Source organism: Chromobacterium sp. Beijing (genome assembly GCF_021496765.1).
GTDB lineage: Bacteria > Pseudomonadota > Gammaproteobacteria > Burkholderiales > Chromobacteriaceae > Chromobacterium.
In genome coordinates this window covers 225,792-281,642 of the sequence record NZ_CP053750.1, presented here as the reverse complement: position 1 = coordinate 281,642, position 55,851 = coordinate 225,792, and the positions used below count along the sequence as shown (strand labels likewise).

The following is a 55,851-nucleotide window of genomic DNA, read 5'->3' as shown; positions in this document are numbered from 1 at the left end:
CCGCAGGTGTTGACCACCACCAGGTCGGCGCCGGCGTAACTGCCGGAAATATCGTAGCCTTCGGCGCGAAGGCGGGTCAGGATCTGCTCGGAGTCGCTGGAGGCTTTGGGACAGCCCAGCGACACGAAGCCGATGCTTGGAATCTTGTCTGCCATGATGATGGCCTTGCTGAAGAAAAACGCGAGAGTATACAACGATTTGACAGGCGATGCGCAGCGTTCGGAGGGGTTTGCGCCGCGGGCTCGCCGATTCGTTTTCACCCCGCCGGCGCAGGGCCGGATGCGGACGCCGCCGAGCGACGCTCTCCTTTCAGACCTCACTTGATAGTAAAATCCGACGCCTCCATATAGGCCTGAGAGCCGGTTCAAAGTCTCGCGAGCTGGGGCGAGACAAGGCGACAACGGCTGTAAAGCGGAATGTGGCAGTGATGCATGAGCATTTCGAAGCCGGTTTCAACGCCCTGGTCTAAAATCCCGCCGCCGCGCCGCAGACTTTGAACAGCTTCTGAGCCGTCAACCCCTCACACGATACCGATATGAAAACTCTCGTTTCACGCATGGAGTCCCTGATTTTCGCCAGCCGCTGGCTGCAGGCTCCGCTCTATCTTGGCCTCATCGTCGCCCAGGGGGTGTACGTCTATAAGTTTCTGCTCGAACTGATCCACTTGGTCGCCGACGCCTCCAGCATGACGGAAACCCAGATCATGCTGATCGTGCTGGGCCTGATCGACGTGGTGATGATCGCCAATCTGCTGATCATGGTGGTGGTGGGCGGCTACGAAACCTTCGTCTCCAAGATCGACAGTCTGAACAGCCACGAGGACCGGCCGGAATGGCTGTCCCATGTCAACGCCGGCGTGCTGAAGACCAAGCTGTCGCTGGCGCTGATCAGCATCTCCTCCATCCATCTGCTGAAAACCTTCATCAGCGCGTCCAATCTGGGCAGCCCCGGCAATCCGCTCACCGAGCAGGGCGTGATGTGGCAGGTGGTGATCCATTGCACCTTCCTGCTGTCCGCGCTGGTGATGGCCTGGACCGACAAGCTGATGCAAAGCAAGCACTGAGCGCAGGCGCCCGCAGAGGCCTTGGCTAAGGCATGCGCTCGGCGCAATAGAAAGCGCCGGGCACCGGACACCCCGCCTCCTCCCGCAACATCATGTCCCGGCGCTCCCGCAACGCCAACCCGCACGCCGCCAGCAGCCCCTCCACCCAGTCCGGATCGTGCAGATAGCGCCCGCAGGGCTGCAGCCGGTGACCGCCCGGCAGAGCCCGCGGCGCGCGCTCTATGCTGAACAGCAGCAAGCCGCCCGGTTTGAGCGCGCGCGCCATCCAGTTCAGGGCCGGCTCCAGATCGCCAAAATAGCTGAGGGTGTCCAGGCAGCAGATCAGATCGACCGGCAATGGAGCCGTCGCCAGGAATTCGATGATGTCGCCCTGGGTCAAGACGTCGTACACGCCCTTGTCCGCGGCGCGCGCCAGCATTTCGCCGCTGAGATCCACCCCCTGCAAGCGGCGCGCATACGGCCGCAAGACCCCGCCGGCCAGGCCGGTGCCGCAGCCCAGATCCAGCGCGTCCAGAGCGGCCGGCGGCGGCGCCAATCGTTCCAGACATTGCGCCAGCCACTGCGGCCCCTGGTAATGCAGGTTGGTCAGGGTGGCGTCAAACGCCTCGGCGTTGGCGTCGAAAGTCCGCCGGATGAATTCCGGGCTGCACTGCGGCGGCGGCTCCGCGCCGCCGCAGGCGGCCAACAGATGCAAGGCCACCGGATCGTCCGGCGCTTGCGCCAGCCAGTCATGCAACAAGGCCAGGGCCGCGTCGCGCTGATCCAGCTCGCAATGCGCCTCGATGCGCGCGATCGGCCCATGCGCGGCCGGCTGGGCCACGATGCCCAACGCATTGTGGCGCCGCGCCTCGGCATGGCGCTCCTGTCGCAAACACAGGCCGGCCAGCAGGAAGTGCGCGTCGGCGCAGCCGGCGTCCGCGCTCAGCGCTTGCCGGCACGCCTGTTCCGCAGCGGCGAAATCGCCGTCCTGCTCGCAGGCGGCGGCCAGATTGGTCCAATACATGGGCTGGCCGCCGTCCAGCTCCGCGGCCGCGGCGAAAGCTCGCCGCGCGTCGCCCGAACGGCCCTGGCACGCCTGCGCCATGCCCAGGCTGAAATGCCAGTCCGCATGACCCGCCTCCGCGGCGATCGCCTCGCTCAGCCAGACTTCGGCCTCGGCCGGGCGCTGCGTCTGCAGCAAGAGGAAAGCCAGAAAGGATTTGGCCGCGGCGCACGCGGGCCAATCGCGCAGGCAGGCGCGATAAGCCCGCTCCGCCTCGGCCCAGTCGCCGTCCAGATGGCTGCGCTGCGCCGCGCGCAGGCAGGCGCTCAGCGCTTCGGCGGACATGGCGCGGCGCCTTGCCGGCCTGGCCGGCTAGAGTCGTCAATGGGAAATGGGGAAAATCGAAACACGGCGGACGCCGTGCAAGAGTAGCGGGCGCCGCTAACGGCGCCCGGCATCCAACATGCGGGAATCGGCATGGCAAGCCCTCCGGGGGCAAGCGGCGGATGGAAACGGACAGGCGGCCGTTCCAGCCGGCCGCCTGCGCCTTAGAGTCTGTTTGCGATCTGCTGCGCTGCGCGCGATACGGCGTTGAAAACGCCTTGTCTCGCAGGCTCGCGAGATCGTACATGCTTTAGGACGGGTCCTTGTCGTCCTCGCCCTGCTTGTAAGCCGGGAAGGCGAAACCGCCGAACAGTTGCTTGGTCTGTTCCTGCATCCGGTTCTGCATGTCCAGGAACATGCTGGTGCTCTGTTCCATGTAGTTGGCCATCATGTTCTGCACCGCCGGCCCCTGAAATTTCATGAACTCGCCCCACAGATTGGCGTTCAACATGGTGTTGTCGCCGTAAATCGCGCGGGTTTGTTCCTGCATTTTCTGCTGCAGCTGGGCGAACAGTTGCAGATTGTTCTCCAGGAAGGGCCCCATCATGCCCTGCATGGCCTGGCCGTAGGAGCGGATGAACTGGGTCAGCACCTCGTAGCTGAACATCGGCATGCCGCCGTTCTCCTCCTCCAGGATGATCTGCAACAGCACACTGCGGGTGATGTCCTCTTGGCTCTTGGCGTCGACGACTTGAATATCCACATTATCAAGCACCAATTGCTTCACATCCCCAAGGTGATGTAGGAACTGGTGGCGGTATCGTACAGCCGGCGGTTCGGGTACTTTTTGATGACCCGCTTTTCAACACTCATGTAACGCTCCCGGTTTATTTTGGTACGGTGTGCCGTGTGCCGGCAATTTATCATAAATACAACACGCTAGAGTAAATCTTCAGTCAGTGCTCCCAATTTTGCTGCAATGCATGATACATTTACTCGTCATTGTGCAGTGCAAAATTTTTGATTCAGACTATCTCCTTTTAAGGTCTCACCCCACAGCGGAGGAATACATTATGTCCATCAGCAATGAGCAACTGAACAAGCTGTCCCTGAACGGTCTGGAAACCATTTTCCGCTTTTCGCAAATCACTCTGGATAGCGCTGAGCGCCTGGTCAAGCTGAACCTGGAGATCTCCAAGCAGTCGCTGGAAGAAAACGTCAAAATCGCCAAGCAGCTGAGCGGCGTGACCGACCCGCAAGAAGCGGTTAGCCACCTGAACAAGCTGGCCACCCAGAACATCGACACCGCTCTGGCCAATTCCCGCAATCTGTACGACATCGTTTCCTCCGCTCAAAGCGAACTGACCAAGCTGGCCGAAGAAAACCTGGGCAGCTTCAACAAGTCGCTGATCGGCGCGATCGAATCCGCAGCCAAAAACGCTCCGGCCGGCTCCGACGCCGCGCTGAACGCGGTGAAAAGCTCGGTAGCCGCCGCCGCCGCCGCGGTCAACACCTTCAGCAAAGCCGCCCAGCAAGTGGTGGAGTTCACCGACAGCAGCGTCAAGGCCGCCACCAGCGCCACCGCCGACGCGGTGAAGACCGCCAGCAAGCGCGCGCCCACCGCTTAAGTCCAGTTTCAGGCTAAAGCGCAACCCCGTCCAGCCGACGGGGTTTTTCTTTGCCTTGCGCCTGAGGATGGCATGTGAGCGGCGACAGGTTTACAATCTCCGCCTTAAGCACGTTTCGGGAAACCAATAGGTTCAGCGCATGAAAATCAGCAGCAATTTTGACGCCGGCAGCATCGAGATCGTCTCCGCCGACAACTACGAAGACATCCAACTGCGCATCCGCCGCGACAATGCGGCCGATTTCGCCCAGTGGTTCTACTTCCGCGTGCAAGGCGCCGCTTATCAGCACTGCACCTTCAATTTCCTGAACGCCGGCGAAAGCGCCTATCCGGACGGCTGGGTCGACTACCAGGCGGTAGCCTCCTACGACCGCATCAACTGGTTCCGCGTGCCCACCCACTACGAAAACGGCGTGATGACGATAGATCACGTGCCGCTGTCCGGCAGCATCTACTACGCCTATTTCGAACCCTATTCCTACGACCAGCATCTGAACCTGATCGGTCAGGCGCAGGGCTCCGGCCTGTGCCAGGTCAGCGACCTGGGCTTTACCGTGCAGCAGCGCGACATCAATCTGCTGACCATAGGCCACGAGGTGGAATCGGATCTCAAGATCTGGATCATCGCCCGTCAGCATCCGGGCGAAACCATGGCCGAATGGTTCATCGAAGGCCTGCTCAACCGCCTGCTGGACCCGCAGGACCCCACCAGCCGCGCGCTGCTGGACCGCGCCACTTTCTACGTGGTGCCCAATATGAACCCGGACGGCTCGGTGCTGGGCAATCTGCGCACCAACGCCGCCGGCGCCAACCTGAACCGCGAATGGGCGGCCCCCAGCGCGGAGACCAGCCCGGAAGTGCTGGCGGTGCGCAACAAGATGCAGGAAACCGGCGTGGACCTGTTCCTGGACATCCACGGCGACGAGAACATTCCCTATGTGTTCCTGGCCGGCACCGAAGGCGTGCCGTCGTGGAACGAGCGCCTGGAAACCCTGGCCGATCAGTTCCGCCACCACCTGCTGCTGGCCAGCCCGGACTACCAGACCGAACACGGCTACCCGCGCAACGCCCCGGGCAAGGCCAATATGACCATCGCCACCAACTGGGTGTGCGAACACTTCGGCTGTCTCGCCTTCACGCTGGAGATGCCGTTCAAGGACAACGCTAATCTGCCGGACGACGACTTCGGCTGGAGCGGCCAGCGCAGCCTGCGCCTGGGCGAGGCGGCCTTGTCGCCCATCTATGCGATTGCGCAGAACCTGCGCGCCTGAGAACCAATCAGGCTGAAACCAAAAAAGCCACGGAGAACCGTGGCTTTTTTCATTTCCATTGCCGCTTAAACGTGATCCAGCAATTGCAGCGGATGATCGATGGCGATGTCGGCGCCCCATTCCGCCGGCCGGTCGCTGTCGGCGATGTAACCCCAGTTGGCCAACACCGTCTTCATGCCCACGCTGCGGCCGGCGGCGATGTCGCGCTCGGCGTCGCCCACGTACAGGCAATGCTCGGGCGCGATGCCGATCCGCTCGGCGGCGAAGCGCATCGGCCGCGGATCCGGTTTGGGCACGCCCACGGTGTCGCCGCTGACCGTCACCGCCGGCGCCGCGATGAAAGGCAGCGAAGGCACCAGACGGTCGGTGAAGCGCATCGGCTTATTGGTGATGATGCCCCACAGCAAGCCCTTGTCCATCAAGCCCTGGATCAGGCCGTTGACGCCGTCGAACAGGACGGTCTCGTCGGCGAAGCTGTGCTCGTAGTGATCCAGAAAGCGCAAGCGATATTCCTCGAAACGCGGGTGCTCGCGGTCGATGCCGAAGCCCAGGCTGACCAGCCCGCGCGCGCCGTGGCTGGCGATGGGACGCACCGCCGCGTACGGCTGCGGCGGCAGCCCTCCTCGGCCAGCAAACGGTTGAGCGCGGCGCCCAAATCGCGCGCGGTGTCGGCCAAGGTGCCGTCCAGATCGAATAGAACTGCCTTGATCATGATTCGCTTCAAAGAAGGAGCGCGGCGTCAGGCTGCCGACCACGAGCAGCCCGCCGGCCCGGTTCAACGTATGGTCTTGCCCAGGAACAGCTTGTAGGCCGGGTTCTGGGTTTCCTCGACATAGGGATAGCCCAGATTGTCGAGGAAGCGCTGGAACTCCGCGTCGTCGCTGGCCGGCACCTGTATGCCCACCAGCACGCGGCCGTAATCGGCGCCGTGATTGCGATAATGGAACAGGCTGATGTTCCAGTCCACGCTCATCGCCTCCAGGAAACGCATCAGCGCGCCCGGGCGGTCCGGAAACTCGAAGCGCAGCACTCGCTCGTCCTTGAGCTGCGGCGCGTGACCGCCCACCAGATGACGGATGTGCAGCTTGGCCAATTCGTTGTCGGTCAGATCGATGCTGTCCAGCTCATGCGCGTTCAGGCTGGAGAGTATGTTCTCCAGGTCCTGTTTGCCGCTGATCTGCACGCCGACGAAGACATGGGCGGTGCCGGGATCGGCGAAGCGGTAATTGAACTCGGTGATGTTGCGGCCGCCGATCACGGTACAGAAGCGCTTGAAGCTGCCCGGCTTTTCCGGAATGGTCACCGCGATGACGGCCTCGCGCCGCTCGCCCAGTTCGGAACGCTCGGACACATGACGCAGGCGGTCGAAATTCATATTGGCGCCGCAGGAAATCGCCACCAGGGTCTGGTCCACGCAGCCTTCGCGCTCCACGTAAGCCTTGGCGCCGGCCACCGCCAAGGCGCCCGCCGGCTCCACGATGGAGCGGGTGTCTTCGAAGATGTCCTTGATCGCCGCGCAGATGGCGTCGGTGTCCACCAGGATGATCTCGTCCAGCAGCTCGCGGCAAATGCGGAAAGTCTCCTCCCCACCAGCTTGACCGCCACCCCGTCGGCGAACAGACCCACGTCCTTCAACTCCACGCGCTCGCCCTTGGCGATGGATTGGCGCATGGCGTCGGAATCCACCGGCTGCACGCCTATCACCTTGATCTCCGGCTTCAGCCGCTTGATGAAGCTGGAGATGCCGGCGGCCAGGCCGCCGCCGCCGATGGCGACGAAGACGGCGTTCAAGCCGTCCGGGTGCTGGCGCAGAATCTCCATGCCTATGGTGCCCTGGCCGGCGATCACGTCCGGGTCGTCGAACGGCGGAATATAAGTCATGCCGTTTTGCGCGGCCAATTCAGTTGCGTGGTGGAAGGCTTCGTTGAAGGAATCGCCATGCAGCACCACCTGGCCGCCGTATTGCTTGACCGCGTCTATCTTGATCTGCGGCGTGGTCACCGGCATCACGATGGTGGCCGCGCAGCCCAGCCGGCTGGCGGACAAGGCCACGCCCTGCGCGTGGTTGCCGGCGCTGGCGGTGATCACGCCGCGCGCGCGCTGTTCCGCGCTGAGCTTGGCCATCTTGTTGTAAGCGCCGCGCAGCTTGAAGGAGAACACCGGCTGCAGATCCTCGCGCTTGAGCAGAATCGTGTTGCGATAGCGGCGCGACAGATTGGGCGCCAGCTCCAGCGGCGTTTCGATGGCGACGTCGTAAACCCGCGACGTCAGGATGCGTTCCAGATAGTCTTGCTTCTCTTGCATGGCAAAGCCTTTGTCCCGATCATTATTTTGCTTGAACTGCCAGAGTAGCAGGAACTCCAAGCAGACGGGAAGCCTTGATAATATTGGATTGTTGCATTGCGGTATCGCAACGGCTCCGCCCGCCCCGCCCGCAGAAAATCCCCACTTCGCGGCAACCGGACGGCAATCCGCGTGTATAATCAACGGCTACTATTTGGACCTCAACCCCCAGCGTTGCCCATAGGAACAATGAAAACATTCACCAGCATTCTCACGGCAGCGGCGATCGCGCTGCCGTCCGTCTCTTTCGCCTCCGCCGCCTTTCTGCCGCCCGCGCCCGAAATCGCCGGCAAGGCTTATTACCTGACCGACTTCAACAGCGGGCAAGTGCTGGCCGAGCGCGACCCGGACTCCCGCGTGGAGCCGGCCTCGCTGACCAAGCTGATGACCGCCTACCTCACCTTCAAAGCGCTGAAGGAAAAACGGCTGACTCTGGAACAGACGCTGACGGTGTCGCAAAAAGGCTGGAAAACCGAAGGCTCACGCATGTTCCTGGATCCCAAGGTGCCGGCCAAGGTCGACGACCTGATCAAGGGCATGATCGTGCAATCCGGCAACGACGCCTGCGTGACGCTGGCTGAAGCCATCGCCGGCAGCGAGGAAGTCTTCGCCCAGGTGATGACCCAGCAAGCGCAGAAACTGGGCATGAAGAACACCCAGTTCCGCAACGCCACCGGCCTGCCCAATCCCGAGCACTACACCACCGTGCACGATCTGGGCATCCTGGCCGGCGCGCTGATCCGCGACTTCCCGGAGTTCTACCCGATCTACTCGATCAAGTCCTTCACCTACAACAACATCAAGCAGCCCAACCGCAACCTGCTGCTCTACCGCGACCCCAACGTCGACGGCATGAAGACCGGCTACACCGACAGCGCCGGCTACAATATGATCACCACCAGCCACCGCGACGGCCGTCGCGTGATTTCGGTGGTGGTGGGCACCGCCAGCCCGGAGGCGCGCGCGGTGGAAAGCTCCAAGCTGCTCAACTACGGCTTGCAGTTTTACGATACGCCCAAACTGTATAGCGGCGCCAAGCCGGTGTCCGAGCTGCCCATCTACAAGGGCGCGGCCAAAACCGTGTCCGTCGGCTTCGCCAGCGACGTCTACGCCACCGTGGCCAAGGGCCAGGCCGCCAAGCTCAAGGCCGACCTGACCACCATGCAACCCTTGATCGCCCCGGTCAAAGCCGGCCAAGTAGTGGGCAAGCTGGTGGTGTCGCTGGACGGCAAGCCGCTGTTCGAGCGCCCGGTGGTGGCCTTGAAGGCGGTGGAAGAAGGCGGCTTCTTCAGCCGGCTGTGGGACAGCATCAAGCTGATGCTGGGCTGGAAATAAACGGCGTCCGCCGTTAATCGCTGCGCCGGGCATCGCCCGGACGCCGCGGCTGTATTATGATGTGACGTTTTAGTAATAAAGACGACCGTAAAATGTATTGGCGCGGGCGGCCCGGTTTGCAGTACAACTGGCTGCTGCGCCTTTGCCCGTTTCGGGTTCGGCGTCTTTAGAACCTGTTTACGATCTGCTGCGCGTCGGCGATACCGCGTTGAAAACCGCTTCGAAATGCTCATGTACCGTGTGTACACTCCGCTTTCTCAACTGTTTTCGCCTTGTCTCGCTCTTGCTCGCGCAATCGTAAACACGTTCTTAGCGGATTTGATTGCATATGTCTGAAAAACAGGAACTCATGGAATTCCCCTGTCGCTTCCCCATCAAGGTGATGGGCGAGCGTCACGAGGATTTCGTCCTCACCATCACCGAGGTCGTCCGCGTCAACGCGCCCGACCTGGCCGATCACGACGTGACGCTGCGCGAAAGCGCCAACGGCCGCTTTTACGCGCTGACCGTCACCGTCACCGCCACCTCGCGTCAACAGCTGGACAACATCTATCTGTCGCTGACCGGCCATCCGATGGTGAAAATGGTGCTTTAAGCGCCTGGAGATTGCCGTGTCGCGCATCGTCAAACATCTGGGCCGGGTGGATTACGAACCAACCTGGCGCGCCATGCAGGCGTTCACCGACGCCCGCAACGCCGACACCCCCGATGAACTGTGGGTGGTCGAACATCCGCCCGTCTACACCCAGGGCCTGGCCGGCAAGCCGGAGCACCTGCTGCACGCCACCGCCATTCCGGTGGTGAAAACCGACCGCGGCGGCCAGATCACCTATCACGGGCCGGGCCAGTTGGTGGTTTATTTGCTAGTGGATTTCAAGCGCATGGGCATAGGCGTGCGCGAGCTGGTGCGCCGCATCGAACAGGCGGTGATAGACACGCTGGCGGAGCTGGGCATACACGGCAACGGCGATGTGGACGCGCCCGGCGTTTACGTGGCCGGCGCCAAGATCGCCTCGCTGGGCCTGCGCATCAAGAACCACGCGGTCTACCATGGCCTCAGCTTCAATGTGGACATGGACCTGGCGCCTTTCGATTCCATCAATCCTTGCGGTTACGCCAACCTCAAGGTGACCGACCTGAAACAACTGGGAGTGGAGCTGAGCCTTGCCGCCGCCGCCGATACGCTGCTGCCGCATCTGGAGCGCCTCCTGAACAGCACCAAGGAACTGACATGAAGCCGGAAAACCAGGCTGGGGTCAAACACAAGGGCGCGGCCAAAACCGCCCGCATCCCCATCAAGATCGTCCCGCTGGACGAAAAACTGAAAAAACCGGAATGGATCCGCGCCAAGCTGCCCAACGGCCAGCGCTTCCACGAGATCAAGCAGATTCTGCGCGAACAAAAGCTGCACACGGTGTGCGAGGAAGCCACCTGCCCGAACATCGGCGAATGTTTCAGCAAAGGCACCGCCACCTTCATGATCATGGGCGATATCTGCACCCGCCGCTGCCCGTTCTGCGACGTGGGCCACGGCCGCCCCAATCCGCTGGATCCGGACGAACCGCGCCACCTGGCGGAAAGCGTGGCCGCGATGAAGCTGAAGTACGTGGTGGTGACCTCGGTGGACCGCGACGATCTGCGCGACGGCGGCGCCCAGCACTTCGCCGACTGCATCAACTCGGTGCGTGAAATGTCGCCCAACACCCAGATCGAAACCCTGGTGCCGGACTTCCGCGGCCGCCTGGACGTGGCCGTCGACATCCTGAGCCAGACCCCGCCGGACGTGATGAACCACAATCTGGAAACCGTGCCGCGGCTGTACAAGCAGGCGCGCCCGGGCTCGGATTACGCGCACTCGCTGCAATTGCTGAAGGACTACAAGGCCAAGAACCCCGACGTCCGCACCAAGTCCGGCCTGATGGTGGGCCTGGGCGAGACTGACGAAGAGATCCTGGAAGTGATGCGCGATCTGCGCGCCCACAATGTGGACATGCTGACCATAGGCCAGTATCTGCAGCCGTCCGACGGCCACCTGCCGGTACTGCGCTATGTGCACCCGGACGTGTTCAAGATGTTCGAGAAAAAAGCCTATGAAATGGGCTTCGTCCATGCCGCCGTGGGCGCGATGGTGCGCTCCAGCTACCACGCCGACGTGCAGGCGCACGAGGCCGGTGTGTAAGCCATTCACATGCCAGATCGAAGGGAGCCTAAGGGCTCCCTTTTTCATTGCCCATGCCTTTGGTACAGGCATGCGGCGGCGGCGGATCGTCTATACAAGGACATGCGCCCGCCATAGCGTCCGCGCACGTTTCATCCCGCAAACCGCGCGGTCGCGCCAGCGCCCGCCTGCCGATGGAGCCGCGCCATGTCCGCCAGCCCTTTCTTCCGCCTGCTGCCTATGCTGCCGCTGCTGCTGGCCGCCTGCGCCAACGCCCCGGACACGCCATTCGCCGATTTCGACAACGCCGCCCGCAGCGTCACGCAAAGCTCCGCCGGCACCTTTGCGCGCATCCAGCAGAATGCGCGGCTCAACGCGGTGCTCACCGCGCCCAACGCGCCGCTGCGCGCGGACACCTTCCGCCCGCAAGCCGGCAACGGCGCCAGCTACGATCTTGCCCCCGCTCTGGCGCAGTTGCAGGCGACGTTGGACGCGCTGGAAAAATACGCCAGAACTCTGCGCAGCCTGGCTGGAGACCGGGAGGCCGAGGCCCGGGTCGACGCCGCCGCCCAGGACTTGGCCGACAGCGTTCAGGATCTCAAACTGCGCGGCGGCGACGAGGCCGCCGCCAAGATTCTGGCCACCGCGGCCGATGCGCTGGGCCGCCAGCTCACCACCGCGCAACGCAAGAACGCGCTGCGCGACACCATGGCCACCGCCCAGCCCGGACTGGACCGGCTGGCCGTCAGCAGCCACCGCGTCTTGAGCGCGCTGCCCGGCTATCTGAGCGTGCTCAGGGACAGCCTGCTGCGTCACGCCAATTTCAGCCGACCGCCCTACGGCAGCTGGGAGCGCTACCAGTTCGACCTCGCCATCTCCGACCGGCTACGCGAATTCGAGCAGATCGAGGCCGCGCTGCAAGCCAGCGACAAAGCGATTCAGGGCTTTCCCGACACCAACCGCCAGTTGCTGCAAAGCTTGGACGCGCCCCAGTCCAAGCTGCAAGCGCTGCGCGACTTCGCCGCCGAAGCCAGGCGGCTGCGCAATTTTTATCGCGACCTGCCCGCCAAATAAAGGAGGCAGCATATGGACAGCCACCGAGTCACCGAGCTTGTCAGCGGCCTGGCATCCCGCATCAACAATCTGGCCGTCGCCAGCCTGGGCGCGGACAGCCGCGCCTTGCTGGCGCAACAGGATGAATTGGCCAACCAGACCCTGGCGCTGATCGCGCGGGATCTGAACGCCGACACCGACGACTTCCGCAACGCGATCGCCGCGCTGCAAGCGGCGACCGAGGCGGCCGATCACGCCGGGCGGCAGCTGCAACGCGTGGGCGACGCCATCAAGCTGACCGCCAAAGCCATCGGCGCGGTGGCCAAGCTGCTGGCCTGAACGGCGGACGACAGGCGGCTACTCCCGCGCCGGGCGCGGCCGCGCGCGTCCGTCCGCCAGGCTGAACGCCAGCATCAGGCCGGCGCTGGTCAGCAAGCTGAAATAAATCGGCGTATTGGCGTCCAGACCGTCCCGCAGCATGAAGAACACCGCCGCGCCCAAACCGCCCAGCATGGCGCTCACCGCGCCGGCGGTCGTCGCCCGCGGCCAGCAGATCGCCGCCAACAACGGCACCAGCATGCTGCCCACCAGCAGGTTGTAGGCCAGGGTCAGCGCCTGGATCACGTCATTCACCCGCATCGCCAGCAGCAGGACCAAGGCCCCGGCCAGCAAGGTGGCCACCCGGTTGCGGCGTAAACCGGCGCGCCCTCCCGGCAACAAGTCCTCCGTCAAGGTGGTCGACGCGGCCAGCAAGGCGGCGCTGGCGGTGGACATCATCGCCGCCAGCGCCGCCGCGATCACCAAGCCGCGCACGCCGTCCGGCAACACCCCTTTGACGACGGCGGCGAAAGCGTTGTTAGGGTTCTCCAGCTCCGGCAGCAATACCCGCGCCGCCATGCCGATCAGCGCGCAGACCAAACCGTACAACAGGCAATACAGGCCGGCGGCGCTGCCGGCATAGCGCGCCACCTTGTCGTCGCGCGCGGTGAACACCCGCTGCCATACGTCCTGACCGATAAGGATGCCGAAGAAATAGATCAGGAAATACGTCAGCACCGTGCCCCAGCCCAGGCCCTCGAAGCTGAACGCGGACGCCGGCAGCCGGACGGCCAGTTGCTCCCAACCGCCCGCCCGCCACAGACAGATGGGCAGCAGCACCAGCATCAGGCCAACCGTCTTGATGACGAATTGCACGATGTCGGTCAAGGTCAGCGACCACATGCCGCCTATCGCCGAGTAAATCACCACCACGCCGCCGCCGATGACGACGGCCAGCCAGAACGGCAGCTCGAACAGCACTTGCATCACCGTGCCTATCGCCAACACCGAAGTCACGCAGATCATCAGCGCGTACGACAACATCACCAGCGCGCTGGCCTTGCGCGCCAGCGGATGATAGCGGCGCTCCAGCACCTGGGTGACCGTGAAAACCCGCAAACGCAGCAACGGCTTGGCCAGAAACAGATTGAGCACCACGATGCCGCTGCCCAGCGCCGCGCACAACCAGAAGCCGGAAATGCCGTAAACATAGCCCAGCCGGACCGTGCCCACGGTGGAGGCGCCGCCCAGGACTGTCGCCGCCATGGTGCCCATATACATCATCGGCCCCAGATTGCGCCCCGCCACCAGGTACTGCTCCCGGTCGCTGGCCCGCCGCATGCCCAGCCAACCCAGCCACAACATGGCGCCGATATAGGCGGCCACCGTCAATAGATCCAGACTCATCTCGTTCTCCTCTTGTTCTCGGGACCGCGGCGCATTCTCCGGCGCTCGTGGGCATGGAATCAGCGCGGCTTAGCGCGCCGGCGCGGGCAAAACGCACAGCATTTCGAACAGCAGATTGGCGCCCAGCAAAGCGGTGTTGCCGCTGGCGTCATACGGCGGTGACACCTCGACCAGATCGCCGCCCACCAGATCCAGGCCCCGGCAGCCGCGCACGATTTCCAAGGCCTGCGCCGAACTCAGGCCGCCCACTTCCGGCGTGCCGGTGCCGGGCGCGAACGCCGGGTCGATGCCGTCGATGTCGAAACTCAGATACGCCGGCGCCGCTCCCAGCTGCGCGCGCACCTCGGCCATCAACGGTGCCAGCGAGCGATGCCAGCATTGCTCCGCCGTCTCCACCCGAAAACCGCGCTGGCGTGACCAGTCGAAATCCGCCGCCCCGTAGCCGCTGCCGCGCAGACCAATCTGGACCACCCGCCCCTCGGCCAGCAGCCCCTCCTCCCAGGCGCGGCGGAAGGTGGTGCCGTGCGCGATCTTCTCGCCGAACATCTCGTCGTTGACGTCGGCGTGAGCGTCCACGTGCACCAAGCCCAGCGGGCCATGCTTGCGCGCCAGCGCGCGCAGCGCCGGCAAGGTGACGGTGTGGTCTCCGCCCATGCCCAGCAAACGTACCGGGTGCCGCAGCGCCAGATCGTAGGCGGCCTCGATCCGCGCCACGCTGTCCTCCAGGTTATAGGGATTGGTGGCGACATCGCCGAGGTCCGCCACTTGCAGCCGTTCGAACGGCGCGGCGCCGCTGCCCAGGTTGTAGGGGCGCAGCAGCGCCGACTGGCTGCGGATTTCACGCGGGCCAAAGCGGGTGCCGCTGCGGTTTGAGGTGCCGATATCCAGCGGCAGGCCGATGAAGGCGGCGTCCAGGCCGGCGGCGCTGTCGCGCAGAGGCAGGCGCATCATGCTGGCGACGCCGCCGAAACGCGGCATCGCATTGCCGCTCAGCGGCTGGTTGAGCAAAGGGGCGGACATAAGACCTCCTGCGTCTTGATGGATGGGATCACGCAGTCTATGCGGCCGCCTCTCCGGCTAACATCACCAAACGCCACGGTTTACATGGATGAAAATGAATGTATTAATCAGCGGGTGCCCACTCATTGCGCCGCCGGCGCGGAGGCCCATGCTCAATACCTTAAGCAATATGGATTTGCGGCTGATCCGCGTGTTTCAGGCCGTGGTCGAGGCTGGCGGCGTCTCCGCCGCGCAGGGCACGCTGAACATCAGCCAGTCCACCATCAGCAATCAGCTGGCGGCGCTGGAAACCCGGCTGGGCTATAGGCTATGCGAGCGCGGCCGCGGCGGCTTCGCGCTGACCGCCAAGGGCGAGCGCCTGCTGGCCGCCAGCCGGCAGTTGTCCGAATCGATGGAATTGTTCTGTCGGGAAGCCCGCCAGCTGGACCGGCAGTTGGTCGGGCAATTGCGCATCGGCGTGATCGGCCATACCGCCCTGGGCGCCAATGCGCGGCTGTCGGCGGCGATCCGGCGCTTTCGCGCGCGGCCGCAAGCGGTGGAGTTGATTCTGTCCATGTTGCCGCCGGGCGGCCTGGAGGAAGCGCTGCTGTCGGGCGGGATTCACCTGGGCATCGGCTATTGCTGGCATCGCGCGCCCCAACTGGAGTACCGGCCGCTATTCGTCGAACGGCAGCTGGCCTACTGCGGCCGCGACCATCCGCTGTTCCCGCAGGCCGGCGCGCTTGGCCCCGCCGAGCTGGCCGCCCACGACTGGGCCTGGCGCAGCTATCCGCTGCCGGATACCGGGCTGCCGGTGGCGGATTGGCGCATCAGCGCCCGCGCCGACAATATGGAGGCGATCGCCGCCCTGATTCTGTCCGGCCGCCATCTGGGCTTTTTGCCGGAACACTATGCCGCGCCGCTGGCGGAGCGGGACTTGCTGCGAGCGCTGGACCCGGCGCGCTGGCGCTATCTGGCCGAATTCCAACTGGTCACCCGCAAACGCGGCCATCCCAATCCGACGCTGCAGGCCTTCGTCGCCGACCTCGTCGCCGCCCACGGCGAGCCGCTTGCCGAGCGCCGGACATGAAAAATGCCGCCCCTGTTGCCAGGGGCGGCATTCCAAACTGTTCGCAGCTTTACGTCTAGCCCGTAACGCTTAGAACTTGTGTACGACGTTCAGACCGAAGGCCTTGATCTTGTCGGTGGACTGACCATTGCTCTTCAGGTAAGCGCTGTCAGCCTTGATTTCGCCGTACTGAGCGCCCACGGTGGTGCGCTTGGACAGGCTGTAGTCAACGCCCAGCAGGAACTGCTTGTAGCCGCTGTCATCTTTCTTCACGCCGTCAATCTTCAGGTCCTTGGCTTGAGCATAGGTGAACTTGGGCATGAAGGCGCCGATCTGGTAGCCGGCGGTCAGCGCGTATTCTTGCGATTCGTACTTGCGGCCATCAGTGCCCAGGGCAGCATCAGCCAGGAAGTACTGCGGGGTCACGGTGGCGTCGCCCTTGTCATTGCGATAGCCCAGCGCCACGAAGATGTTGTTGGCGTTATAGCCAGCTTCGATGCGGTGCTTGTTGTTGGCCTTGCTGCTCAGGTTCAGGCCGGCAACGATCGGGCTTTCGTGGATGTACTGGTACTTGCCGAAGAAGCCGCTGTTCTCGTAGGACAGGCCCAGGTTGTAGGTTTCGCGATCGGCGTTTTGAGCAACGTTCGGGTTGGTGGGATCAACGATGAAACCACGCTTGTCTTCCTTGGTGCCGTACAGGAAGGCGGCTTGGAAGCCGGCGAATTCCGGGGTGTCGAAACGCACGGCGTTCTTAACATAGCCGTCGCCGCGGGTGAAGGCGTTCAGTTGCAGCGCGTTGCTGCTGCTTTCCCACGGGTTAACTTGAGCCATGTCGGACTCGCCGTAGTTGGCCAGGTGACCCAGACGGAAAGTACCGAAGTTGGAGGACAGACCTACGAAGGATTCGCGGCTGGCGAAGGTGCCGCTGCTTTCGCCGGTGCGGCTCTGGCCGTCGATGCCGAAGCCGGTTTCAACTTGCCAGATGGCTTTCAGGCCATTGCCCAGATCTTCATTGCCTTTGAAACCGATACGGGAACCCAGGTCGTCGATATTGGTTTGCTTGGTGCCCTTGCTGCTGTCGACGTATTCAACGCCGCCTTTGATGGTACCGAACACGGTTACGTCGGCGAAAGCGGCTGCCGGCAGAGTGGCAACCATCAGAGCGATCAGACTTTTTTTCATGATGTGGCTATCCTTCTTGTTTACTTAGGAAGTGAGCGAATACTAGTTGCTGTGTTTCACATTTGCAACTAGCCATGCAAACTTGTGGTCATTAAACAACAGTAGTGTCAAAAAAACAACATCAGACTTCAGGCAATCAGACTGAAACACTCAGGCGAAGTTTCACTCTCAACTTGTTAAAATTCATTAACCACAAGCATTTGAGCAAAAAAATGCCCGCACGCGGCGGGCTGAAGATTGGATAGACTTGACTCGAATTCAAAGAAGCGAAAAAGAATCTGTATCAGTGAATTCTGACACTGATTGTAATCAATCACTTTGTAAATGTCCATTTACAATACGGCTTTAATGTAAATAGAGTGTGAACACATCGTAAATTTTGAGAATTCGGCAGATACAAAGCCACCCACCTGCCCCCTCTCTCATCGCAACCCGGCGAGAGGACAAGAAAAAAGCCGCGCTAGCGCGGCTCGCCACAAGATCAATGCGTTCAATGTCCGGCCGGCAAACTCAGTTGCACGCACAAACCGCCCTGAGGCCGGTTGTTCAGTTTGAGATCGCCGCCATGGTCGCGCGCAATCGCCCGCGCGATGGCAAGGCCCAGGCCGCTGCCCCCGGTATGGCGCGCCCTGGAGTCCTCCAAGCGGACATAAGGCTCCATCACCCGTTCCAGCTCCGCCTCGGCGATGCCCGGCCCCTGGTCCTGAATCCGCACTTCCACCCAGTCTCCCCGCTGCCGCAGGCTGACCTCGATCCCCGCGCCGCCGTAACGGCGCGCGTTCTCCAGCAGATTGCCCAGGCAACGGCGCAAGGCGCCGACCTTGCCGGCGACCGGCGCCACCGCTTCGCAGTGCAGTTGGATGTCGGCGCCGAAAGCCTCCATATCCTCCACCACGCTTTCCAGCAAAGCGTTGAGATTCAGCTTCACCACCTGCTCGCTGCCGCAGCCGCCGCGCAGATAGGTCAGCGAGTCGTTGATCAATTGGTCCATTTCCAGCAGGTCGCGCTCTATCGCCTGCTTTTCCGACGACTCGGCCAGCCCTTCCAGGCGCAGACGGATGCGGGTGATGGGCAAACGCAGATCGTGCGACACGCCGGCCAGCATCTGATTGCGGGTTTTCAGCAGGCGCTGCAGCTCGGTCTGCATCCGGTTAAAGGTTCGGGCGGCTTCCGCCACTTCTTCGGAGCCGGTTTCCGGCAAGGGCGCCTGATTAAGATTGCTGGCCAGGCCTCGGGCCGCCTGCGCGAACAGGCCCAGCGGCCGAATCAGCTGCCGCACCGCCCAGGCGCCCAGAATAGCGGCGGTCAAGGCTACCAGCAGCAGCCAGGCCAGGATGCGGATGGGCTGATCGGCCAGCGAAATGGGCCGCGAGGCGTTGAAGGTCAATACCGTGCCGTCGCTCAGCCTGGCCTGCACCGTGGCCAGATGGGTCTTGAATTCGGCCAGCGGGCCCAGGGCGGTCAGTTCTTCGCCGACGATGGAGCCGGCAAGGCCGGCGTCCCGCGTGGGCGTGAAATTTTTCATCCCCAGGCCGCCCACCCTATCGATCAAGGCCGCGCGGCCGCCCGCCGACGAGTCCTGCTGCTTGGACAACACCTGCAGCTGATAAGGCTTGATCAGGTCGCGCTTGATCAATTGCTGAAACGAGCGGCCATGCCGGCTCAGCGTATTTTCTGGCTGCTCCCAGAACCGGTCCATGCGCACCAGCAGCGTGGGCTGGTTCAGGGCGGAAATCACCTGTTCCCGATATTTGCTTGGACACTCGTCCAACAGATTGACGATGTCGGCGATGTGCTGCGCGGTGTATTGCACGCGCAAGGAATTGCTCAAGCGGTCGCGGTCGCTGAGAATGAAATAAATGCCCAAGGCGTTGGCCAGCAGCAAGCCCCCCACCAGCGTCAGCGAAATCTGGCCATACAATGTGCGCGGCAACCACCTCATCGCAAGGCTTCCACCTCGCAGGCCAGCATATAGCCGCCGCTGCGTATGGTCTTGAGCAGCACGGGCTCGCGCGCGTCCTCGCCCAGCCGGCGGCGCACCCGCCCTATCATCACGTCGACGGTGCGGTCGAACGGTCCGGCCTCCTTGCCGTTCATCGCCTCCATCAGTTGATCCCGCGACATCACCGCGTTGGCGTTTTCCGCCAAGGCCTGCAGCAGTTTGAATTCGCCGCCGGACAGCGGAGTGACCACTCCGGCCTCGTCCAGCAGATGCTGGGCGTTCAGGTCCAGCGTCCAGCCGGCGAAACGCAGCCGGCGCACGCTGGCCGCGTTCGCCGGCTGATCCGACACCCGGCGCAGAATGCTCTTGATCCGCGCCAGCAGCTCGCGCGGGCTGAACGGCTTGGTCAGATAATCGTCGGCCCCCATTTCCAGGCCGATGATGCGGTCCAGCTCGTCGCCGCGCGCGGTCAGCATCAGGATGGGCATGCAGGAGCGCTCGCGCAGATTGCGGCACAGGGTCAGGCCATCCTCGCCCGGCAACATCAGGTCCAGAATCAACATATTGTAGTTCTGCGCGGCAATCGCCTGATGCATGGCCTGGCCGTCGCCGACGGCGTCGACGGCGAAACCCTGCTTGCCCAGGTAGTCGCGCAGCAGGTCGCGCAGGTCGGGGTCGTCATCCACCACCAGCAATCTTGGCACTTCGACAGTCATAACAGCTCACCTCCATTGCGGCTTTATTATAAGACCCGCTAACCCAAGCCCTGATCCTGCCTTGCGCCTCCTGGCCGTACGACTTGTACTGCCTGCGTCGGCGCGCCTAGGCTCAGCTTCTCTGCGAGGTTTGGTTAGCGGCTCTAAGGATACCGCGCCCGCCCGCCGGGCTGAGGGAGAAATCGTGGCCAAATGAGAGAGGTTTACAGAAGGTTTACAAAAAACCGGCCACGCGCATCGCGCATGGCCGGTTTCCCTTGCCCGCCGGAGCCCTGCTCCGGCACGAACTTATGCGTCCGCCTCAATCGTTGGGGTTCTGATCGCGCGTCTTGTGCAGCGAATACAGCACGCCCGCCAGCAACAGACCCAGCGTCGCCGCCAAGGACCAGGCGGTGGGGATCTTGAACGTCACCCAGCCCACGTCGTTGAAGAACACCAGACCCACTTTGACGCCTATCATCACCAATACCAGCGACAAGGCGTACTTCAGATAATGGAAGCGATGCACCATCGCCGCCAACGCGAAGTACAGCGCGCGCAGGCCCAGGATCGCAAAGATGTTGGAGGTGTAGACCAGGAACGGATCCTGGGTAATGGCGAAGATGGCCGGGATGCTGTCCACCGCGAACACCAGGTCGGCGCTCTCCACCATGATCAGCGCCAACAGCAGCGGCGTCGCCCACCAGCCGCGAGCCAAGCCATGCGCCTCGCCGCGCACCAGAAACTGTTTGCCGTGCAAGTCCGGCGTCAGCCGCAGGTGGCCGCGCAGCCATTGGTACATGCGGTTTTCCTGGATGGGCGCGTGCTCGTCGTCGGAAAACAGCATCTTGATCCCGGTGGCGATCAGGAACAGGCCGAACAAAACCAGCACCCACTGGAACTGCGCCACCAGCGCCGCGCCCAGGCCTATCATCAAGGCCCGCATCACGATCACGCCGAGAATGCCCCAGAACAGCACCCGGTGCTGGTACAAGCGCGGCACCGCCAGGCTGGAGAAGATCAGCGACATCACGAAGACATTGTCCATGGACAGCGACTTCTCCACCACATAGCCGGTCAGGTACTGCATGCCGGCGTCCGCGCCCTGATACCACCAGATCCAGCCGCCGAAGGCCAGGCCGACGCCGATGTAGAAAGCCGACAGCATCAGGCTTTCCTTGACCCCGATCTCCTTTTCCTCTTTGTGCAGCACGCCCAGATCGAAAGCCAGCAGAGCCAGCACAATCGCCATGAACATCAACCACACCCACAAGGGGTAGCCGGCGAAGCCGGCGCTCAACCATTCCATAAGCATTCCTTTAGGCAATAGAAAGGCCCCGGGCCGAGCGAGCCGCCCCGGGGCCTGAATTCACATCAGCCGCCCTCGCTGCCGCGGAGGCGGATCAAAGCTTAACGACCGTGTTCCAGCGCGCCGATACGCTCCTCGATGCTGGGATGGCTGGAGAACAGCGCCATCAGGCCGCCGCGCCCGCCGGAGATGCCGGAGGCCGCCATATTCTGCGGCAGGTCGCCGGCGGCGACGCCGCCGAGACGGCGCAAGGCGTTGACCATGGGACGCGCGCCGCCCAGCAGAGTGGCCGCGCCGGCGTCGGCGCGGAATTCGCGCTGACGCGAGAAATACATCACGATGGCGGAGGCCAGGATGCCGAACACGATCTCACAGACGATCACAGTGACCATATAGCCAATGCCCGGGCCGCTGGATTCTTCGTCGTTGCGGCGCAAAAAGTTGTCCACCAGATAGCCGACCACGCGCGCCAGGAAGAACACGAAGGTGTTGACCACGCCCTGGATCAGCGTCAGCGTCACCATGTCGCCGTTCTGGATGTGGGCGACTTCGTGCGCCAGCACCGCTTCCACTTCTTCTTCCGTCATCGAGGCCAGCAGACCGGTGGACACCGCCACCAGCGAGTTGGATTTGCTCGGGCCGGTGGCGAAGGCGTTGGGCTCGCCCTCGTACACCGCCACTTCCGGCATCGGCAGGTTGGCGCGGCTGGCCAGCTTCTGCACGGTGTGCACCAGCCAGCGTTCGGTGTCGTTGCTCGGGGTTTCGATCACGCGCGCGCCGGTGCTCCACTTGGCCATGGTCTTGGACAGCATCAGCGAGATGAAGGCGCCGCCGAAACCCATCACCGCGGCGAAGCCCAGCAGCGTGCCCAGGTTCAGGCTGTTGCCCGTCATGAAGCGGTTCAGCCCCAACAAGCTGGCCACAATGCTCAGCACCACCATCACGGCGATGTTGGTGGCGATTAATAGGATGACTCGTTTCATGGTGTTGGCCCTTGCGTTGAATTCGACGACATTCCGAGGAACGCCCGACACAGTGCATTCTAGACGCTGCGTCCCTCGGAAAAAATCAAATATAATCAGAAAATACATCAAGTTTTTTCGAACCATTATGTCCGAACGGATCAACTTCAAGCATCTGCATTACTTCTGGGCGGTCGCCCACGCCGGCGGCGTCACCCGCGCGGCGGAACAATTGGGCGTCAGCGCTCAAACCGTCAGCGGCCAGATTTCGCGGCTGGAACAGAGCCTGGAGCGAACCTTGTTCCGACAACAGGGACGCCAGCTGGTTCTGACCGAGGCCGGCCATGTGACGCTGCGCTACGCCGATCAGATCTTCATGCTGGGCGAGGAATTGCAGGAAACGCTGGAAGACGCGCAGTTGGACAAGACCATCCGCCTGGCGGCGGGCATCTCGGACGTGCTGCCCAAGGCCATCGCGCTCAAGCTGCTGGAACCGGCGCTGCGGCTGGACGCCAAGGTCAGGCTGCAATGCGGCGAAGGCGATTTCGACGAGTTGCTGGCCGACCTGACCCGCCACCGGCTGGACGTGGTGCTGGCGGATCGGCCGATGGCGGCCGGCGGATCGCAGCCTTTTCAATCCTGGCTGCTGATGCGCTGCCCGGTGATGATAGCCGGCGCGGCCGAACTGTGGCGGCGCTACGCCGAAGGCTTCCCCGCCAGCCTGAACCAGGCGCCCATGCTCTTGCCCAGCCGCCACCATGTGCTGCGCAGCCAGTTGGACCAGTGGTTCGAGGAGCGCCGGATCAAGCCGGACATCGTCGCGGAGTTCGACGACGGCGCCTTGCTGGACGCCTTCGGCCGCCAAGGCTTCGGCCTGTTTCCCAGCACGGCGCCCAGCGCCGGCGACGCGAACGCGCCGCAGGCGCTGGGCGAGGTCGACGGGGTCTGGGAGCATTATTACGCCATCGCCAACCGCCGCCGGCTGCAGCATCCGGGCGTGCAGGCCATGTTGCAAGCCACCATCGACGCCGCGCTCTGAAAACAAAAAACCCCGGACAAGTCCGGGGTTTGGCGACGCGCGGCGAACTCACTCGCCCAGATAGGCGTTGCGCACGCGCTCGTCGTTGAGCAGATCCTTGGCCTGGCCGCTCATGGTGATGCGGCCGCTTTCCATCACATAGCCGCGCTGCGACACCTCCAGCGCCAGCTTGGCGTTCTGCTCCACCAGCAGCATGGTCACGCCTTCCTTGGCCACCATCTGGATGATCTCGAAGATCTTCTCCACGATGATGGGCGCCAGGCCCATGGACGGTTCGTCCAGCAACAGCAGCTTGGGCTTGGACAGCATGGCGCGGCCCATGGCCACCATCTGCTGTTCGCCGCCGGACAAGGTGCCGGCCAGTTGCTTCTGCCGCTCCTTCAGGCGCGGGAACAACTCGTACACCCGCTCGGCTTCGCTCAGGATCGCGGCCTTGTCGTCGCGATAATAAGCGCCCATCAACAGGTTCTCTTCCACCGTCAGCTTGGCGAACACCCCGCGGCCCTCCGGCACCATGGCCAGGCCGTGGCGCACGAAGTTGTGCGGCGCGATGGTGGAGATGTCCTTGCCGTCGTAGTGAATGCTGCCGCCGGATTTTTTCACCATGCCCACCAGGGTTTTCAGCGTGGTGGTCTTGCCGGCGCCGTTGGCGCCGATCAGGGTCACCAACTCGCCCTGCTCGATGTGAAAATCGACGCCCTTGACCGCCTGAATGCCGCCATAGGCCACTTGCAGGTCTTTGACTTCCAAAATGCTCATGCGTGTGCCGCTCCCAGGTAGGCCTCAATCACTTTCGGGTTCTTGCGCACCTCTTCGGGAACGCCTTCGGCAATCTTCTTGCCGTAGTCCAGCACCGCAATGCGGTCGCACAAGCCCATCATCAGTTTGACGTCGTGCTCGATCAGCAGCACGGTCACGCCTCCGGCGCGGATTTTGGACATCAGGGTCTTCAGTTCCTCGGTCTCGCGCGGGTTCATGCCGGCGGCCGGCTCGTCCAGCGCCAGCAGCTTGGGCTCGGTGGCCAGCGCGCGCGCGATTTCCAGTCGGCGCTGATGGCCGTAGGACAGGTTGCGGGCGCGCTCATGCGCCACATCGGCGATGCCCACGTATTCCAGCAGTTCCCAGGCCTTGTCGGTGATCGCCTTTTCTTCAGCCATGGTGCGTCTGTCGCGCAGCACCGCGCCCAAGGCGCCGGCCTTGGAGCGAATGTGACGCCCCACCATCACGTTTTCCAAGGCCGTCATTTCGGCGAACAGACGGATGTTCTGAAAGGTGCGGGCGATGCCGGCGGCCACCACCACGTGCGGCTTCTGTTGGAACAGATTGTGGCCGTCGAACTCGAACGCGCCTTCGTCCGGCACGTACAAGCCGGTCAACACGTTGAACAGCGTGGTCTTGCCCGCGCCGTTGGGGCCGATCAGGCCGTAAATCTCGCCCTTGTTGATGGTCAGCGCCACGTTGTTGAGCGCGTGCAGGCCGCCAAAGCGTTTATGGATGCCTTCTATCTTCAGCAAAACTTCAGCCATGGCTCAACCTTTCTGCCCTGCGGCTTCTCTATCGTCACGGAACTCGGCTTTACGGCGCTTGGACGGCCACATGCCCTCCGGCCGCACCAGCATCATCACCACCATCGCCAAGCCGAACAACAGCATGCGGGCGTTCTCCGGATCGATCAGCATTTTGCCGAAGGTTTTCATCTGCAGCGGGCCTATCACTTCGCGCAGGATCTCCGGCGCAATGGTCAGCACCACGGCGCCGAGAATCACGCCCGGGATGTGACCCATGCCGCCCAGCACGATCATCGCCAGAATCATGATGGATTCCAGCAAGCTGAACGATTCCGGCGACACAAAGCCCTGGAAGGACGCGAACAGGCCGCCGGCCACGCCGCCGGACAAGGCGCCCAAGGCGAAGGCCAGCAACTTGATGTTGCGGATGTTGATGCCCATCGCCGCGGCGGCGATGTCGTCTTCGCGCAGGGCCACCCAGGCGCGGCCGATGCGCGAATGCTGCAGGCGCCAGGCCATGATCACCACGCCCACGGTCAGGGCCAGGAACAGATAGTAGTAGAGATAAACGCTGTGGAAGCTCAGACCGAACAGCTCCATCGTCTCGCCCAGCGATACGCCGCCCACCTTGATCGGATCGATCAGGTTGATGCCCTGCGGACCGTTGGTGATGTTGACCGGGGTGTTCAGGTTGTTCATGAAGATGCGCACGATCTCCCCGAAGCCCAGCGTCACGATGGCCAGATAGTCGCCCTTGAGCCGCAATACCGGCGTGCCCAGCAAGATGCCGCAGAAAGCCGCCAGCACCGCGCCCAAGGGGATGGTGATGTAAAACGGCAGATGCAGGCCGAAATGCGGCGAGCCCAGCAAGGCGAAGGTGTAGGCGCCCACTGCGTAGAAGGCGATGAAGCCCAGGTCCAGCAAGCCGGCGAAGCCCACCACGATGTTGAGGCCCAACGCCAGCATCACGTAGAGCAAGGCAAAGTCGACGATGCGGACCCAGGAGTTGCCCAGCAGGCCGCCCACCAGGAAAGGCAGTACCGCCATCGCCACCGCGGACAGCACGAACAGGCCGACTTTCTTGCCGGTGTCCATCTTGTTGATATTGAGTGCCATGGTCATGATATGTCGTCTCCAGGATCAGGCACGGTCGGCCATCTTTTCGCCCAGCAGGCCGGACGGACGGAAAATCAGCACCATGATCAACACCATGAAGGCGATGATGTCCTGATAGTTGGAGCCGAGGAAGCCGCCGGTCAGCGTGCCGATATAGCCGGCGCCCAGGCTTTCGATGATGCCCAGCAGCAAACCGCCTGCCACCGCGCCGCCCAGATTGCCGATGCCGCCCAGCACCGCGGCGGTGAAGGCCTTCAGACCAATCATGAAGCCCATATAGTAATGAGCTTGCTCGTAGTTGGTGGCCACCATCACGCCGGCCACCGCGCCCAGGCTGGAGCCGATGACGAAGGTGGCGGAAATGATGGTGTTGACGTTGACGCCCATCAGGCCGGCCACCGCCGGGTTCTGACTGGTGGCGCGCATCGCGCGGCCCAGCTTGGTGCGCTCCACCATCAGCAGCAGGCCGGCCATGATCACCAGACACAGCACGATGATGGTGATCTGCAGCTTGGTGATGCTGGCGCCGAAGAAGGACACCACGTCGTGGTCCAGGATTTGCGGGAAGGGAATGTAGTTGCGGCCCCAGATCAGGATGGCCACCTGCTGCAGCACGATGGACAGGCCGATCGCGGTGATCAGCGGCGCCAGTCTTTGCTTGCCGCGCAGCGGGCGGTAAGCGATGCGCTCTACGGTGAAGCCCAGCAGCATGCAGGCCGCAATCGCCACCAGCAATCCGATCAGCACCAGGGCGGGACCGGGCAGGCCGGAACCGGACAAGGCGTTGACGACGGAGATGGTGACCATGGCGCCGAACATCACCACTTCGCCGTGGGCGAAGTTGATGAGCCCCATGATCCCGTACACCATGGTGTAGCCCAATGCGATCAACGCATAAATGCTACCCAGAACGAGACCGTTCAGGATTTGTTGCAGAAAAATGTCCACGTTGGGAGATCTCCTTTGTATTGACGACCGGCAGCTTGCGGGGTTTCCCCTCTTATTGGCTGCTGCCTGTTCTTGAGTGCCCGGACGAGCCTTGATTATTTGGATTCTGTCAGACAGGCGAACGGATTATGTAGGCGGATTCCAGCGACTGTCAATCTTAAAGATTGGTTAAAACGGCACCAAATCAAGCCCATTTAAAAACAATATAACACATTGTTTTTCATGTATTTTTTCAAAAAACAAGACGAAACCGGACAAAGAAATTTTGAATTTCTCCGGATAAAGGAAAACCCTGAGCCAGCAGGTCGTTTTTCAGATTTTGATCATGCTTTGGCGCAAAATATGTTCGCTTTCGAAAAGACGCCCATCAAAGAATTCGCATTACAACATTCGCTCGCTTTCGCGATTCGAATGGATACAATCTCCCAAAATAAGGCCCCAAGTCGACAAAAATTGCATGCCGCGGCGCATCAAACATCAAGCAAGAACAGAGCCATCGCCTACAGCGCCCATCCGACATTCCGGCCTCCGCGCTTTTATGGCTGAAACATAGCCCATTCAGTCCGTCTTGGCTGCAACTGTCTAAGACGCCGCCCAAGCTCTCGCCCTTGCTCGCGATCCCTGGAGCCGGTCTGAGCAAGCGTCCGTCCCCTCCCCCGTCGTGGCCCAGCGCCTGAGTAGACGACGGAAAGCCCCTGAGGCTCCGACCAATTAGATCGAAACAAGCAACAATTTATTGCGATTTAGATGGTTTATTCCCATTAAGCGCGCGTTTTATAGTGAGCGTCGAAATCCAGCCTACTCACCGCCGGCGATAGAAGCCGGGCCATATGGAGAATGAATCGATGTTCCGCCAAACCCTGATCGCCGGCGCCCTGACCCTGGCGGCAACGGCCGCCGTCGCCGCGCCGCTGAAACTGTCCATCTACAACGCCGACGGCAATAGCTTCAATGTCAGCTCGGTCCTGGTCAGCGGCGAGAAAGACGCCATCCTGATCGACACCGGCTTCACCCGCGCCGACGCCCACCGCATCGCCGCCAAGGTGCTGGACAGCGGCAAGCAACTGAAAACCATCTATATCAGCCAGGCCGATCCCGACTACTACTTCGGCGCCGCCGAACTGAAGAAGATCTTCCCGCAGGCCCAAGTGCTCAGCAACGGCCCGACCCTGGCCAAGATCAAGGCCAATATCCAGGGCAAGCTCGCTTACTGGGGCCCGCAAATGGGCGTCAACGCGCCCAGCGCGCCGCTGCTGCCCGAAGCGCTGAAAAGCGAACGTCTGGAACTGGAAGGCAAGGCGCTGGAAATCAAGGGCGCGCGCGGCGTGCTGGCGCATCGCGGCTATGTGTGGATTCCGTCCCTGCGCGCGATTGTCGGCAATGTCGGCGTCACCGCGCCCAGCATGCACGTCTGGACCGCGGACACCCAGAGCCCGGCCGAACGCCAGGCCTGGATCAAGCAGCTGGACGAAATGGAAGCGCTGCAACCGGAAATCGTAGTCCCCGGCCACATGCAGGCGGGCGACAAAACCGATCTGAGCGCCGTGCGCTTCACCCGCCGGTACTTGCAGCAGTTCGAACTGAATCTGGCCAAATCGGCCAATAGCGCCCAGTTGATCCAGGCGATGAAGCAAGCCTTCCCGCAAGCGGGCGAAGACATGTCGCTGGAGATCGGCGCCAAGGTCAATAAGGGCGAGATGAAATGGTAAGCGCCTCCACGATCCGGCTGCACTACTTTTACGATCCGCTGTGCGGCTGGTGCTACGGCGCTTCGCCGCTGCTGCTGGCGGCCGCGGCGCGGCCGGAAGTCGAACTGGCGCTGCACGGCGGCGGCATGCTCAGCGCGCCGCACAACCGCCGCGTGAACCTGGAGTGGCGCGGCTACGTGATGCCGCACGATCACCGCATCGCCGCCCTCAGCGGCCAGCCCTTCGGCGACGCCTACTTCGACGGCTTGCTGCGCAGCGAGGCGCGTTTGGACTCGACGCCGCCCATCGCCGCCGTCCTGGCCGCGCCGGAACTGGGCATTGCGCCGCAGACCATGCTGGCCCGCGTGCAAGCCGCTCATTACCTGCACGGGCTTGAGATCGCCGACGTCGCGGTGCTCGCCCGGCTAGCGGCCGAATTGGGCGTGTCCGCCGACCGCTTCGCCGACGCCTACGCCGGCGGTCTGGCGCGCAGCGTCGAGCATATAGACCACAGCCGCCGGCTGATGACCCGCCTGGGCTTGCGCGGCTTCCCGTCCGCGGCGCTGGAAGTGGACGGCCGCTTCCAAGCCCTGGATCTGGGCTCCTATCTGGGCAAGCCGGACATGTTCAGCCAGCACCTGGCGCAACTCGGCGCCGCCACCCTTTCAGGCTCGGCCGAGCTGCCGCCGATGTGCGGGCTGGACGGCTGCTAAGCGCCTGTTCAAAGCCGCGCGCAGGGGCGCGACCTGGTGAAAGCCAGCGCTGAAAAAGCGGCCTTGCTCATGGGACGCATGAGCATTCCGAATGCGGCACGCACCGAGTCGCGCCCTAGGCCGCGCAGCCTACCGTGAACGGCTGCCAAGGCCCCGCCCCTCGCCCTCCCCGCCAACGGCGGCCACGTCTGGACACGGCCGCCGTTCGTCTTCTCCGCCCGCGCGGCGCTTGATGACAAACAAATTCTCGGACGTTACAGTATTCGGACACATCAAAACAAATCCACTGTCTACAGCCATTGGCTGAATTAAGGGAAACCCGTCCGGATGAAAACCTTAGGCACCCCACTGTCCTTCGCCCTGCTCGCGCTCTGCGCCGCGGCGAACGCCGCGCAAGACCCGTATCTATGGCTGGAGGAGATTCAAGGCAAGGAAGCGCTGGCCTGGGTCGGCCGGCAAAACGAAAATACGCACCAGGACCTCGGCCGGCAAACCGACTACCCGGCGCTGCGCCGTGAACTGCTGACCATCCTGGACTCCAACGACCGCATCCCCTCCGTGGAGAAGATAGGCGGGCTCTACTACAACTTCTGGCGCGACAAAGACCACCCGCGCGGACTGTGGCGACGCGCCACGCTGGACGAATACCGCAAGGCCGCGCCGCAATGGGAAACCGTGCTGGACCTGGACCGCTTGGCCAAGGACGAGGGGGAAAACTGGGTGTGGCAAGGGGCCGACTGCCTGCGCCCCGATCAGGAACGCTGTCTGCTGCGCTTAAGCCGCGGCGGCGGCGACGCCGCGGTGGTGCGTGAATTCGACCCGGCCGCCAAGGCCTTCGTCAAGGACGGCTTCCAACTGCCCGAAGCCAAGAGCGAAGTCAGCTGGCAGGACCGCGACACCCTTTATGTGATGAGCGACTTCGGCCCCGGGTCGCTGACCGACTCCGGCTATCCCCGCATCGTCAAGACCTGGCGCCGCGGCCAGCCGCTGGCCGAAGCGCAAACCGTGTTCGAAGGCCAGCAGGCCGACGTCGCCGTGCACGCGGCCAGGATAGACGCCCAAGGCCGCCGCTACGACCTGATCACGCGCGCGCCCACTTTCTTCAGCACCGAGGCGCGGCTGCTGGTGGATGGAAAATGGCGCAAGCTGGACAAGCCCGACCATGTCGGCGTCGATTTCTTCGGCGACTGGCTGCTGTTGACGCCCAAGCAAGACTGGACCGCTGGCGGCAAGACCTGGCGCGGCGGCTCCTTGCTGGCCATCAAGGCCGACGCCTACCTGGCCGGCGAACGCGGCTTCAGCCCCCTGTTCGAGCCCAGCGCCGCCGTCTCGCTGGCGGAGCAGACGTCCACTCGCGACAGCTTGCTGCTGACCATGCTGGACAATGTCGGCAGTCGCTTAATGGAATGGAAGGTCGTGGACGGCCAATGGCGGTCGCGCCCGGTGGCCACGCCCAGCTTCGGCAGCATCAGCGTGCGCGCGGTCGATCCCGACCGCGACAACCGCTATTTCTACAGCTTCACCGATTTTCTGACGCCGCCGACGCTGGCCCTGGCCGAAACCGGCAGCGATGAGCGCCGGACGCTGAAACAGCAGCCCGGCTTTTTCGACGCCGGCCCCTACCGCATCCAACAGTGGTTCGCCGCCTCTCGCGACGGCACCCGCGTGCCCTATTTCCTGGTCAGCCGCAAAGACATCAAGCTGGACGGCTCCAACCCCACGCTCTTGTACGGTTACGGCGGCTTCGAAGTGTCGCTGACCCCGCGCTACAACGGCGCGCTGGGCAAGGCCTGGCTGGAACGCGGCGGCGTCTACGCGCTGGCCAATATCCGCGGCGGCGGCGAATACGGTCCGGCCTGGCACGAGGCGGCGCGCAAACAGCTGCGCCAGAACGCCTACGACGACTTCGCCGCCATCGCGGAAGACCTGGCCAAACGCGGCGTGGCCGACGCCCGTCATCTGGGCATCAAGGGCGGCAGCAACGGCGGCCTGCTGATGGGGGTGATGCTGACCCAGCGTCCGGAGCTGTTCAACGCCGTGGTCTGCCAGGTGCCGCTGCTGGATATGCGCCGCTTCAACCGCTTATTGGCCGGCGCTAGCTGGATGGACGAGTACGGCAACCCCGATTTACCGGAAGACTGGGCTTATATCCGCCGTTACTCGCCCTATCAGAACCTGAAAGCGGACGCGCGTTACCCGGCCACCCTGTTCATGACCTCGACGCTGGACGACAGAGTTCATCCCGGCCACGCCCGCAAAATGTTCGCGGCCATGCAGGCGATGGGCGCCCCGGTGCAGTATTTCGAGCGCACCGAGGGCGGGCACGGCGCCGCCGCCAACCATCAGCAGGAAGCCGATATCGCGGCCATGGAATACGCCTTCCTGTTGCGCCAACTGCGCTGACCCGCCCGGCCCGGCGGAACAGATGCGGGCATCAAAACAAACCGCCTGCGGCCGAAACGGCGGCAGGCGGTTTTGCATGGGACGCGGACCGTTCAATCATCGCCGGACTCGACCCAGCTGGGGCTGCGCTTGGCGATGAAGGCGCTGACGCCCTCGATCTGCTCCGCGCTGCCCATCAGCTGGCGCACCGCGGCGCGCTCGCGCTCCAGATGCTGAGCCAGCGTCAGATTGCCGCTCTCCTCGATCAGCCGACGCGCGGCGGCCACCGCGCCCGGCGCCTGGTTCGCCACTTTGTTGGCCAGGCTGATCGCCACGATCTTGGCGAAGCCCTGGTCCACCACTTCCTCGATCAGCCCGATGGTCAGGGCCTTCTCCGCCGTCACCACTTCGCCGCCCAGAATAATGCGCTTGGCCCAGGAAACGCCCACCTTGTCCGCCAGCGTCTTGGTGCCGCCCGCCGCCGGGATGATGCCCACCTTGGCTTCCGGCAGCCCGAGCTTGGCGCCGCGCTCGGCCACCATGTAATCACAGCCCAGCGCCAATTCCAGACCGCCGCCCAGGGCGTAGCCGTTGATCGCGGCCACCGTGACGCCGCGGTACTGCTGCAAACTGCGCAAAGCGCCGGCGAAGGCATCGAACACCTTGTCCGCCTCGGCCGCGTCGCCGGACGCGAATTGCTTCAAATCGGCGCCGGCGGAAAAAAACGCGTCGCCCGCCCCGGTCAACACCACCGAACGCACAGCCGGATCCGCATCCAGCGACCGCATCGTCGTAGCCAGCTCATTCAGGCTCTCCGTGGTCAGCAAATTCGCCGGCGCGTTTTTGAGAGTCACGATCGCTGACTGGCCCAGCCGCTCAAGTGTCAGATACTTGGCCATATTTTCCTCACTCTATCCCCATGGATTACATCGCTAATGCATATGTTTTGACCAGGTCGAGCGCCTGGATCCTCAGCGGGGGACCCATTGCGCATAGGTCCGAAGCCAAAGCAGCATTCTCATTGCAAACTGACCTTTTGACCAGTAGTCGGCCAGCTAGACCATCATTTTTTTTATAACTTTCTTTAAGGAGATGCCAAGTAAAATTTTGATAAAGGCAATAAATGCCAAAAGCAAATATGACCGCCGCGCGCGCAAGCGCGAGCCGCCACTCTGTTACCATAGAGCTTTCTGAGACAGGTTGCGGCATGATTGAAACGAGCGGGTGGATATTGTTTCTGGCGGGCTTGCTGGGCGGCGGCCACTGCATGGGCATGTGCGGCGGCATCGTCGCCGCGCTGACGCTGAATCTGCCCCCCGAGACCAGCCGCTGGCGCATCATGCTGGCCTACAATCTGGGACGCGTCGGCAGCTACGCGCTGATAGGCGCGCTGCTGGGCGGCCTGGCCGCCACCGGCCTCGCTCTGCTGGACATCCGCGGGCTGCAATTGGCGCTGGCGCTGTTGGCCAACCTGATGCTGGTGGCCATGGGCCTGTACCTGGCCGGCCTGTCCGGCGCGGTCAATCTGATCGAACGGCTGGGCGCGCCGATCTGGCGGCGCTTGCAGCCGCTGCTGGGCCCCCTGCTGCCGGTCCGCTCGCCGCAAGCCGCGCTGCTGGCCGGCATGGTCTGGGGCTGGCTGCCCTGCGGCCTGGTTTACAGCGCCTCGCTGTCGGCGCTGGCCACCGGCAGCGCGTCCGGCGGCGCGCTGGCCATGCTCGCCTTCGGGCTCGGCACCTTGCCCAATCTCCTGCTGATGGGCGCTTTCGCCGACAGCTTGCGCCGCTGGATGCAACAACGACCAGTCCGCCTGACGGCGGGACTGGTCGTTGCGGGCATCGGCGCCTGGCAGTTGCTGCGGGCGCTTATTTGAACGATTTCAAAATGGTGTCCACATTGTAACGGAACATCGCCAAATAGCTGGGCGCCGGACCGGACGGGCCGGACAGCGCGTCGGCGTACAACTTGCCGCCTATCGCCACCTTGGCCTCGCGCGCCAGCTGCTCCAACAGACGCTTGTCGGTCATGTTCTCCATGAATACCGCCGCCACTTTTTCCTGCCGCACTTGGCGCACCAGCCGCGCCACCGCCTTGGCCGACGCCTCGGACTCGGTGCTGACGCCCTGGATGGCCAGCACTTGCAGCTGGTAACGCTCGCCCAGATAAGCGAAGGCGTCGTGCGAGGTCAGCATCTTGCGCTTGGCCGCGGGCACGGCGGCGAAGGCCTTGGCTGCCCAGGCGTCCATCTCCTTCACCTTGGCCGCGTAGTCGGCGGCGCGGCGGGCGTACTCCGGCTTGCCGGCCGGGTCCGCCTGGCTCAGGCCGGCCTCAATGTTGCGGATATAGGTCAGCACGCGCCTGGGGTCGTGCCAGGCGTGCGGATCGACGGCCCCGTGGTCATGCCCGGCATGGCCGTGGTCGTGCCCGTGGTGATCCTCGTCTTCCGCTTCGCGGGTCTTGATGCCCTTGCCCGCCTCCACTTGCACGCCCTTGAAATGAGCGGCCTTGCTCAGCCGCACCATCCAGCCTTCCATGCCCAGGCCATTGGTGACCAGCAGCTTGGCGGCGGCCACTTTCTTGACGTCGGCCGGCGACGGCTGGAACACGTGGGCATCCTGATCCGGCCCCACCAGCGAGGAGACTTCGACGCGATCGCCGCCGATCTCGCGCGTCATATCGGCGACGATGCTGAAGCTGGCGACCACCGGCAGCTTGGCCCAGGCGGACAAGGGCAGGCCCAGCAACAGCAGGGCCATGATTGATTTCTTCATCGGCGACTTCCTTATCAAGGGTTCAGGATTCCAGATGCCGGGCGCGGATGTAGCGCGGCAAAGCCCCGCCCACCGGCGCCAACAGCAGCGACAGCAGATAGACCAGGCCCGCCAGCAGAATGATGGCCGGCCCGGAAGGCAGTTCGAAGTGATAGGACAGCAAGAGGCCGCCCAGGCCGGCCAGGAAGGCGATGGCCACCGACAGCCCGAGCAGGGCCTCGATGCGCTCGGTCCACAAGCGGGCGGTGATCGCCGGCAACATCATCAGGCCCACCGCCATCAGGGTGCCCAGCGCCTGGAAACCGGCAACCAGGTTCAGCACCACCAGCATCAGGAACAGCATGTGCCACAGGCCGCCGCGCGCGCCCACGGCGCGCAGATAGACCGGATCCAGGCTTTCCAGCAGCAAGGGGCGGTAGATCAAAGCCAGCGCCAACAGGGTGAAGGAAGCGACGCCGGCCACCAGGTACAGCGCCGCGTCGTCCACCGCCAGCACCGAGCCGAACAGGATGTGCATCAAGTCCACATTGCTGCCGCCGCGCGACACCAGCAAGACGCCGATGGACAAAGACAGCAGGTAGAAGGCGGCGAAGCTGGCGTCTTCCTTGATGCTGGTGAAACGCGTGGCCAGGCCGGCCAGCAAGGCCACCAGCACGCCGGCGAAGAAACCGCCCAAGCTCATCGCCGGCAGGCTGAGACCGGCCATCATGAAACCCACCGCGGCGCCGGGCAGCACCGCGTGGCTCATTGCGTCGCCCATCAGGCTCATGCGCCGCATCACCAGGAACAGGCCGATGGGGCCGCTGCCCAAGGCCAGGGCCAGGCAGCCCACCAGCGCCCGGCGCATGAAGGCGAATTCGGCGAACGGCGCCACCAGTAAATCGTATAAGTGCAGCATCAGGCTTGCGCTCCATCCACTTCGCAGACCGCGGCCTGAGATTGCCAATGCGCGGCGGTGTCCACCGCGCGTTTCAGATTAGCGTCGCACAGCACCTCGGCGGTATCGCCCCAGGCCACCACTTCGCGCGCCAATAACAAGGTGTGCGGGAAATACGCGCGCACCTGCTCATAATCATGTAATACCGCCACCACGGTACGGCCTTCCTCGCGCCAATGGCGCACCAGCTCCAACAGATCGTAAGTGGTCTTGGCGTCCACCGCGTTGAACGGTTCGTCCAACAGGATCAGCCGCGCGTCCTGCACCAGGATGCGGGCGAACAGCACGCGCTGGAACTGGCCGCTGGACAGCGCCGAGATCGGCCTCAGCGCGAAGTCGGCCAGCCCCACCTGCTCCAAGGCCAGCAAGGCCTGGTCGCGGCCGCGGCGGCTGACGCCGCCGAACACGCCGGTGTCGTGCCACAGCCCGGTGCACACCAGATCCAGCACGCTGACCGGCAAGGAGCGGTCGATCTCCGATTGCTGCGGCAGATAGGCGATGTCCCGCCGCCGGAAGCCGCCCAGCTGCACCGAGCCGGAGTCCGGCTTCAACGCGCCTATCATGGCCTTGAGCAAGGTGCTCTTGCCGGCGCCGTTAGGGCCGAAGATGGCGGTGGCGTCGCCGGCGGCGAAACAACCGCTGACATGGTGCACCGCCGGATGGCGCTGATAGGAAACCGTCAGGTTCTGCAGACTGACGCTCATGCTGCCTCCCGCAAAGCCCAGATCACCAAGAACCAGAGCACCGCCAACGCGGCGCCGGCCAGGCCCAGCCGCTGCCAGGCCGACAGCGCCAGCAGGCTGAACGGCGCTTTGAAATTGTCCGGCGTCAGATGCCGGTGCGCGTGTGTGTGTTGATGTTTGGGCGTCATTCGAAGCACCTCCGCAAGGTGTTCTCGATCGCGGCGGCGTCGAAATCCTCGGCGATCAGTTCGAAGCGGCTGTCGCGTCTCCAGGACACCTGGGCCGCGCCCCACTGTCCGGCCGCCCAGTTCAGCCACACCCAGCTGTCCAGCACTTTGAACACGCCCTTGGCGCGCACCAGGCCCGGCACCAAGGCGGGCAGCTCATCGAAGAAACGGGTCAGCCGCTCGCCGTCGAAAGCCTGCTCCGGCTCGAAAGTCCAGCCCATGGAACGCCATTGCGCGGCGGCGTCGTCCGGCACCGCCGGCCGGTAACGCGGCTTGGGCGCGGCGGCGGCGTCCAGCCAGGCCGGATCCAGCTCGCCGTTGCGCACCTCGCCCACCAAGGACTTGGGCGGGAACAAGGCCGCCGCCTGCCGGCGGAAAGCCTCCATCGTCGGCACGTCGGCGGTGTCTATCTTGTTGGCCACCAGCACGTCGGCGATGGAAATCTGGTCGCGGTACAGCGGCTGGCGATGATAGTCCGGCTGAATGAACTGGCGCGGGTCCACCAGGGTGAGCACCGCGCCCACCTCCAGCGCCTCGCCCAAGGGCTTGGCGCGCAGCTCGTCGATGACGCCGGCCGCGTGCGCCAGGCCGCTGGCCTCGATCAGCAGACGGTCCGGGCGTTCGCGGCGCAGCAAGGTCGCCACCGTGGCGGTCATCTGCGGTCCGGCCACGCAGCACAGGCAGCCGCCGGCGATTTCCGCCACCGCCAGCTCGTCCTGGCTCAGCGCCGCGCCGTCGATGCCGACCTCGCCGAACTCGTTGACGATGATCGCCCACTTTTCATGCGCGGGACGACGATCGATCAAATGGCGCAACGCCGTGGTCTTGCCCACCCCGAGAAAGCCGGTGAACAAATTGACTATGGTTTTTTTCATGGATCAGGGAATTCTTGGATTCAGGCGCGGCAAGACTGGCAACGGCCAGTCAGCACCAGGTTTTGCGGACACAGGGAAAAAGCCACCGCTTGCGCGGCCTGGCGCAGCGCGCTCAAGGCCGGCGCGGCGTCGATCTCCTGCACCTGGCCGCAATCGCCGCAGACCAGGATCAGCCCTTCGTGCTGGCATTCGAAATGATCGCAGACGATGAAGCCGTTCAAGGCGTCCACCTTGTGCAGCAGACCGTGCTCCACCAGGAAATCCAGCGCGCGGTAGACGGTGGGCGGCGCGGCGGCGCCGCGCTCTTGCTGCAAATCCGCCAGAACCTGGTAAGCCTTGACCACCCCGCTGTAACGCAGCACCAGCTCCAGCACCTGACGGCGCAATGCGGTCAGTTTGCTGCCGCGCCGTTCGCAATGCCGCTCCGCCGCGGCCAGATAGGCTTGATGGTCCATGCAGGACACCCGCTTGTTTAATCAGGACGCAATGTTACTGTATAACATATCGAATTCACAAGGATTAATCATTCATCGGTTTATCATGGCCGTCGGTCGTGGTAGCTTTGTGCTCCAGAATGTCCATGATAGGCTTATGGCTTATCCCTCATCGCTCATATAAGGAAATAACATGAAAACACTGATGATGGCCGTGGTGGCCGCCGTATTCGCCGGGCAGGCTTTCGCCGCCGATCCCATCGCGCAGCGCCAGGATGTTTTCAAGCAATACAAGCCGGTTGTAGGCGGCATGGGCAAGATGGTGAAGGGTGAAACCCCTTACAACAAAGACGAGTTCGCCAAACTCGCCGGCGAACTGGAAGCCCTGTCCCAAAAACCGTGGCAGCACTTCCCGGCCGGCAGCACCGCCGGCAAGACCGACGCCAAGCCGGAAATCTGGAGCAAGCCCGCCGAATGGCAAAAAGCCATCGACAACCACAAGGCCGCCACCGCCAAACTGAAGCAAGTGGCCGCCGCCGGCGATCTGGGCGCGATCAAGGTGCAGTTCGGCGCCACCCAGAAAACCTGTAAGGCCTGTCACGACGCCTTCCGCAAGGACTGAGCCCCGTCGCGTCGCGCCCCCAGCAGCCCGCCCGCCAGCGGGCTGTTTGCTTGCCCACCCCCAGCCAGACCCCACCCCCGAAGACCCCGGAATGAAAAAACTGCTGACCGTATTGCTGTTGGGCGCCGTCGCGGCGCCGCTGGCGCTGGCCGACACGCCGGCCGAAACCCGCACCAAGTCCTTCAAGAAAATATTGCTGGCCTTCGAGCCCATGGGCGCGGTGGTGCGCGGCCGGGATCCGTACCGGAAGGACGCCTTCATCCGTCAGGCCGACGCCTTGCAACAGATCGCCGCCGAGCCCTTCAATCACTTCCCCGCCAACAGCATCAGCGGCAAGAGCCGCGCCAAACCGGAAATCTGGAGCCAGCCCGCCAAGTTTCAGGCCGACAAGGACGTGTTCCTGAAATCGGTCGCCGATCTGGGACAGAGCGCCCGCGGCGGCGAGCTCGCCGCCATCAAGAAAAGCTACGGCGCGGTGGCGCAAAGCTGCAAAGCCTGTCACGACGCTTTCCGCGGTCCGGAGAAATAAGCGACGCCCATGAAAAAAGGGCGGATGCCCGCCCTTTTCGCCCCGCTGACGCCGCGGTCCGCCGCTTACAAACGCGTCAACAGCACATAGACGCCGCCGCTGGACACCAGCAGGGCCACCAGCGCGATGATGGCGGGCGCGAACGCCAAACGCGGCACATCGCCGGCGATGGCCTTGTTGCCGGTGATCATCGCCTTGACCAGATTGTTCTTCTTGAACACCCGGTAAGCGATGATGGCCAGCAAGTGCAGGCCGACCAGGCCCAGAATCACATTGAAAAAGCTCTTGTGAAACGAGGTCGCGGCTTCAGCCATGTCGCCGCTCAGCAGCTTGGCCAGCGGGCCGTCGTACAGATAGCTGTCGACGTCGGCGGCGAACAGGCCGGTGCTCACCTGGGCCAGCAAGGCCAGCAACATCGCCAGCACCATCAAGCCGCCCAGCGGATTGTGACCCGGCTGCTCGTTCTCGCTCAGCTCGCCGCGCAGATAGCGGACAATGTTGCGCGGCCCCTTGATGAAGTTGCTGAAACGCGCGGTCTGGCTGCCGATCACGCCCCAGATCAAACGAAACAGCAACAGGCTGGCAAGACAGGAGCCGAACCAGATATGGTATTGCAGCCAATCGCCGCCCTGCTCGCCGCTATACCACATGCAGCCGAACAGAATCACCAGCGTCCAGTGAAACAAGCGAGTGGGAACATCCCACACTTTTACCATTTGCGTCATTGCGCTTTCACTCCTTGAATCCAAAACTCGCCCGCTCAGGCGCACCCGAATTAATGCATTGCAACATGATGATACCGTGCCGGCGGGACAAACCCTAAGCCAAATGGGGTTTTGTCCGGATTCTACCGACAAAAAGGGGGCAAAAACCACCGGTTTTCGGTTAATATCCTTGATTGGGCTCGCCTGGCGAGTCCGGCTACGCCGCCCGCCAACGGGCGGCCTAACTTTTTGCGGCGGCGCGTTCATTCCGCCATTGCCGCGCATCACCCTGTTGTTGGAGACCCGATAAATGAACCATGCCCCCCTGATTCAGGATCTGCAGGCCCGCGGCCTGATTGCGCAAACCACGGACGCCGTTGCGCTGGAAGAACTTCTGAGCAAGGAGCAGGTAACCCTTTATTGCGGCTTCGATCCCACCGCCGACAGCCTGCACCTGGGCCACCTGGTGCCGGTGCTGATGCTGCGTCGCTTCCAGCAGGCCGGCCATCGCCCGGTGGCGCTGGTGGGCGGCGCCACCGGCATGATAGGCGATCCCAGCTTCAAGGCCGCCGAGCGCAAGCTGAACACCCCGGACGTGATCCAGAGCTGGGTGGAGAAGATCCGCGGCCAAGTCGAACCCTTCCTCAGCTTCGAAGGCGACAACGCCGCGCTGATGGCCAATAACTACGACTGGTTCGGCCAAATGAACACGCTGGATTTCCTGCGCGACATCGGCAAGCATTTCTCGGTCAACGCGATGATCAAGAAGGAATCGGTGCAGCAGCGCCTCAACCGCGAAGACCAGGGCATTTCCTTCACCGAGTTCTCCTACAGCCTGTTGCAAGGCTATGACTTCTCCGAGCTGAACCGTCGCTTCGGCTGCAAGCTGCAGATCGGCGGCTCCGACCAGTGGGGCAACATCACCGCCGGCATCGACCTCACCCGCCGCCTGCAACAGCAACAGGTCTTCGGCTTGACCGTGCCCCTGGTGACCAAGTCCGACGGCACCAAGTTCGGCAAGACCGAATCCGGCGCCATCTGGCTGGACGCCAAGAAGACCTCGCCTTACGCCTTCTATCAGTTCTGGCTGGGCACCGCCGACGCCGACGTGTACAAATTCCTGCGCTACTTCACCTTCCTGTCGCTGGAAGAAATCGCTGCGCTCGAGGCCGCCGACCAGGCGCGCGACGGCAAGCCGGAAGCCCAGCGCATCCTGGGCGAGCAGATGACAACCATGGTGCACGGCGCGGCCGCCCTGGAGGCGGCGCAGCGCATCACCCAAAGCCTGTTCAACAACGATCTGAGCAGCCTCACCGCCGACGACTTCGCCCAACTGGCGCAAGACGGCCTGCCCAGCATCCAGCTGGAACGCGACGCCGACAGCCTGATCGACGCGCTGGCCGCCGGCGGCCTGGCCAAATCCAAGAGCGAGGCGCGCACCTTCATCCAGAGCGGCGCGGTCAGCGTCAACGGCGACAAGGCCGACAGCCTGGAGCAGCGCTTCGGCGACGCCGAACGCCTGTTTGGCCGCTACACCCTACTCAAGCGCGGCAAGAAGAATTACGCGCTGGTGGAATGGCGCTGAGCGCAACGCGCGCATAAGACCAAGCGGCCGTCACGGCCGCTTTTTTATCGCCCTCGCCTCACTTTCCCACTTCAAAAGCCTCCCCGATCGCGAAAAAAGCGCCGCCGGCGATATAGTGCAAGCTGCGCTTGGCCTCGTCGTCGAAACGCCAATGACCGTCGGCAAACACCTCCGCGTCGGCCTCCGCCGCCACCACTTCCCCGATGAAAAGATCATAGCGCTGCTGGTTCAGCGGCTCGCTGATCACCTTGCACTCCAGATAGGCGATGCAGCCGTCCACGCGCGGCGCGGCCACCTCTTGTGCCGGGATCCGGCTCAGGCCGCTATGCGCGAACTTGTCCACCTGCCTGCCGTCGGCGCCGCCGGCCCGCAACACCCCGGCGGCCTGGGCGCGGCAAGGCAGATTAAGCACAAACTCGCCCGAAGCCTCGATCAACTCCCGGGTATGGGTCGCCTTGTCGATGACCACCGCCACCTTGGGCGGATCGAAATCCAGCGGCATCGCCCAGGCCGCCGCCATCACATTGCTGCGCTCCCCGGCCGCGCTGGACACCAGCACCGTGGGGCCATGATTCAATAAACGATAGGATTTCGCCAGATCGACTGCGAGCAAACGGGACATAAGCAAACTCGAGAAAGCATGAAGCGGCTATTCTAGCCGGAGACTCGGAGGCCCCGCCGGCGCGAATAAAAAAAAGCCCGGCGCTCGCCGGGCGTACAGATTGCTAATTTCAACAAAGGAGAAGTCATCGAGATGACTATCCAGATATAGGACGCTTTATATTGCGTTGCAAGAAACCCGCAAAGCCTTATCAAAACAGGAACATCGGCCCGCTGCCTAACGGATTGCCCTTCCCTTCCAGGCCGATATACACCTTGCGGCCGTAAAAGAAGGGCAAGCCCCAGTCAAAGTAGCTGCTAAGAAAGCCGCTGGCCGGCCCGCCCACCGCAGGCAGAGCGGAGTAACCTTGCGACAACAGTGTTCCAGCATTGCCCAGATTGAAGCCCACCGCGCTGCTGTTGCCGCCACCGCTCAAGGTGGCGTTGAGATTCACGGTGCCGCCGGGGCAGAACCAGGTGCTGCTGCCCACCACGCAGGTGGCGATCGTGGCATCGGCGAAAAAAAGCCCATTGGAACCGCTATCCAGAAAGCTGCTGTAGTTGAGCGATTTATAGCTGGTCGTGATCGCATCCACGCCATTGCCGTCCAGCGTAGTGGGAAAAGCCTTGGCCGAACCCAAAGCGTTGTTGCTCTGCGTGCCCACACCGAAGTACAGCGTTCCGGCGGCGCTGGGCGCGCCGCTGATCGCCACCGCCGGCAATTGCAGCATCACCCCGTTATTGTCGCCGGCGAAGGCCGCCACGGGATTGGACACTTGCAAGGCCGCGGCCGCCGGCGCCTGCTGGCAGGTCAAGGCGGTGGGGCAGGTGTAGTAAAAGCCGTTATTGCTAAAGTTGACGCAGTTGCTGCCGCAATCCTGCTGCCGCAGGCCGACGCCCAGAATGCCGTTGGCCCCCAGGACCGACACGCTGCCCAAATTACTCCCCGTCCCGCTGCACGCGCCCGGGATGAAGCCGTAGGCCGGGTCGCTGATGATCTGGATGGGCAGGGAGGACGCCGTCTTGCCCGCCATTTTGACATCTGCGTAGCGGACGCTGCCCCAGGTGAAGCCGCTGGCGAACTGCATGCACTCCGCCAGTTGCCGGCTATTCGACGTCACGCCGGGCAGGCTGCCCAGCGTCGATCCGCTCACGGCGCTGGCCAACAGGCGCAAACCGCTGGAGCCGGTATCCACCAGCACCCGGCTGATCGTCTGGCATTGGCTGCCGCCCGGCGCGCACACCGTCACCGACACATAGGGCATATTGATCTGATAAACATTGGCCACCGGCCCGCTGTCTACCGTCAGCGTCACCGAATTGGCCGTCGATCCACCATTGTCCGGCGGCGCGACGCTGCCGACCCCGCCGCCCCCTCCTCCGCACGCCGTCAACAACAAGGCGCAGCTCAACACCAGCCCAAAGATAGCCTGTTTCATCTCGTCCCCGCCCTGATTATTTGAGTTGATCGATGTCGAGGCCCGCCGGCACCAGCGCGGGCACGTAGGCCAGGCCGAAGAAAGCGCGCGCGCGCCCGGCGGAGATCACCGTCAGCCCAGGCCCTCGGCCTTCCAAGCGATTCAGGCCGGCCTGATTGGACTGCTGCGAGGAAACATAACTGGGAAAGTAATCGCCAAGCAGCTGCCTCATATCCGGCAGCGACGCGCCCTGCCACGCCACCGCGAACACAACGCCGTCCGTCTGCCGGACGAATTCGCGGATGAGGCGGCCGGCCTCGTCCCGGCTCTGCGCCACGGAATAGACCGCGGGCGGCGCGGCCTTCAAAGCCAGCGCTTGCGGAGCAGCGGCCGCGCGGCCCGCCGGCAAGGGCTGCCCCAAGGTGGCCAAGGCAGGACTGGAGAACAGGCTGAAGCTGAGGCAGAGCAGCAAGGCGCGCCTCGTCAGAAAAGACGTCTGCATGAATACCCCCGTCGAATGGAAACGACCGCCGCCCCGGATGCTTTGCCCGGGACTTCTGAATATGCGCGGCGTCGACGCCGCCATCAAAATATAGCACCTCAGCATGAAACGGCTGCCCGATCGAACGGAAGGGAAGAAACGTAGGCCATAAAAAAAGGGGGCGAAAGCCCCCAGCGTCCTCAAAATTCGACCAGCTGCCCGCCAGTCAAATCCTGGATTTCTCCATCAATACGCCAGCGAATCGTCATGCCGGGTCGTCACCAGCTTGCCCGCGCCCAAGGACAGCATCAGCAGGGCGACGCGTTCATGGACGATCACGGTATGGGTATTGCCGGAAAACTGCATGTAACGCCGCAAGTCCTCGCGCACTTTGCGCGAGCCGGTCACATCGATGATGATGTCAATGCTGCTGCCCTGCTCGGCCAGCTCGATGAAATTATCGGTGACGGAAATGCCGCGCTGCTGGGCCAGCAAAATGCCCGGCGAATCCAGATTCAAGTCCGCCACCCCCACCATCCCGACGAAGGGCGCGTCCAACAGCTGCCGCAACAGCGGCGTTCCGGTTTCACCCGCGCCTATCATGCCTACTTTGATCTGTTCCATGCGGCCACCTGAATATGACTATCAAATAAACACCGCACTGTAACAGCTTTAGCCCGGGTCGCTATTTGAGCCAAATCAAGCGGAGCTGCGGGAAGGCCTCACAATGCAGCAGGCCCGGACATCGCCGGGCCTGCGAGCGTAAAGCCTAGAAGGGGTTCAATGCAGATTTTGCTGCGACAAAAAGCGTAGATAGCCAACGCCCTCCAACCAAAAACCGCCATCGGCCAACGGCGTCGCCTCCTCCAGATCCGCCACGGTCAACACCAACTCCTGACCATCCAGATTGGCCTCCAGCACCACATCGTCGTCATCGGAAAACTCTTCGGAAGCCGTATGGAAATCCGGCTTCACGAACTGATTGTTAACCTGAATATAGTCGGACTCATTCAGCAGACGCAGGATGTTCATGGCGACCTCCTAATGATGCGGTGAGAGACAAGGTCCAACAAGACAGCAAAGGCGGCGCCGGTTCCAAGCGTCGCGAGCGCTCCCCGCAACGACTCAACGCCTACAACCAGCCTCGCTCGGCAAAGGATTCCGCCCGCGCGCCGGTCACGACGAAGTGATCCAGCAACCTTATATCGACCAACTGCAGCGCAGCTTTTAATGTATTGGTTAGAGAATGATCGGCGGCGGATGGTTCGCACACGCCGGATGGATGGTTATGGGCAATGATCACCCCCGCCGCGTTGTTGGCCAGGGCCCGCCGCACCAGTTCGCGCGGATAGACCCGGGTTTCGGTCAGGGTGCCTCGAAACAACTCTTCTACCGCTATCACTCGATTCTGCACGGTCAAAAACACGGCGACGAACACTTCCACGTCCTTGCCCGCAATCGCCAGTCTCAGAAAATCGCGCACCTGCCCCGGATCGCGCAAAGCGTCCGTCAGACTCATATTCTCCGCCAAGGCCCGCTGCGCCAACTCCTTGCAGGCCATCAGCTGCGCGTATTTGGCGGCGCCCAGGCCCCTGCGCGCCCGGAACTCTTCAAAACTGGCGTTGAGCAAGCCGGACAACGAACCGAAGTCCAGCATCAACTGCCTAGCCATCTCCACCGCGCTCAAGCCTTGCATGCCGGTGCGCAGAAAGATGGCGAGCAATTCGGAGTCAGACAACGCCGCCGCTCCCTGGGCCAACAGCTTTTCACGGGGACGCTCGGCCTCCGGCCAATGGGCGATAGACATCTGCACGCTCCTCCTCTGGCTATAGCACTGTTTTCAAGGTCAGACCAAACGCGATGAGGCATGGCTCACCATATCATCGAAGCAATATGCCCGCCAGCGCGCCCAGTCCGTGGAAATCCGCTAAAATTGGACATTTACCGCCTGTTGCGACAAGTCCATGACAAGCAAGAAAATTCTGCTAGGCATTACCGGCGGCGTCGCCGCCTACAAGGCGGCGGAGTTGACCCGCCTTCTCGTCAAAGCCGGCCACAGCGTGGAAGTGGTGATGACGGAAGCGGCCACGCGCTTCGTGACTCCCGCCACCTTCCAGGCCTTGTCCGGCCATGCGGTGTACACCGATCTGTGGGACGAGCGCCCCAGCAACGCAATGGCCCATATCGACCTGTCGCGCCGCGCCGATGTTTTCCTGATCGCGCCGGCCACCGCCAACACGCTGTTCAAGCTGGCCCACGGCGCCTGCGACGATCTGCTGTCCACGCTGGCCGCCGCCCGCGCCTGTCCGCTGATCGTGGCGCCGGCGATGAACCGGCAGATGTGGGACAATCCGCCCAACCAGCGCAATGTGGCGCAGCTGCGCGCCGACGGCGTCGCCGTCTTCGGGCCGGCCAACGGCGCCCAAGCCTGCGGCGAAACCGGCGAGGGCCGCATGCTGGAGCCGGAGGAGATCGCAGAGCTGCTGGAAGGGTTTTTCCGGGCCAAGGTGCTGGCCGGCAAGAAGGTGCTACTCACCGCCGGCCCCAGTTACGAGGCCATAGACGCCGTGCGCGGCATCACCAATATCAGCTCGGGCAAGATGGGCTACGCGCTGGCGCGCGCCTGCCGCGACGCCGGCGCCGAAGTCACGCTGATCTCCGGCCCCACCGGCATGGAGGCCCCGCTGGGCATGCGCCGCATCGACGCGGCCAGCGCCCGGCAAATGCACGACGCGGTGATGACCGAGGTGGGACGCAGCGATATTTTCATTTCCGTCGCGGCGGTGGCCGATTACCGGGTCAAGAACCCGTCCGTCCACAAGATCAAGAAAGGCGCGGCGCCGCCCAGCCTGGAACTGGAGGAAAACCCGGACATTCTCGCCGCCGTCGCCTCCTTGCCCGCCGCTCCGTTCTGCGTCGGCTTCGCGGCGGAAAGTCAGAACCTGCTGGAGTTCGCCGAAGCCAAACGCCTGCGCAAAAAGCTGCCGCTGCTGGTGGCCAACCTGGCGCAGCAAGCCATGGGCGCCGACGACAATCAGGTGGTGCTGCTGGACCAGAACGGCCCCCACCCCTTGCCCGGCATGCCCAAGCCGGACGTGGCCAAGGCCATTGTCGAACATCTGGCCCAGCTGTTGCCGCACAAGCAATAAGCCATCAACACCGCGGCTGCCCCGCGCAGCCGACAAGAAAGGACTCTCATGAAAAAACCCGTCATCGACGTCAAGATCTTGGATCCGCGTCTGAAGCAGAATCTGCCCAACTATGCGACGCCGGGCTCCGCCGGGCTCGACCTGCGCGCCGCCATCGAGCAGGACATCACCATCGCTCCGGGCGAAACCCAGTTGATCCCCACCGGCATGGCCATCCATATCGCCAACCCCAACCTGGCCGCCATGCTGCTGCCGCGCTCCGGCCTGGGTCACAAGCACGGCATCGTGCTGGGCAATCTGGTGGGCCTGATCGACTCCGACTACCAGGGGCAGTTGTTCGTATCGGTCTGGAACCGCGGACACGAGCCGTTCCGGCTGACGCCGCTGGAACGCATCGCGCAGATGATCATCGTGCCCATCGTCCAGGTGGGCTTCAATATCGTCGACGACTTCGACAGCTCGGAACGCGGCGACGGCGGCTTCGGCAGCACCGGACGCAACTGAGGCCGGCCGCCGCGCGATTGCCTATACTCACACCGTAGCGCAGCCGTCCACGCACGGCCGGCTTGCGCCGCGCACGCGACCACCGCCCTCAATCGCCGGCAAAGGATGTCCAGGCATGACGCAAGCCCCTCAAGAGGACGACAGCAAGCGGATTCTCGACAATCTGGTCGAACTCACCTCCCAGCGCGAACAGGACATGCTGGAAAGCAGCCTGGCCTCCACCTTGGTCGAGGTGATGCGGGTGGACAAGGTGGAGTTGTTCGCCTGTCGCTGGGTCAACGGCGTGCCCTACACCCGCCGGCGCCTGAGCGCCTCCTCCGTGGACGGCAAGACCCAGATTACGGAAACCGCCAACGACAGTTGGCTGCCGCCGCCCATCTTCCTTTACGACCTGCTCAACTCGCTGGACAGAGACGAGGGCATTTTCCGCATTCCCCACGGCCTATGCCTGCCCTTGCGTTGCATGGGCAGCATCGTGTCCCTGCTGGTCATCCACGTGACGGCGGAGCAAAAGGTCAACAAGGCCATGCTGAAAGCCATGGCCAGGATTCACGAAAACTTCCTGCGCCTGCTGTTCGAGGCGGACCGCGACATGCTCACCGCGCTGAACAATCGCCGTAAATTCGATTTGCGCCTGTTCAACCTGATGGCGGCGCAATTGCAATCCCCCGGCGAAAACCACGCCTGCACCTTGGCGCTGCTGGACGTCGACCATTTCAAGCAAGTCAACGACCAGTTCGGCCACATGGTGGGCGACGAGGTGCTGCTCTTGCTGGCCCAGCTGATGCAACAGTCGTTTCGCGAAGACGACAGCTTGTTCCGCTACGGCGGCGAGGAGTTCGCCATCATCTTCCAGGGCTTGCCTCCAAACGAAGCCGCGGTGGCGCTGGAGCGCTTCCGCCAGCGCGTCGAGCAATACTCGTTTCCCCAGGTGGGCCGCCTGACCGTCAGCCTGGGCTTCACCCGCATCCTGCCGCAGCTCTTGCCGGGCCAGCTGGTGGAACAGGCGGACCGGGCGCTGTATTACGCCAAAACGCATGGCCGCAACCTGGTATGCGGTTACGAAGAGCTGGTCGCCGGCGGCCAACTCGACAATGCGCAACGCTTTGGCGAGATCGATCTGTTCTAAGCGCCCGTTCAAAGCAGGCAAGCGGAACCCGCTCAAACCGTCCAAGCCTTTCGAAGTCGGTTTCAGCGCCCTTCGTCCTCCATCCTGCCGACGCGCGGCCCATCGTAAACAGATTCCAAATTTGCCCTGCCCCGCGTCCCAAGCAGGCCCTCCGGACGCAAAAAAAACCGGCTCCTAAGAGCCGGTTTTCAATTGACGCGATCCCTAGCGGGCGATCAGGCCAGCAGGTGGTTGCTCAGTTCGCGCATGCCGGCCGACAGCATGGCCAGATCCAACACGCTGAACGACTGCAGCTCGGCGAACATCTGCGCGCACACCTCCACTTCGTGATGGCGCTTCTCCATCCACTGCTGCGCAAACGCTTCCGCGCTGGCGGCGTCCTGCAAGGCCTGCCCCGCCAGATTGCGATGCACGCGGTATAGGTCGTCGCGCAGCGCGGAGCGCGCCAGCGACTGCCAGCGGTTGTCGCGCGGCAGGCTGGTGATCGCGTCGCGCAGCCAATCCAGCTGCATCGCGTGGCCCAACTGGTAGTAGTTCTTGGCCAGCTGCTCCAGCGGCAATGTGCTGCCTTCGCTGATTTCGATGATGTCCATCAACGGCACGGCGAACTCCAGACGCGCCAGCACCTGCGCCAGCGGCTGCGGCATGCCCGGCTGGCTCAGGCGCGCTTCCAGCGCCTCCACTGCCGGGTAGCTGCCGGAAGCGATCAGCTGAGGCAGTTGCGCCAACAGCGCTTTCACCTTGGCGGCATACTGCTCGATCACGGCGTTCACCGAGGAGAACGGACGCTTGTTGCGCAGCACCCAACGCGTCACACGCTCCACCAGCGTGCGCACCAGCACCATCATTTCCACCTGATGATCCGCCGACACCTTGTTGTCCAGCGCTTCGATCTCGCTCCACAGGCGCTCGGCGTCGAACACGCGGCTGGCAATCCACCAGGCGCGGGCGATGTCGCCGGCGGAGAACGGAGACTCTTCCTGCATGCGGAACACGAAGGTGGTGCCCATGCGGTTGATGATCTGGTTGGCCAACTGGTTGGCGATGATCTCCCGCTTCAGCTGATGCTGCTGCATCTGCGCGCCAAAGCGCTGCTGCAGCGGTTTCGGGAAGTAATGGGTCAGGATGGACAGGAAGTCCGCGTCGTCCGGCACATCGGTCGCCAGAATCGCCTGATCCAGCGAAATCTTGCTGTAGGACAGCAGCACCGCGATTTCCGGCACGGTCAGACCCTGACGCGCCAGGCGGCGCTCATTGATCTGGGTTTCGGACGGCAGGTACTCGATTTCGCGGTTCAGTTCGCCGGTTTTCTCCATGTGCGCGATCATGCGCGCATGGGTGGTCAGCATCGCGGCGGCCTCCTGGCGTTTGATCGCCAGGATCTGGGTCTGCTGGATATTGTTGCGCAACACCAGCTGCGCCACCTCGTCGGTCATTTCCGCCAGCAGTTGATTGCGCTGCTTCAAGGTCATGTCACCGGCCTGCATTACACCGCCCAGCAGAATCTTGATGTTGACCTCGTGGTCGGAGCAGTCCACGCCGGCGGAGTTGTCGATGGCGTCGGTGGCAATGCGGCCGCCGTTCAGCGCGAACTCGACGCGCCCCAGCTGAGTGCACGTCAGGTTGCCGCCTTCGGCCACCACCCGGGCTTGCAAATCGCGGCCGTCGACGCGCACCGGATCGTTGGCGCGGTCGCGCGCGTCGGCGTGGCTTTGGCTGGACGCCTTGACGTAGGTGCCGATGCCGCCGTTGTACAGCAGGTCGATCTTGGCCTTGAGGATCTCGTGGATCAGCTCGTTCGGCGCCATGCTGTCCTTGTCGGTTTCCAACCAGGCCTTCACTTCCGGCGACAGCGGGATGGACTTGGCCGAGCGTTCGAAGATGCCGCCGCCCTTGGAGATCAGCTCGCGCTTGTAATCGGTCCAGCTGGAACGCGGCAGTTTGAACAGACGCGCGCGCTCGGCGTAACTCTTGGCCGCGTCCGGCGTCGGATCCAGGAAGATGTGCAGGTGATTGAACGCCGCTTTCAGGCAGATGTGCTCGGACAGCAGCATGCCGTTGCCGAACACGTCGCCGGCCATATCGCCGATGCCGATCACGCTGAAATCCTGCTCCTGGGTGTTGACGCCCAGGTGGCGGAAATGGCGCTTGACCGATTCCCAAGCGCCGCGGGCGGTAATGCCCATGCCCTTGTGGTCGTAACCCGCGGAACCGCCGGAGGCGAAGGCGTCGCCCAGCCAGAAGCTGTAATCGGCGGAAATGCCGTTGGCGATGTCGGAGAAAGTGGCCGTGCCCTTGTCGGCCGCCACCACCAGGTACGGATCGTCCGGATCCAGGCGGCGCACATCCGCCGGCGGCACGATCTGACCGTTCACCAGATTGTCGGTGACGTCCAGCAGCGCGGAGATGAAGATCTTGTAGCAGGCGACGCCTTCCGCCAGGAACGCCTCGCGGTCGCTAGGCGCCGGCAGTTGCTTGCCGACGAAGCCGCCTTTGGAGCCCATGGGCACGATCACCGAGTTCTTCACCATCTGCGCCTTCACCAGGCCCAGCACTTCGGTGCGGAAATCTTCCATGCGATCGGACCAGCGCAAGCCGCCGCGCGCCACTTTAGAGCCGCGCAGATGCACGCCCTCCACACGCGGGCTGTATACCCAGATTTCGAACATCGGGCGCGGCTGCGGCAGGAAGGGAACCAGATTGGATTCCAGCTTGAACGAGATATAGGACTTGAACTCGCCGTCGGCGCCCTTCTGCCAGAAGTTGGTGCGGCGGGTGGCCAGGATCACCGACAGGAAACCGTTCAGAATGCGGTCTTCGTCCAGATTGGCCACGCCGTCCAGCTGCTCGCGCAGCTTGGCCAGCAAGGCGTCGGCGCGCGCGTCGTCGGCATGCGCCGGGTCCAGACGCACGGCGAACAGTTCAACCAGCAAGCGGGTGATGGCCGGGTAATTGGCCACGCACTGCTCGATGTAAGCCTGGCTGAAGGTCAGGCCGCCCTGGCGCAGGTACTTGGCCAAGGCGCGCACCAGCGAAATTTCACGCCAGTCCAACCCGGCCACCAGCGCCAGGCGGTTGAAGCCGTCGTTCTCGCAACGTTTGGCGAACACCTGGGTCAGCAGCTCCTGGAAGTCCTGCTGCACTTCTTCGCTGGCGATCTGCTCTTCCGCGGAGCCCACGTCCAGGCCGAAGTCACTGATCCACACCTGACGGCCGTCCGCGCGCTGCACGCAGTACGGATGCTCGTCGCGGACCTTGACGCCCATGTTTTCCAAAATCGGCAGGCTGGCGGACAGGCCCAACGCCTCGCCTTCGCGGAACAGCTTCAGATTGAAGGCCGATGCGCCGCGATGGAAGGGCCGGTACAACTTCATCGCCAGCGGGGATTCGGCGTTGACCGATTCGATATGCTGGATGTCCAGCACCGCGTTGCGCACCGCGAACTCTTCGCGGTAAGCCACCGGGAAAGCGCCCTTGTAACGGTTGAACAGCGCATTGCCCAGTTCTTCGCCGTGTGTTTCCACCAGCAGTTGATGCAGCTCTTCCACCCAGCCGCGCACCAGGCGGGCGATTTCGGCCTCAATGTCGGCCTCGTGGAATTCCGGCAATTTGGCGGCGTTGGTGCGGATGATGTAATGCACGCGTGCCAGCGAGCCGTCGCTGATCTGCACGCTGAACTCGGCGCTGGTGCCGTTGAAGGCGTTCATCAACACCTTCTCTATCTTCAGGCGCACTTCGGTGTTGAAGCTGTCGCGCGGCACGTAGACCAGGCAGCTGACGTAGCGGTGGTAGCGGTCTTTGCGCACGAACAGGCGCACGCGCGGGCGTTCCTGCAGGCTGACGATGCCCTCGGAGATCGGTCCCAACACCTCGGCCGGGATTTCGAACAGTTCGTCGCGCGGATAGGCCTCCAGCACAAAGCTCAAGGTCTTGGATTTATAGCTGTCGTCCACGTAGTCGCAGTTGCTGACCACGGTCGCCACTTTCTGGCGCAGGATGGGCACGTCCTTGGGGGAGTCCTGGTAGGCGCTGGCGGTGTACAGGCCCAGGAAGCGGCGCTCGCCTATCACTTCGCCCTTGTCGTTGAAACGCTTGATGCCGACAAAATCGATGTAGGCCGGGCGGTGAATGATGGAGCGGGTCTGCGATTTGTTCAGAATGATCAGTTGCGGCAGGTGAGCCAGTTCACGCAGCTCCTGCGGCAGCTGTTCGAAGCTGGCGGAGTATTCCTTGTCGCCCTGGTCCTTCAAGATGCCCAGACCGGAGGTTTTGACGATCTTCAGGCTGTCCTTGCCGTTGCGGCGCACCAGGTCGTAATCGCAATACCCCATGAACAGGAAGTTGCGCTTGGACATCCAGGCCAGGAAGTCCACCGCCTCCTTGGCTTCCGCCGCGCGTTTGCCCTTGACCAGAGACAGGTCCTTGCTGATGTCGGCCAACACTTCGCGCATCTTGGGCTCGTCGCTCACCACCAGGCGGATGTCTACGATCACGCGGTTCAAATCCGCTTCCAGCTGCTTCAACACCGCCGGATCGGTGACTCGGTCAATCTGCACGTGGATGAAGGACTCCAGCGGCAGGCTGCGGTCCTCGGTGCGCTTGACCGCCTGGATCGCACCGTTCTTGTCGCGGCCCACCGACAGTACCGGGTGCACCAGCAGGTGCAGGTTCAGGCTATGGCGCGACAGCAGCATGGTGATGGAGTCGATCAGGAACGGCATATCGTCGTTGACCACTTCAATCACGGTATGGGTGCTTTGCCAACCGTCGCGCTCGAAATCCGGGTTGTAAATGCGCGCCTTGTGCTGACCGGCCGCGCGCTTGGCGCCGAACGCGTAATGCGCCGACGCGGCGCCGAACAAATCCAGCGACGAAAACTGTCTAAGGTCGGCATGCTCGGCTTCCTCGAAGTAGATCGGGAAGAAGGGTTCGAGCTGGTGTTTCTCCTTTTCGGAAAGCTTGGTCTCTGCTACAGCCTGAATATCGGCGATCAGGCTCGCGAGTTCGGTCTTATTGGTAAGCGACATGTTGCTTCTCTTGTTGTGTGCACGGAGTGTGTCGAGGCATTGTAGATACCCCCTTCATGCCGGGATTTCCTTAATGCGACGTGGACGTACATTTTCATGGAAAAGCCTGTTCGCCCCCATCGAATGCCGCAGGGATAAATCGTGGCGAACGCCACTTTTAGCCTTATAGCAATGCGACGGCGGCTTACAAGTTTCTCTCCCAGCCCCACATTGTACACAAGTCCAAAAAATAAATATAAGTCATTGATTTTTCATGCATTTCACATGGAGCAAGAATATCGGTTAAAATACGAACACTTGCTCACACCGATTGCCAGACAATGGCCCCATCTTGCGCACGGCGGATAACCGTTGCAAGCTGCGGCCAACTACTGGCAAAAGTAGAAAAAACTACAATGGTTCCGGCTTGGGCGAGACACCGTGAGCAGCCTCGTTCCAAGCGCCGGGTTTACAAGCTTGGGTTTGCGTTCGTCGCAACGACGCGAACACCCGATAGAGAAGTAGAAATCCACGCCATGAAAAAAGTCCTGATCGCCTCCGCAGCGGCAGCTCTGCTGTCCGGTTTTTCCGTCCAAGCAGAGACTCTGCGTTTTGGGGTTGACCTCAATTACCCGCCGTTCTCCAAACAAGGCGCCGATGGCAAGCCGCAAGGCTTCGACATCGACATGGCCAATGCCCTTTGCGCCGCCATGAAAGTCAGCTGTCAAATCGTTCCGCAAGACTGGGACGGCCTGATTCCCGCCCTCAACGCCAACAAGTTCGACGCCATCCTGTCCTCGATGCAAATCACCGAGGAGCGCAAGAAAGCCGTCGACTTCAGCCGCAAGTACTACAACATCGCCAGCCGCATTGTCGCCAAATCCGGCACCGCCGTTGACCAGAACAGCTTCAAGGGCAAGAAGATCGGCGTGCTGCGCGCCTCCACTCAGGAAAAGTTCGCCAAGGACTACTGGGGCAAATCCGGCGCCACCATCGTGCCGTACGCCAAGTCGCCCGAGTCCTTCCTGGACCTGAAGTCCGGCCGTGTTGACGCCGTCTTCGTCGATGGCGCCGTCGGCGATCAAGAGTTCCTGAAAACCGCCAACGGCAAGGGCTACGCCTTTGTCGGCCCGAACTACGCCGACGTCAAATACTTCGGCCTGGGCGCGGGCATCGCCGTCAAGAAAGGCAATAAGGCGCTGGCCGAACGCCTGAACAAGGCGATTGATCAGGTGCGCAAGGACGGCAGCTACAAGAAAGTCCAAGACAAGTACTTCAGCTTCGACGTCTACGGCGGCTAAACCCCTCGTAATCGCATCCGTCCCGGCCAAGCGCCCCAGGCGCTGGGCGGCTTGCTGCCGCCCGCACCGCGCGCCTCGCCGGGACTTTTTTGTTCGGCCGTTCCCCCAGCGGCCGAGCAAGGACCGGCCTTGCGCGCAAGGCTGATGAATGAGGCAGTAACACCATGTTTTTGCAAGGTTACCTTCCCAGCATATTGCAAGGAGCAGTGCTCACATTGCAGCTGGCCGGCTCAGCACTGCTCGTATCCATCGTGCTGGGCCTGATTGGCGCGCTGTTCAAATCCGCTCACTCCAAACCGCTGGTCTGGCTGGCGGAACTCTATTCCACCGTGGTCCGAGGCGTACCCGATTTGGTCTGGATGTTTCTGCTGTTCTTCGGCGTCCAGATGATGATCAACGACCTCTGCGGCCGCATGGGCTGGGAAAGTCCCAATATCGATCCCTTCGTCGCCGGCGTGCTGACCCTGGGCTTCATCTTCGGCGCTTATATGACGGAAACCTTCCGCGGCGCGATGATGGCGGTGCCCAAAGGACAGATGGAGGCCGGCATGGCCTACGGCATGACGCCGCTGCGCGTGTTCTTCCGCATCACCGTTCCGCAGATGATTCGCTTCGCCCTGCCCAGTTTCTCCAATAACTGGCTGGTGCTGGTCAAATCCACCGCCCTGGTTTCTGTCATCGGCCTGAACGACGTGATGTATCGCGCCGACGCGGCCAAATCCACCACCCAGGAACCCTTCACCGTCTATCTGATCGTGGGCCTGCTGTTCCTGGCGATCACCGGGGTGTCCAATCTGCTGTTGGGCAAACTGGAAAAACGCTATTCGCTGGGCGTCAAGGAGAGCGGACTGTGATCGACTTCCAACTGATTCTGGACAAACTGCCCGCCTTCTTCGGCGGCGGAGACGGCAACGCCGTCATGAGCAGCCGCGACGGCTTGGTGATGACGCTGGAACTGCTGTTCATCTCCCTTATTCTGGGCATGGCGATGGCCGTCCCGATGGCGCTGATGCAAGTCTCCAAAAACCGGCTGGCCTCCGGCGCGGTCCGCGTTTACGGCTATGTCTTCCGCGGCACGCCGCTCTTGGTCCAGCTGTTCATCATTTATTACGGTCTGGCCCAGTTTGGCTGGATCCGCGACAGCTGGGCCTGGCACTACCTGCAGGAAGCCTATTTCTGCGCCATCCTCGCCTTCACCCTGAACACGGCGGCCTACACCACCGAAATCATCGCCGGCCAGATCCGCAACACCCACTGGGGCGAGATCGAAGCCGCCCAGGCCATGGGCATGAGCAAATGGCTGATGATGCGCCGCATTGTGCTGCCCTCGGCGCTGCGCCGCGCTTTGCCCGCCTACAGCAATGAAGTCATCATGATGCTGCAAAGCACCGCCATCGCCGGCCTGGTCACTCTGGCGGACATTACCGGCGTGGCTCGCCGCATCTACGCGGACAGTTACATGG

54 protein-coding genes and 3 pseudogenes (2 of these 57 running past the window's edge) are annotated in these 55,851 nt (G+C 62.9%); 25 read left to right on the top strand and 32 right to left on the bottom strand.

Features of this window, described 5'->3' with window-relative positions; all coding sequences use genetic code 11:
• Window positions 1–155 carry the start of a 30S ribosomal protein S12 methylthiotransferase RimO gene (rimO, locus tag HQN78_RS01340; RefSeq protein WP_235087434.1) on the bottom strand. It extends 1,171 nt beyond the left edge of the window, so only the first 155 of its 1,326 coding nucleotides appear in the window; it begins with the start codon at window positions 153–155; its stop codon lies beyond the left edge, outside the window.
• A 380-nt stretch (window positions 156–535) separates the two neighbouring features.
• Between rimO and HQN78_RS01335 the strand changes: the two genes are divergently transcribed.
• Window positions 536–1,063, top strand: coding sequence for a TIGR00645 family protein (locus tag HQN78_RS01335; RefSeq protein WP_107798634.1), 528 nt, complete (start codon window positions 536–538; stop codon window positions 1,061–1,063).
• 25 nt (window positions 1,064–1,088) lie between these two features.
• Here HQN78_RS01335 and HQN78_RS01330 read toward each other — a convergent pair whose 3' ends face one another.
• From HQN78_RS01330 to HQN78_RS01320, 3 genes and pseudogenes are all read right to left on the bottom strand, one after another.
• A complete protein-coding gene (locus tag HQN78_RS01330) occupies window positions 1,089–2,390 on the bottom strand; it encodes a tetratricopeptide repeat protein (RefSeq protein WP_235087431.1) in 1,302 nt (433 codons plus the stop codon).
• Between the two features lie 289 nt (window positions 2,391–2,679).
• On the bottom strand, window positions 2,680–2,973 hold the full coding sequence (locus HQN78_RS25750) for a PHB accumulation regulatory domain-containing protein (RefSeq protein WP_370646598.1): 294 nt from the start codon (window positions 2,971–2,973) through the stop codon (window positions 2,680–2,682).
• Window positions 2,971–3,164 (bottom strand): annotated as a pseudogene (locus HQN78_RS01320) (polyhydroxyalkanoate synthesis regulator DNA-binding domain-containing protein); the annotation flags it as partial. The gene HQN78_RS25750 and the pseudogene HQN78_RS01320, both read right to left, overlap by 3 nt.
• Window positions 3,165–3,442: 278 nt before the next feature.
• Between HQN78_RS01320 and HQN78_RS01315 the strand changes: the two are divergent.
• Both HQN78_RS01315 and HQN78_RS01310 read left to right on the top strand, forming a co-directional pair.
• A complete protein-coding gene (locus HQN78_RS01315) occupies window positions 3,443–3,997 on the top strand; it encodes a phasin family protein (protein WP_019101299.1) in 555 nt (184 codons plus the stop codon).
• Window positions 3,998–4,136: 139 nt separating this feature from the next.
• Complete coding sequence (locus tag HQN78_RS01310) at window positions 4,137–5,267, top strand: M14-type cytosolic carboxypeptidase (RefSeq protein WP_235087429.1); 1,131 nt, start codon at window positions 4,137–4,139, stop codon at window positions 5,265–5,267.
• 65 nt (window positions 5,268–5,332) lie between these two features.
• Here HQN78_RS01310 and HQN78_RS01305 read toward each other — a convergent pair.
• A pseudogene (locus tag HQN78_RS01305) lies at window positions 5,333–5,979 on the bottom strand (HAD family hydrolase).
• 63 nt (window positions 5,980–6,042) lie between these two features.
• Window positions 6,043–7,571: pseudogene (gene ilvA, locus HQN78_RS01300) on the bottom strand (threonine ammonia-lyase, biosynthetic).
• Between the two features lie 228 nt (window positions 7,572–7,799).
• Between ilvA and HQN78_RS01295 the strand changes: the two are divergent.
• The 6 genes from HQN78_RS01295 to HQN78_RS01270 all read left to right on the top strand — a co-directional run bounded on the left by HQN78_RS01295 (window position 7,800) and on the right by HQN78_RS01270 (window position 12,495).
• Window positions 7,800–8,945 carry a D-alanyl-D-alanine carboxypeptidase family protein gene (locus HQN78_RS01295; RefSeq protein WP_107798629.1) on the top strand — a complete coding sequence of 382 codons (1,146 nt, stop codon included), beginning with the start codon at window positions 7,800–7,802 and terminating at the stop codon, window positions 8,943–8,945.
• 349 nt (window positions 8,946–9,294) lie between these two features.
• The gene (locus HQN78_RS01290; protein ID WP_370445189.1) at window positions 9,295–9,540 is read left to right on the top strand and encodes a YbeD family protein; all 246 of its coding nucleotides are present in this window, start codon (window positions 9,295–9,297) and stop codon (window positions 9,538–9,540) included.
• A gap of 16 nt (window positions 9,541–9,556) precedes the next feature.
• Window positions 9,557–10,180, top strand: coding sequence for a lipoyl(octanoyl) transferase LipB (lipB, locus tag HQN78_RS01285; RefSeq protein ID WP_107798627.1), 624 nt, complete (start codon window positions 9,557–9,559; stop codon window positions 10,178–10,180).
• Window positions 10,177–11,124 carry a lipoyl synthase gene (lipA, locus tag HQN78_RS01280; RefSeq protein WP_166452149.1) on the top strand — a complete coding sequence of 316 codons (948 nt, stop codon included), beginning with the start codon at window positions 10,177–10,179 and terminating at the stop codon, window positions 11,122–11,124. Before lipB ends, lipA begins: the two co-directional genes overlap by 4 nt.
• A gap of 186 nt (window positions 11,125–11,310) precedes the next feature.
• On the top strand, window positions 11,311–12,177 hold the full coding sequence (locus tag HQN78_RS01275; protein ID WP_235087427.1) for a hypothetical protein: 867 nt from the start codon (window positions 11,311–11,313) through the stop codon (window positions 12,175–12,177).
• Between the two features lie 12 nt (window positions 12,178–12,189).
• A complete protein-coding gene (locus tag HQN78_RS01270; RefSeq protein WP_227104308.1) occupies window positions 12,190–12,495 on the top strand; it encodes a hypothetical protein in 306 nt (101 codons plus the stop codon).
• Between the two features lie 18 nt (window positions 12,496–12,513).
• On the opposite strand, the gene HQN78_RS01265 is transcribed toward HQN78_RS01270, so the two are convergent.
• Entirely contained in the window at window positions 12,514–13,881 is a 1,368-nt protein-coding gene (locus HQN78_RS01265) for a sodium:solute symporter (RefSeq protein ID WP_235087424.1), read from the bottom strand.
• 69 nt (window positions 13,882–13,950) lie between these two features.
• A complete protein-coding gene (speB, locus tag HQN78_RS01260) occupies window positions 13,951–14,901 on the bottom strand; it encodes an agmatinase (protein ID WP_235087422.1) in 951 nt (316 codons plus the stop codon).
• A gap of 148 nt (window positions 14,902–15,049) precedes the next feature.
• Here speB and HQN78_RS01255 point away from each other — a divergent pair, with 148 nt between their 5' ends.
• The gene (locus HQN78_RS01255; protein ID WP_235087418.1) at window positions 15,050–15,970 is read left to right on the top strand and encodes a LysR family transcriptional regulator; all 921 of its coding nucleotides are present in this window, start codon (window positions 15,050–15,052) and stop codon (window positions 15,968–15,970) included.
• Between the two features lie 69 nt (window positions 15,971–16,039).
• On the opposite strand, the gene HQN78_RS01250 is transcribed toward HQN78_RS01255, so the two are convergent.
• The 5 genes from HQN78_RS01250 to htpX form a co-directional block, all read right to left on the bottom strand.
• The gene (locus HQN78_RS01250) at window positions 16,040–17,131 is read right to left on the bottom strand and encodes a porin (RefSeq protein WP_235087415.1); all 1,092 of its coding nucleotides are present in this window, start codon (window positions 17,129–17,131) and stop codon (window positions 16,040–16,042) included.
• Between the two features lie 490 nt (window positions 17,132–17,621).
• A complete protein-coding gene (locus tag HQN78_RS01245; protein ID WP_235087413.1) occupies window positions 17,622–19,073 on the bottom strand; it encodes an ATP-binding protein in 1,452 nt (483 codons plus the stop codon).
• Window positions 19,070–19,789 (bottom strand): response regulator, encoded by a 720-nt coding sequence (locus HQN78_RS01240; protein ID WP_107798618.1) that lies wholly within the window; start codon window positions 19,787–19,789, stop codon window positions 19,070–19,072. Before HQN78_RS01240 ends, HQN78_RS01245 begins: the two co-directional genes overlap by 4 nt.
• Before the next feature lie 301 nt (window positions 19,790–20,090).
• The gene (locus HQN78_RS01235) at window positions 20,091–21,077 is read right to left on the bottom strand and encodes a TerC family protein (RefSeq protein WP_107732454.1); all 987 of its coding nucleotides are present in this window, start codon (window positions 21,075–21,077) and stop codon (window positions 20,091–20,093) included.
• 101 nt (window positions 21,078–21,178) lie between these two features.
• On the bottom strand, window positions 21,179–22,060 hold the full coding sequence (gene htpX, locus HQN78_RS01230; RefSeq protein WP_227104316.1) for a protease HtpX: 882 nt from the start codon (window positions 22,058–22,060) through the stop codon (window positions 21,179–21,181).
• Window positions 22,061–22,187: 127 nt separating this feature from the next.
• Between htpX and HQN78_RS01225 the strand changes: the two genes are divergently transcribed.
• Window positions 22,188–23,078, top strand: a complete 891-nt coding sequence (locus HQN78_RS01225) for a LysR family transcriptional regulator (protein WP_235087411.1) — start codon at window positions 22,188–22,190, stop codon at window positions 23,076–23,078.
• Window positions 23,079–23,126: 48 nt separating this feature from the next.
• Here HQN78_RS01225 and HQN78_RS01220 read toward each other — a convergent pair whose 3' ends face one another.
• Genes HQN78_RS01220 through HQN78_RS01205 form a run of 4 tightly spaced genes read right to left on the bottom strand, consistent with a single transcriptional unit; the run spans window position 23,127 to window position 26,650 of the window.
• Window positions 23,127–23,837, bottom strand: coding sequence for an ABC transporter ATP-binding protein (locus tag HQN78_RS01220; RefSeq protein ID WP_227104321.1), 711 nt, complete (start codon window positions 23,835–23,837; stop codon window positions 23,127–23,129).
• Window positions 23,834–24,604 carry an ABC transporter ATP-binding protein gene (locus HQN78_RS01215; RefSeq protein ID WP_107798614.1) on the bottom strand — a complete coding sequence of 257 codons (771 nt, stop codon included), beginning with the start codon at window positions 24,602–24,604 and terminating at the stop codon, window positions 23,834–23,836. Before HQN78_RS01215 ends, HQN78_RS01220 begins: the two co-directional genes overlap by 4 nt.
• A gap of 3 nt (window positions 24,605–24,607) precedes the next feature.
• Window positions 24,608–25,708: an ABC transporter ATP-binding protein gene (locus HQN78_RS01210; protein ID WP_107798613.1), complete on the bottom strand. Its 1,101-nt coding sequence runs from the start codon at window positions 25,706–25,708 to the stop codon at window positions 24,608–24,610.
• An 18-nt stretch (window positions 25,709–25,726) separates the two neighbouring features.
• On the bottom strand, window positions 25,727–26,650 hold the full coding sequence (locus HQN78_RS01205; RefSeq protein WP_107798612.1) for a branched-chain amino acid ABC transporter permease: 924 nt from the start codon (window positions 26,648–26,650) through the stop codon (window positions 25,727–25,729).
• A 222-nt stretch (window positions 26,651–26,872) separates the two neighbouring features.
• On the opposite strand from HQN78_RS01205, the gene HQN78_RS01200 reads away from it, so the two are divergent.
• The 4 genes from HQN78_RS01200 (at window position 26,873) to HQN78_RS01185 (ending at window position 31,454) form a co-directional block, all read left to right on the top strand.
• Window positions 26,873–27,196 carry a hypothetical protein gene (locus HQN78_RS01200; protein WP_235087408.1) on the top strand — a complete coding sequence of 108 codons (324 nt, stop codon included), beginning with the start codon at window positions 26,873–26,875 and terminating at the stop codon, window positions 27,194–27,196.
• Window positions 27,197–27,495: 299 nt separating this feature from the next.
• Complete coding sequence (locus HQN78_RS01195) at window positions 27,496–28,359, top strand: MBL fold metallo-hydrolase (RefSeq protein ID WP_235087405.1); 864 nt, start codon at window positions 27,496–27,498, stop codon at window positions 28,357–28,359.
• Window positions 28,353–29,051: a DsbA family protein gene (locus tag HQN78_RS01190; RefSeq protein WP_107798610.1), complete on the top strand. Its 699-nt coding sequence runs from the start codon at window positions 28,353–28,355 to the stop codon at window positions 29,049–29,051. Before HQN78_RS01195 ends, HQN78_RS01190 begins: the two co-directional genes overlap by 7 nt.
• Before the next feature lie 327 nt (window positions 29,052–29,378).
• Window positions 29,379–31,454, top strand: coding sequence for a prolyl oligopeptidase family protein (locus HQN78_RS01185; protein ID WP_235087403.1), 2,076 nt, complete (start codon window positions 29,379–29,381; stop codon window positions 31,452–31,454).
• A 92-nt stretch (window positions 31,455–31,546) separates the two neighbouring features.
• Here HQN78_RS01185 and HQN78_RS01180 read toward each other — a convergent pair whose 3' ends face one another.
• Complete coding sequence (locus HQN78_RS01180; RefSeq protein ID WP_107798608.1) at window positions 31,547–32,332, bottom strand: enoyl-CoA hydratase; 786 nt, start codon at window positions 32,330–32,332, stop codon at window positions 31,547–31,549.
• Window positions 32,333–32,640: 308 nt separating this feature from the next.
• Between HQN78_RS01180 and HQN78_RS01175 the strand changes: the two genes are divergently transcribed.
• Window positions 32,641–33,306 carry a sulfite exporter TauE/SafE family protein gene (locus HQN78_RS01175; protein WP_227104330.1) on the top strand — a complete coding sequence of 222 codons (666 nt, stop codon included), beginning with the start codon at window positions 32,641–32,643 and terminating at the stop codon, window positions 33,304–33,306.
• On the opposite strand, the gene HQN78_RS01170 is transcribed toward HQN78_RS01175, so the two are convergent.
• From HQN78_RS01170 to HQN78_RS01145, 6 genes are read right to left on the bottom strand one after another with little or no spacing between them, the layout of a single operon-like run.
• Window positions 33,299–34,204, bottom strand: a complete 906-nt coding sequence (locus HQN78_RS01170; RefSeq protein WP_235087400.1) for a metal ABC transporter solute-binding protein, Zn/Mn family — start codon at window positions 34,202–34,204, stop codon at window positions 33,299–33,301. The genes HQN78_RS01175 and HQN78_RS01170 overlap by 8 nt on opposite strands.
• A 22-nt stretch (window positions 34,205–34,226) precedes the next feature.
• Window positions 34,227–35,099, bottom strand: a complete 873-nt coding sequence (locus HQN78_RS01165; RefSeq protein ID WP_199225997.1) for a metal ABC transporter permease — start codon at window positions 35,097–35,099, stop codon at window positions 34,227–34,229.
• Window positions 35,100–35,101: 2 nt separating this feature from the next.
• A complete protein-coding gene (locus tag HQN78_RS01160; protein ID WP_227104332.1) occupies window positions 35,102–35,845 on the bottom strand; it encodes a metal ABC transporter ATP-binding protein in 744 nt (247 codons plus the stop codon).
• Window positions 35,842–36,012, bottom strand: a complete 171-nt coding sequence (locus HQN78_RS01155; RefSeq protein ID WP_227104334.1) for a hypothetical protein — start codon at window positions 36,010–36,012, stop codon at window positions 35,842–35,844. Before HQN78_RS01155 ends, HQN78_RS01160 begins: the two co-directional genes overlap by 4 nt.
• Complete coding sequence (locus HQN78_RS01150; RefSeq protein ID WP_235087398.1) at window positions 36,009–36,926, bottom strand: GTP-binding protein; 918 nt, start codon at window positions 36,924–36,926, stop codon at window positions 36,009–36,011. Before HQN78_RS01150 ends, HQN78_RS01155 begins: the two co-directional genes overlap by 4 nt.
• Before the next feature lie 20 nt (window positions 36,927–36,946).
• The gene (locus tag HQN78_RS01145; RefSeq protein WP_235087396.1) at window positions 36,947–37,381 is read right to left on the bottom strand and encodes a Fur family transcriptional regulator; all 435 of its coding nucleotides are present in this window, start codon (window positions 37,379–37,381) and stop codon (window positions 36,947–36,949) included.
• A gap of 172 nt (window positions 37,382–37,553) precedes the next feature.
• On the opposite strand from HQN78_RS01145, the gene HQN78_RS01140 reads away from it, so the two are divergent.
• Window positions 37,554–37,982, top strand: a complete 429-nt coding sequence (locus tag HQN78_RS01140; protein WP_107798602.1) for a cytochrome c — start codon at window positions 37,554–37,556, stop codon at window positions 37,980–37,982.
• Between the two features lie 91 nt (window positions 37,983–38,073).
• Window positions 38,074–38,511: a cytochrome c gene (locus HQN78_RS01135; protein ID WP_235087393.1), complete on the top strand. Its 438-nt coding sequence runs from the start codon at window positions 38,074–38,076 to the stop codon at window positions 38,509–38,511.
• Window positions 38,512–38,576: 65 nt separating this feature from the next.
• Here the strand turns inward: HQN78_RS01135 and HQN78_RS01130 are convergent, their stop codons facing one another.
• A complete protein-coding gene (locus HQN78_RS01130; RefSeq protein WP_235087392.1) occupies window positions 38,577–39,236 on the bottom strand; it encodes a cytochrome b/b6 domain-containing protein in 660 nt (219 codons plus the stop codon).
• Window positions 39,237–39,525: 289 nt separating this feature from the next.
• Here HQN78_RS01130 and tyrS point away from each other — a divergent pair, with 289 nt between their 5' ends.
• Window positions 39,526–40,800 (top strand): tyrosine--tRNA ligase, encoded by a 1,275-nt coding sequence (tyrS, locus tag HQN78_RS01125; RefSeq protein WP_107798599.1) that lies wholly within the window; start codon window positions 39,526–39,528, stop codon window positions 40,798–40,800.
• 58 nt (window positions 40,801–40,858) lie between these two features.
• Here tyrS and HQN78_RS01120 read toward each other — a convergent pair whose 3' ends face one another.
• The 6 genes from HQN78_RS01120 to radC form a co-directional block, all read right to left on the bottom strand.
• Window positions 40,859–41,422 carry a flavin reductase family protein gene (locus HQN78_RS01120; protein ID WP_235087391.1) on the bottom strand — a complete coding sequence of 188 codons (564 nt, stop codon included), beginning with the start codon at window positions 41,420–41,422 and terminating at the stop codon, window positions 40,859–40,861.
• A 190-nt stretch (window positions 41,423–41,612) separates the two neighbouring features.
• A complete protein-coding gene (locus HQN78_RS01115) occupies window positions 41,613–42,839 on the bottom strand; it encodes a DUF3443 domain-containing protein (protein WP_107798597.1) in 1,227 nt (408 codons plus the stop codon).
• Between the two features lie 16 nt (window positions 42,840–42,855).
• Complete coding sequence (locus HQN78_RS01110) at window positions 42,856–43,320, bottom strand: DUF2844 domain-containing protein (protein WP_235087390.1); 465 nt, start codon at window positions 43,318–43,320, stop codon at window positions 42,856–42,858.
• Between the two features lie 225 nt (window positions 43,321–43,545).
• On the bottom strand, window positions 43,546–43,923 hold the full coding sequence (locus tag HQN78_RS01105; RefSeq protein WP_019101158.1) for an oxidoreductase: 378 nt from the start codon (window positions 43,921–43,923) through the stop codon (window positions 43,546–43,548).
• A 156-nt stretch (window positions 43,924–44,079) separates the two neighbouring features.
• A complete protein-coding gene (locus tag HQN78_RS01100) occupies window positions 44,080–44,331 on the bottom strand; it encodes a hypothetical protein (RefSeq protein ID WP_019101157.1) in 252 nt (83 codons plus the stop codon).
• A gap of 100 nt (window positions 44,332–44,431) precedes the next feature.
• Entirely contained in the window at window positions 44,432–45,106 is a 675-nt protein-coding gene (gene radC / locus HQN78_RS01095; RefSeq protein ID WP_107798595.1) for a DNA repair protein RadC, read from the bottom strand.
• A gap of 157 nt (window positions 45,107–45,263) precedes the next feature.
• On the opposite strand from radC, the gene coaBC reads away from it, so the two are divergent.
• The 3 genes from coaBC to HQN78_RS01080 all read left to right on the top strand — a co-directional run bounded on the left by coaBC (window position 45,264) and on the right by HQN78_RS01080 (window position 48,081).
• Window positions 45,264–46,448 (top strand): bifunctional phosphopantothenoylcysteine decarboxylase/phosphopantothenate--cysteine ligase CoaBC, encoded by a 1,185-nt coding sequence (gene coaBC / locus HQN78_RS01090; protein ID WP_227104345.1) that lies wholly within the window; start codon window positions 45,264–45,266, stop codon window positions 46,446–46,448.
• Window positions 46,449–46,496: 48 nt separating this feature from the next.
• Entirely contained in the window at window positions 46,497–46,952 is a 456-nt protein-coding gene (gene dut, locus HQN78_RS01085; protein WP_107798593.1) for a dUTP diphosphatase, read from the top strand.
• Between the two features lie 115 nt (window positions 46,953–47,067).
• Window positions 47,068–48,081, top strand: a complete 1,014-nt coding sequence (locus tag HQN78_RS01080; protein WP_227104347.1) for a GGDEF domain-containing protein — start codon at window positions 47,068–47,070, stop codon at window positions 48,079–48,081.
• A gap of 215 nt (window positions 48,082–48,296) precedes the next feature.
• Here the strand turns inward: HQN78_RS01080 and HQN78_RS01075 are convergent, their stop codons facing one another.
• Window positions 48,297–53,108 carry an NAD-glutamate dehydrogenase gene (locus HQN78_RS01075; RefSeq protein WP_235087388.1) on the bottom strand — a complete coding sequence of 1,604 codons (4,812 nt, stop codon included), beginning with the start codon at window positions 53,106–53,108 and terminating at the stop codon, window positions 48,297–48,299.
• 515 nt (window positions 53,109–53,623) lie between these two features.
• Between HQN78_RS01075 and HQN78_RS01070 the strand changes: the two genes are divergently transcribed.
• The 3 genes from HQN78_RS01070 to HQN78_RS01060 all read left to right on the top strand — a co-directional run.
• A complete protein-coding gene (locus HQN78_RS01070; protein WP_048407703.1) occupies window positions 53,624–54,388 on the top strand; it encodes an ABC transporter substrate-binding protein in 765 nt (254 codons plus the stop codon).
• Window positions 54,389–54,552: 164 nt separating this feature from the next.
• On the top strand, window positions 54,553–55,242 hold the full coding sequence (locus HQN78_RS01065; protein ID WP_107798590.1) for an ABC transporter permease: 690 nt from the start codon (window positions 54,553–54,555) through the stop codon (window positions 55,240–55,242).
• Window positions 55,239–55,851, top strand: partial view of an ABC transporter permease gene (locus HQN78_RS01060; RefSeq protein WP_107798589.1) — the 5' portion only. The gene runs 119 nt beyond the window's last position; only the first 613 of its 732 coding nucleotides appear in the window; its start codon is at window positions 55,239–55,241; its stop codon lies off the right edge, out of view. The genes HQN78_RS01065 and HQN78_RS01060 overlap by 4 nt, the downstream gene beginning before the upstream one ends.

Bases quoted from the DNA above. Each gene is read 5' to 3' on its own strand.
- HQN78_RS01335 (WP_107798634.1), top strand. From the start codon at position 536: ATGAAAACTCTCGTTTCACGCATGGAGTCCCTGATTTTCGCCAGCCGC.
- HQN78_RS01330 (WP_235087431.1), bottom strand. From the start codon at position 2,390: ATGTCCGCCGAAGCGCTGAGCGCCTGCCTGCGCGCGGCGCAGCGCAGC.
- HQN78_RS25750 (WP_370646598.1), bottom strand. From the start codon at position 2,973: ATGGGGCCCTTCCTGGAGAACAATCTGCAACTGTTCGCCCAGCTGCAG.
- HQN78_RS01315 (WP_019101299.1), top strand. From the start codon at position 3,443: ATGTCCATCAGCAATGAGCAACTGAACAAGCTGTCCCTGAACGGTCTG.
- HQN78_RS01310 (WP_235087429.1), top strand. From the start codon at position 4,137: ATGAAAATCAGCAGCAATTTTGACGCCGGCAGCATCGAGATCGTCTCC.
- HQN78_RS01295 (WP_107798629.1), top strand. From the start codon at position 7,800: ATGAAAACATTCACCAGCATTCTCACGGCAGCGGCGATCGCGCTGCCG.
- HQN78_RS01290 (WP_370445189.1), top strand. From the start codon at position 9,295: ATGGAATTCCCCTGTCGCTTCCCCATCAAGGTGATGGGCGAGCGTCAC.
- lipA (WP_166452149.1), top strand. From the start codon at position 10,177: ATGAAGCCGGAAAACCAGGCTGGGGTCAAACACAAGGGCGCGGCCAAA.
- HQN78_RS01275 (WP_235087427.1), top strand. From the start codon at position 11,311: ATGTCCGCCAGCCCTTTCTTCCGCCTGCTGCCTATGCTGCCGCTGCTG.
- HQN78_RS01270 (WP_227104308.1), top strand. From the start codon at position 12,190: ATGGACAGCCACCGAGTCACCGAGCTTGTCAGCGGCCTGGCATCCCGC.
- HQN78_RS01265 (WP_235087424.1), bottom strand. From the start codon at position 13,881: ATGAGTCTGGATCTATTGACGGTGGCCGCCTATATCGGCGCCATGTTG.
- speB (WP_235087422.1), bottom strand. From the start codon at position 14,901: ATGTCCGCCCCTTTGCTCAACCAGCCGCTGAGCGGCAATGCGATGCCG.
- HQN78_RS01255 (WP_235087418.1), top strand. From the start codon at position 15,050: ATGCTCAATACCTTAAGCAATATGGATTTGCGGCTGATCCGCGTGTTT.
- HQN78_RS01250 (WP_235087415.1), bottom strand. From the start codon at position 17,131: ATGAAAAAAAGTCTGATCGCTCTGATGGTTGCCACTCTGCCGGCAGCC.
- HQN78_RS01245 (WP_235087413.1), bottom strand. From the start codon at position 19,073: ATGAGGTGGTTGCCGCGCACATTGTATGGCCAGATTTCGCTGACGCTG.
- HQN78_RS01240 (WP_107798618.1), bottom strand. From the start codon at position 19,789: ATGACTGTCGAAGTGCCAAGATTGCTGGTGGTGGATGACGACCCCGAC.
- HQN78_RS01235 (WP_107732454.1), bottom strand. From the start codon at position 21,077: ATGGAATGGTTGAGCGCCGGCTTCGCCGGCTACCCCTTGTGGGTGTGG.
- htpX (WP_227104316.1), bottom strand. From the start codon at position 22,060: ATGAAACGAGTCATCCTATTAATCGCCACCAACATCGCCGTGATGGTG.
- HQN78_RS01225 (WP_235087411.1), top strand. From the start codon at position 22,188: ATGTCCGAACGGATCAACTTCAAGCATCTGCATTACTTCTGGGCGGTC.
- HQN78_RS01220 (WP_227104321.1), bottom strand. From the start codon at position 23,837: ATGAGCATTTTGGAAGTCAAAGACCTGCAAGTGGCCTATGGCGGCATT.
- HQN78_RS01215 (WP_107798614.1), bottom strand. From the start codon at position 24,604: ATGGCTGAAGTTTTGCTGAAGATAGAAGGCATCCATAAACGCTTTGGC.
- HQN78_RS01210 (WP_107798613.1), bottom strand. From the start codon at position 25,708: ATGACCATGGCACTCAATATCAACAAGATGGACACCGGCAAGAAAGTC.
- HQN78_RS01200 (WP_235087408.1), top strand. From the start codon at position 26,873: ATGTATTTTTTCAAAAAACAAGACGAAACCGGACAAAGAAATTTTGAA.
- HQN78_RS01195 (WP_235087405.1), top strand. From the start codon at position 27,496: ATGTTCCGCCAAACCCTGATCGCCGGCGCCCTGACCCTGGCGGCAACG.
- HQN78_RS01190 (WP_107798610.1), top strand. From the start codon at position 28,353: ATGGTAAGCGCCTCCACGATCCGGCTGCACTACTTTTACGATCCGCTG.
- HQN78_RS01185 (WP_235087403.1), top strand. From the start codon at position 29,379: ATGAAAACCTTAGGCACCCCACTGTCCTTCGCCCTGCTCGCGCTCTGC.
- HQN78_RS01180 (WP_107798608.1), bottom strand. From the start codon at position 32,332: ATGGCCAAGTATCTGACACTTGAGCGGCTGGGCCAGTCAGCGATCGTG.
- HQN78_RS01175 (WP_227104330.1), top strand. From the start codon at position 32,641: ATGATTGAAACGAGCGGGTGGATATTGTTTCTGGCGGGCTTGCTGGGC.
- HQN78_RS01170 (WP_235087400.1), bottom strand. From the start codon at position 34,204: ATGAAGAAATCAATCATGGCCCTGCTGTTGCTGGGCCTGCCCTTGTCC.
- HQN78_RS01160 (WP_227104332.1), bottom strand. From the start codon at position 35,845: ATGAGCGTCAGTCTGCAGAACCTGACGGTTTCCTATCAGCGCCATCCG.
- HQN78_RS01155 (WP_227104334.1), bottom strand. From the start codon at position 36,012: ATGACGCCCAAACATCAACACACACACGCGCACCGGCATCTGACGCCG.
- HQN78_RS01150 (WP_235087398.1), bottom strand. From the start codon at position 36,926: ATGAAAAAAACCATAGTCAATTTGTTCACCGGCTTTCTCGGGGTGGGC.
- HQN78_RS01145 (WP_235087396.1), bottom strand. From the start codon at position 37,381: ATGGACCATCAAGCCTATCTGGCCGCGGCGGAGCGGCATTGCGAACGG.
- HQN78_RS01140 (WP_107798602.1), top strand. From the start codon at position 37,554: ATGAAAACACTGATGATGGCCGTGGTGGCCGCCGTATTCGCCGGGCAG.
- HQN78_RS01135 (WP_235087393.1), top strand. From the start codon at position 38,074: ATGAAAAAACTGCTGACCGTATTGCTGTTGGGCGCCGTCGCGGCGCCG.
- HQN78_RS01130 (WP_235087392.1), bottom strand. From the start codon at position 39,236: ATGACGCAAATGGTAAAAGTGTGGGATGTTCCCACTCGCTTGTTTCAC.
- tyrS (WP_107798599.1), top strand. From the start codon at position 39,526: ATGAACCATGCCCCCCTGATTCAGGATCTGCAGGCCCGCGGCCTGATT.
- HQN78_RS01120 (WP_235087391.1), bottom strand. From the start codon at position 41,422: ATGTCCCGTTTGCTCGCAGTCGATCTGGCGAAATCCTATCGTTTATTG.
- HQN78_RS01115 (WP_107798597.1), bottom strand. From the start codon at position 42,839: ATGAAACAGGCTATCTTTGGGCTGGTGTTGAGCTGCGCCTTGTTGTTG.
- HQN78_RS01110 (WP_235087390.1), bottom strand. From the start codon at position 43,320: ATGCAGACGTCTTTTCTGACGAGGCGCGCCTTGCTGCTCTGCCTCAGC.
- HQN78_RS01105 (WP_019101158.1), bottom strand. From the start codon at position 43,923: ATGGAACAGATCAAAGTAGGCATGATAGGCGCGGGTGAAACCGGAACG.
- HQN78_RS01100 (WP_019101157.1), bottom strand. From the start codon at position 44,331: ATGAACATCCTGCGTCTGCTGAATGAGTCCGACTATATTCAGGTTAAC.
- radC (WP_107798595.1), bottom strand. From the start codon at position 45,106: ATGTCTATCGCCCATTGGCCGGAGGCCGAGCGTCCCCGTGAAAAGCTG.
- coaBC (WP_227104345.1), top strand. From the start codon at position 45,264: ATGACAAGCAAGAAAATTCTGCTAGGCATTACCGGCGGCGTCGCCGCC.
- dut (WP_107798593.1), top strand. From the start codon at position 46,497: ATGAAAAAACCCGTCATCGACGTCAAGATCTTGGATCCGCGTCTGAAG.
- HQN78_RS01080 (WP_227104347.1), top strand. From the start codon at position 47,068: ATGACGCAAGCCCCTCAAGAGGACGACAGCAAGCGGATTCTCGACAAT.
- HQN78_RS01075 (WP_235087388.1), bottom strand. From the start codon at position 53,108: ATGTCGCTTACCAATAAGACCGAACTCGCGAGCCTGATCGCCGATATT.
- HQN78_RS01070 (WP_048407703.1), top strand. From the start codon at position 53,624: ATGAAAAAAGTCCTGATCGCCTCCGCAGCGGCAGCTCTGCTGTCCGGT.
- HQN78_RS01065 (WP_107798590.1), top strand. From the start codon at position 54,553: ATGTTTTTGCAAGGTTACCTTCCCAGCATATTGCAAGGAGCAGTGCTC.